Raw genomic sequence first — 57671 nt, forward strand, 5'->3', positions numbered from 1 at the left:
CTTCTGGATGTAGTTCCTCTTTATCGTCTGATCTTGGCTGTTGATTCTCATGGACTTATTACCCCTGTCTGAGGATACCTCGTCCACGAATTATCTAACATCTACAATTGCGAGGGCGTCAAGCCCGAAGCAATCTCAGCGCTTGGACATCGCTTTCCCGCCGGACGCGGGACTTCGCTTCTCGCAATGACAGCTCACATAACGTGTTTTAAGAAAACAATAGCGAACTGGTATGATTCCACATTCCGTCATTCCTGCGGAAGCAGGAATCCAGTCCCGCGTCTCGCTGGATTCCCTGGGTTCCCGCCTTCGCGGGAACGACGGGGTAAGCAAAGCAGAAATGGCAGGAGGGCCGTTGGGGGCCAACGGACATCAATTTTGGCAATTGCCATAGGTCCAAATCAGCACTGACCCGGTGCCCAGGTCAGTGGCACCCAGCGCAAACCGGCATCACAAGGCTTGCGCAGCAATTACCTTCAGGTACCGGGTTTCAGGCATGGAGAGGAGGATCGGGTGGTCCGGGCCTTGACCTCGAACCTCAAGGATTCGCAGGTCACGGCCGCTCTGCCGAGAGGCACTCAACAACAACTCCTCGAAATCCTGCGAGGTGAGATGATGCGAGCAAGAACAGGTAATGATCACTCCTCCGGGATTCAATTTGCCCATTGCTCTCCGGTTGATGTCAATATAACCCTTCTGCCCTTCCTTGAAGCCGGAGCGGCTCTTGATGAACGCGGGGGGATCGAGGACGATCACATCCCAGGTGTCGCGGCTCTTTTTCAGGAACTCCAGGGCGGATTCCCTGATGGCATAAAAATTCTGATCCAAGCCGTTAAGGGCCGCGTTCGAAACAGCTAAACTGAGCGCCCCTCGGGACGAATCCAACGCGACGACCTTATCCGCTCCTGATGCAGCAGCGTTTATGCCCCACGCCGCCGTATAGCAAAAGAGATCCAGGACATGTGCGCCCGGGAAAACATACTGTCTCACCAGAGATCTGTTGGATTCCTGGTCCAGATAGAAGCCGGTTTTCTGCCCGTTGGGAATATCCACCAGGAACTTCAATCCGTTGGACGCTATGGTGACCATGTCGGGAACAGATCCATGGGCCAGTTTCTTTTCCAGCGGTAATCCTTCCAGAGCCCTGACCGGCGCGTCGTTTCGCAGATAAATCCCCTCGGGAGACAGGACCTCTATGAGGGCTTCCAGCACTTCGTTCATAAGGCCGTCTATTCCCGCCGTCAGGCTCTGGACGGCCAAATACCTGGCGTAGCGGTCAACGATCAGGCCCGGCAGGAGGTCTCCTTCTCCGAACACCACCCGGTACGAGTCTCTTGAAGGAAAGATGCGTTTCCTCAGCTCCAGAGCCGACTCTATCTTGGTTCGAAAAAAGAGCGCGTCGATTTCCACTCTGCGGCGGGACAGGATGCGAGCGCATATCAGACTGGCCGGATTGGCATAGACCATACCGAGAAACTCACCGCCTGCATCGCGAAGTTCGTGAATCGACCCGGCCTCCAGTTCCGACACCGGCGGATGTCCTACTTCGTTGGAAAACACCCAGAGATGGCCTCTTCGAATTCGTCTGTCTGCATTTTTCTTCAGAGTTATCATGATAGCCCTTCTTCCTTCACCCCCAAGTGCCTTCTACGAATTCTTGATGCCGGTTAGGCATACCTGGCCGCACCTCTAAATAGCGGGATGTTGCGGAGGAAATTTTTCTGCAAGGAAGTATTTCGACTCGCACATGAAAAGAATTCATATCTGTCCGCTGGGCAGCTTCCGCTGCCAGCGGAAGCTGCCCAGCGGACAGATATAGAAGTTTTTGGAGAGGGGTGCGGGGAGGCCCTTTTTACAAAAAGGGCCTCCCCGCAATTGCGTCACTGCTTCTTCGGTTCTATACGTTCCATGCCGTTCATCAGGGGGCGGAGCACTTCGGGGATTGTAACGCTTCCGTCCTCGTTTTGGAAATTCTCCAGGATCGGGATCAGGATTCTTGGCGACGCGACCGCGGTATTATTCAGAGTGTGGCAGAATTGAGTCTTTCCGTTTTTCCCGCGCCAACGAATTTTCAGCCTTCGTGCCTGGAATTCGTGCAAAGTGGAACAGGAATGGGTCTCCGAGTATTTTTGGCGGCTCGGCATCCACGTCTCGATCTCATGTTTCAAGACCTGTCCTTGGCCTATTTCCGCGGTGCAGGCCAGTGCAACCCGATGCGGTAAACCTAGTGCCTGCATGATGGATTCCGCATTATTCAAAAGAAGCATATGTTCCTGCCGCGAAACTTCGGGGTCATTCACACAAATGATGACTTGTTCCACTTTGTTAAACTGGTGGAGGCGATAAAAGCCTCGAGTGTCCTTTCCGTAAGACCCGGCTTCCCTGCGGAAGCAAGACGAATAGCCGCAATAGTGCTTAGGAAGGTCTTTTTCGTTGAGAATTTCGTCCATATGGTAAGAGACCAGAGATACCTCGGATGTGCCGATCAAATACAGGTTATCCTTTTCCACAAAAAAGGTGTCTTCCTCGCCAAGTGGAAAAAAGCCCGTTCCTATCATGGCTTCCCGCCTCACCAGTTGAGGCACGATCATGGGCTGGAAGCCTTTGGAAAACAGATGATCGAGGGTGAATTTGAAAAGTGCGAATTCGAGCAGGGCACCTTCATTCTTCAGGAAGTACATGCGGGCACCCGCGAATTTGACCGCCCTGGCCATATCTACGATATCCAGGCTCTCGGCCAATTCCAGGTGATCCTTGGGCTGGAAGTCGAATTTCGCGGGCTTGCCGAAGGACCTCACCTCTACGTTGTCGTCGTCTGACTCGCCTTCCGGCACCTCCGGCAGCGGCGGATTCGGGACCATGAGCATCAGTCGCTCGAAGCGTTCCTCTGCCTCTCTGAGATTAGGCTCAACTTCGCTGAGTCCTTGCCGGATAGACTTGACCTGCGCCACTGCCCGGTCTTTTTCGTCTCCTTTGAGATTCGGGATCTCCTTTGACAGCCGATTGCGATCCGCGCGGAGCGTTTCCGCCTCAGCCTTGAGTTTCCTTAGCTCGTCGTCTACGGCAAGCAGCTCATCTACGTCCATTTTCATACGCTTCTTGCGTATGCCTTCCTTTATCAAGTCGGGATTGCTTCGGATGAAGGCGATGTCAAGCATAAGGAACTCCTTGGAATTTGCGCGGTTTATTTAATTCAGCTTTTGTCTTTAACATCTTTGGGCTTGAGGACCTGGACCCTTGACAGCGCCGACCTCAGGGCAGGGGAAGGGGGCGTCCAGTCTTTCCGCTCCATTTTCGCCGTCGGATCTTCGACCCCTTGCCCTTCAGGCTCTTTCTTGCTGAACTGTTCCTCTATGTAGGCCTTAAGCTCTTGCTGTTCTCGTGGAAGCATATCTGCATAAAGTCTCTCCAAAGTCTCCCTTTCGGTGCGGGTCATGGCTCCGGGACCTATCTTGCGGGAGGCTTCCAACCACTTGCGTTGTTTCTGAGTGAGTTGCGTTTCGTCCAACGTCGATCTCCTGACTTAACATGGCGAATTTCAACTTACCAACTCATTTCGACCGGTGCAAGCCGTTTCCGCCGTTATTTTGCAACCATTCGCTTACAGCGCTAAGGATTGTCATTGCGAGCGGAGCGAAGCAATCTCTACCTTTGGCCGTTGAGATTGCTTCGTCGCTTCACTCCTCGCAATGACACAGAACCGTCAATTTCCGCAGGTAAGTGAATCGTTGCCATATTTTCCGGTCCCTTCCTTTCCCTTGCCCCCCGGTGTTATTTTGACTATATTCCCTCGGAGTGTTGAACCGGAAGGATCAAATGAAATTGAAAGAGATCGCCATATTAGTCACCTTGGCCGCTTTATGTCTAACAACCGGATGCGGGCAGGCGCCGCAAGAATCGAAAACCACCGCGGGCAATCAGCAGACACCGCCGGCTGCAAAGAAGCAGTACGAGCCTGCTTACGGCGACATGATAATCCGTGGAAGCATAGGCGATGCCTCGGTTCTGCTTCCTGTGCTGGTTTCAGATTCCGCCAGCGGTGAAATTACAGGCCTCATCTATAATGGCCTGGTGAGATACGACAAGGACATCAAGCTCGAAGGCGACCTTGCCGAAAAATGGGACATATCCGACGACAAGCTCACCATCCGATTTTTTCTCAGAAAGGACGTGAAATGGCAGGATGGTACGCCATTTACCAGCAAGGACGTTGAATACACCTACAAATTGATAGTTGATCCAAAGACGCCGACAGCATACGCGACCGATTTTCTGAAAGTGAAGGAATTCCGAGTTCTGGACGACTACACCGTCGAGGTGACGTACGACAAGCCGTATGCGCCCGCGCTGGGCTCCTGGGGCCAGGCCATGCACCCCAGCCATCTGCTGGAAGGCAAGGATGTCACCCAGAGCCCATTGAAGAGACACCCGATCGGGACAGGCCCGTACAAGTTCGTTGAATGGAAGACCGGCGAAAAGATAATTCTTGACAGTTACCATGACTATTTCGAGGGTCGGCCGTACATTGACCGGGTTCTAACACGCACCATACCTGACCTGGCAACCATGTTTTTGGAACTCAAGGCGGGAAGAGTGGACCAAATGGGGCTAACCCCGCTTCAGTACACCAGGCAAACGGATTCGCAACTGTTTAAGGAGAATTTTGTCAAATACAAATATCTGGCCTTTGGATACAGCTACCTCGGGTACAATCTTCAGGATTGGAAATTCAAAGACAAGAAAGTGCGTCAGGCGCTCACAACCGCGATCAACAGGGAAAGCATAGTTAGTGGAGTTTTGTTCGGCCTCGGGAAGGTGACGGACACACCGTTCAAACCTGATACCATGTGGTACAATCATAACGTGAAGAAGTTCCCGTACGATCCCGAAAAAGCCAAGCAGATGTTCGCGGAAGCGGGATGGAAGGACACCGACGGAGACGGCATCCTCGACAAGGATGGAAAACCCTTTGAATTCACAATCCTCACCAACCACGGCAACGACATTCGCAAAAATGCCGCCACAATCATCCAGAACGATCTGAAAAAGGTCGGCATAAAGGTCCACATCCGCGTGATCGAGTGGGCTGCGTTCCTCAAGAACTTCATCAACAAGAGAAACTTTGAAGCCACCTTGCTCGGGTGGGGGATCGGGATTGATCCCAGCCAGATCGATATATGGAATTCGAAAAAAACGGGCGAGACGCAACTGAACTTTATCACCTATCAAAACCCGGAAGTGGACCAACTGTTGGATGACGGCGCTGCCACTTACGACCCTGAGGAGCGAAAGAAGTATTACGACAAATTCCAAGAGATAATCGCGGAGGATCAGCCGTACACTTTCCTCTTTGTCCAGGATTCCCTGCCGGTCACAAGTTCTCGGTTTCACGGGATTGAACCCGCGGCCGCAGGAATAATGTATAACTTCATAAAATGGTATGTTCCGAAGCCTCTTCAGAAGTACCACATCGAACCGTGAGGGCCTATGGGCTTTTACCTTCTGAAACGTCTCTTGCTTATGATACCGGTGCTGCTGGGGATCACCATAATATCGTTCACCGTCATGAAGGTCGCACCGGGCGATCCTGTCAGCCTTATTACGGACCTCAATCCGAATATGAACGAAGAGGCCATCAAGAGAATCCGTGCGCATTACGGGCTCGACGAACCTATGCACGTTCAATATCTCAAGTGGCTCAGGAACATGCTGATGCTGGATTTCGGCCGCTCCTTCGCTTCGGACAACCGGCCCGTTATAGACAAGATCCTGGAGCGCATTCCCATAACTCTACTGATAAACGCACTCTCGATGAGTTTGATTCTTATCGTGGCGATCCCGATAGGTGTCATGTCCGCGGTGAAGCAAGACTCGTTCTTTGATAAAGGGACCACTGTATTCGTATTCCTCGGTTTTGCCATCCCAACGTTCTGGCTTGCCCTTTTGCTCATGATTCTTTTCGGTGTGCAACTTAACTGGCTCCCCATCTCCGGGTTCCGCTCTTTGCATTACGCGGACCTCTCTTTTGCCGGACGAATCCTCGACATAGCAAAGCACCTGATTTTGCCGATATTTGTTTCCGGTTTCGGAGGATTGGCAGGGTATAGCCGGTACATGCGATCGAACATGTTGGAAGTGATTCGGCAAGACTACATCACCACAGCCCGCGCAAAGGGACTCGACGAGACCACGGTAATATTCAAACACGCGCTGCGAAACGCCCTGCTGCCTGTAATAACTCTCCTCGGGCTGTCCGTCCCCGGCCTGATAGGAGGAAGCGTCATTTTCGAGACCATTTTTTCGATTCCCGGAATGGGACAGCTTTTCTACCAATCCGTAATGATGAGGGATTACCCGACCATAATGGGCATTCTGGTAATCGGAGCGGTTCTGACACTCTTGGGGAACCTGCTGGCAGACCTCTTCTATTCCCTTGCGGACCCCAGGATCAGGGTCTCAGGGTGATGATGGGGTGAGGGTGAAACACCTTGAATTTCAGAACCACGATAAACGAGGAAACGCTCTTCAAGGAAGAGTAGGGGCAGGGCCTCCGTGCCGGTTCCGCGTCCGGCGGTATTTGGGCCAATTTCCGAAACGCTCGGATAAACAAGCGATCAGTTCGTCCAGAGAAGATAGCTAATGACTCTACTAGGAGATACCCTTCGCCGCCTCGCTAAGAACAAGATGGGCATGGTAGGGTTATTTGTTGTTGCCGCTCTTTTTTTTGTGGCCATCTTTGCCGGTAGCCTGGCGCCGTACGCGCCCGACCGTATCGACACCGCTCATATCCTTGCCCCTCCCACGTGGGACCATTACATGGGGACGGACATGCTGGGCCGGGACGTTCTTTCCAGAATCCTCTATGGCTCAGGGGTTTCCTTGAGTGTAGGCTTTGTGGCTGTCGGAATATCCACTCTGATCGGGGTGCTTCTGGGGTCTGTTTCCGGCTATTACGGTGGGCTATCCGACCGTGTCGTGATGCGGTTCGTGGATATCATGCTGTGCTTTCCGACGTTTTTCCTCATCCTGGCTGTGATTGCCTTCATCGGACCCAGCATATGGAACATAATGGTGGTCATCGGAGTGACTTCGTGGATGGGTGTGACCCGTCTGGTACGGGCAGAATTCCTCAGCATACGCGAACGCGATTACGTCCAGGCCGCGATTGCCCAGGGAGCGGGCGATCTCCGGATAATCTTCCTACACATTTTGCCTAACGCTATGGCACCGGTCCTTGTGGCCGCAACTCTCGGTGTCGCAGCGGCCGTGCTGGTCGAATCGAGCCTTTCGTTCCTCGGAATCGGGGTCCAGCCGCCCGACCCCTCCTGGGGCAATATGCTCACCGAAGGCAAAGACAACATAGAAATCGCATGGTGGCTGTCCGTCTTCCCCGGCGTGGCCATTTTCATAACCGTCATGGGCTATAACCTGCTCGGCGAAGCTATCCGCGACTCCCTCGACCCCCGCCTGCGACGGTGAAGGGGGTAGAGAAGAGAAGAGAAGAGAAGAGAAGAGAAGAGAAGGGAAGAGAAGAGAAGAGAAGAGAAGAAGAAAGAAGAAAAGAAAGGAATTGCGGGGGGAAACTTCTTTACAAAAAAGTTTCCCCCCGCACCCCCCTTCAAAAAACTTATGTGCGATTGTTTGGTATGGTTCCGAGGCTCCGACGCGGTGCCAACCGCATAAGAGCCGGCGCAGCCTGTTTCAATATACTCTGCGGTGACCGTCTCGAAGATTCAAAGCGCATTGAAATGTTTTTCAACCGCATATGAAGAAACCGAATACCTTTTTGATTGCTCAGCAACATCTGTTCAGGTCCTTGCCGGCTCAGGCGGCAAGGACGGCAAGATATAAGAGTTTTTGGGGAGGGGTTCGGGGAGCCCGAACAAAAAGGGGCTCCCCGAGAATTCTCCTAAAAATTATTATACCCTGCCGTCTTTGGAGGTCTGGTGTCATGGCTCTTCGCATAGGGTGGTTTTCTACCGGTCGTGATCCTGCGGCGCGCAATCTGCTTCAGACTGTGCATGTGGACATAACGGCCAATGGAATACCTGCATCCATAGACTGGATATTCTGTCACCGAGAGACCGGTGATGCTGAGCCGAACGAAGAGTATCGTGAGCGCGAGATGTTCTTCGATCTGGCTGCCAGTCTCAACATCCCGGTCGCGACTCTTTCTCACGTGAAATTCCTGCCCGAACTGCGAAAAAAGGGCTTGGAGGAAAGCCGGTCCGCGGCGGATGCTTCCCCCGCGCTCGAGCAATGGCGCAACCTGTACGGCAAAGAGGTCATGCGACTGGTCTCCATGCTCCCAAAGGTCGATCTGGTGGTTATGGCCGGCTACATGCTCATAATCGGAGATCCCGAGCTTGAGGGCCTGGACATGGTGAACATCCATCCCGCTCTTCCGTGGGGCCCGAAAGGGACCTGGCAGGAGGTCATCCATCAACTGATCGCAGAAGGAGCCCAAGAACAAGGCATCATGGTGCATCTGGTCACCAAGGAACTCGACCGCGGCCCGGTCATCTCCTACTGTCGCTTTCCCATCCAAGGCCGGGAATGGCAGCCCTTGTGGGAACAGTGGAAAAGAGACATAAAACCCGACGCCCCACTTGAACCCAGAGAAAGCCATCCCTTATTCAAGAAAATCCGTGCTGAAGGCGAAATACGCGAACTTCCGCTCCTCCGAGGCGCAATCAGAGAACTTGCCCACGGAAACGTCTCAGTCCGAGACAAGAAGATCTGGGCCGCGGGACAACTGCTCCAACAAGGCGTAGACCTCACCCCCACTATCGAAGAAATCGTGGCAAGCGAAGGGAGAAGCGACGAAGGGTAGGGGAGGAAGAGAAGAGAAGAGAAGAGAAGAGTAGCGAAGAGAAGAGAAGAAGGAAAGAAAGGAGGGGAGAATGCGGGAGGCAACTTTTCTGTAGAAAAGTTTCCCCCCGCGCCCCCCTTCCAAAGACTTTTGCATCATGGCGCCTGCGGCGCAGGAGAGAGACGACTTGGGTAGCTGCCGCGGGTCTTCAGGAAAGTGGCATTATCTGTTGATCGGAGGAACTGCGAGATGTTTCAACCTGATCGACCTATCCAGTCTTGTAAAAAGGATTCGCTCGGCCGAGATGGCTTCGCACAGTCCATGGCAGAAGCGATTCTCAGGTATGAAGGTTCTTATCCACTGGTAATCGGCTTATATGGTCAATAGGGTTCAAGCAAACTTTTTACTCATTGGGCCTAAGTTGTAGGGCGGGGCTGTGCCCGCCGCGCCCGGAGCTATCTGCAAGCGGTTCAAGAGGTTGGAGCGCTCACGACGAGTGCTGGGGCCTCACCCACAAAATTAACCCATGATAGGAAGTTTTTTGAAGGAGGGTTGCGGGGGGAAACTTTTGTTCACAAAAGTTGCCCTCCGCATTTCTCTTTCCTTCCCCTCCTCCCCTCACTTCTTCCTCTGACCTTCGATGATTCTTTCCGTGACCACCAGCACGAGGGTGAAGATCATATCCAGTTGGAACCATCGAATTATAGAGCTATCGAAGAGGACGGACGCGGATGCGGGGAATTCGTCGTCTTCTTTCCACAGGACGTAAGTGATCGGGATCTGAGGGAAGGGCAGGAATCGCATGGCCTTGTCACCGTACGGAACATTCGTGGCGCCTAGTTCCCGGCAGCGCTTTTCGAATGCTTCGGGGTCTCGGCCGTAGATCTTTGCAATGGGAGGGGTATGCAGAGCATGCGGCCCTTGAAAGAAGGTCACACCGCCGGGGAAGTCCTTTTCGCTGGCGTTCTTGCCGTCTATGGGGCCACCGTAGTTGGAGACGAGATATCTGATGAGGAGGATCTGGAATTCCTCGGGGAGTTCTCGATCCGGATTCGGAGCAAGTTCGGCTATACGTTCTGAAACCGTATCTACCAGGTAGACCGAATTAAGAAAAGAGACCTCGTAGCCATGATTCTGAGATGACAGCTTGACGCCGTCATGTCGCAGGATTTGCTCACTGGAACGGCTCCGAAGATCTTCCCAGTGCAAAGGATTAGGCGCTGCACAAGCCATGATTTACATTCCTTTAGGGAGTTCGGTGGGGACTTGATGAACGAAGGTGTTGTACACCGCCGTCTTACAGATTTTCAATCAATATAACTTTTTACCCCTTCGACACTCAATGGATTTTGACCGAGCATTCTTTATGGCGAAGGCATGAGCGCACTTTGCACCGGCCACAAGATATGCGATTGCGCGGAACCGGGTTGGTAGGGGCACGGCATGCCGTGCCCTGTTTGAGGGAGGGCCGCTGGAAGCGGGTAGCCCGGACGTGTGGTGGGACAGGCTTCCAGCCTGTCTATTGGGATGACCGGCAAGATGCCGGTCCCACCAGCCGGTCGCTCAGCGACGGGAGGGCTGGTGGCCACATCAATCTTCGGGCCTGCTGCCTTCATCAATGATTCCAGTGCAATATCACAGGTCCAGACCTCTTGTGCCTGCGGCACCCGGAGGCCGTAGCCTCCGGGCTACCCATCGTGAGCCGCTGTTGTTCAATTCGTAGCACGATGTGAACCTTTCACGAACTTTGGAGACAGTCTCCATGCCGTGCCCTTACATTTCGAATCCACCCGGTACATTCCTTTCAAAGCGGATGGGCATAAATGGGCTTGCAGGTGAAGGTGTAGGCACCATTGGGTCAAAGACGGCGGCCGCGGGCCGCCCTACGGGGAATGAGGTGGTGCTCGAAGCTGGATTGTAGGCTGGGCTATCCCCGCCAATTCTCTATTTCGACGGCCCTGAACCGCCCTACAGCTGTAAAGCAACTGCGGGGGCACAATACCGCTATCACGGCATGGCAGTGGTAGGGGCACGGCGTGCCGTGCCCTATCCAAGGCGGGCCGCTGGAAGCAGGCTTGAAAGGAAGTACAATAGATTTCGATTTTTTTTCGCGAGGATTCTAATTTTCGAGTGTATTAAACTGTAAGCCAGGTCGCCACTTGAGCGACAGGCCAAACAAGGGCTTCTGTTGAGGGTTTTTCAATCATTCACTACAAACCCACTTGACTTTAAAGAAAAAGCGGGTAAACTTTGTCAGTAAGGAATTGCCTGCAAAGACAGGATGTAATGCTGAGTCGTTTTATTGCAATTATAGCGTGCTTGTCATTGATAGGGGTGACGGTTCTCCCTGCCTCTATGATTCCGTGCTGCTGCAACAGTAGCGCTGATCTTGCCAAGGCCGCTTCCGCGCACCAGCAATCATGCTGTGCGATGGATTCATCCGCTCGCACGGTCCCCGCGGGGATGACAAAATCTTGCTGCCCCAATAGTTCAGTTGATTTTCAATCGTGCTGCTCGAAGCGAACAATACAACCAGACTGTCCGGTATGCCGATGTCTGGAACAAATGCAGATTATTGCGCTTTCCGGTTACTCGGTAGATGAATCTACGGTTCGAGTTCCACTCGTTTCTATGGCCAACGTAGTTTCTCCTTCAGACGCGACCTCCCAGGTATCCTCAAACGTAATAAACGAAGAGGCGCCACCGGGGAATCCCGCCTTCCTTCAGATTTGCTCGCTGCGCTGTTGATCTCCCGCTTGATCCATCTTTGTTCTAATCCCGTAGTCTAGTTTCAAAGATTTATCAAAACTACCCATGGACTGAATCATGCCTGTTGGCTGCGATTCATTCGCATGGAAGCGATTCCACAGGAGTGGTCGTATGGCAACTGAAAAAGAAATGAAAAAGATAGATATGGCGACCCTTGACACTGCGAGCCGCAACGTTTCGCTCGGGAAGCTTCGTCGAGCAGGCATGGCCGTGGCGTTGGTCCTTGTCCTGGCAGGCGGAGGGTACGCAGCTTACAGAATGGTGACCGGCGATGTGGTTGCCTCCAGGTTCACAGTTAACAATATGAACTGTCCCGCGTGCGTCATTACGGTCAAAGAAGTTACGGCAAAGCTGCCGGGTGTAGTTGAGGCCGATGTCAGCCTGGCAGCGCAGGATGTGACGGTTAAATACCGAGAGAAACAAACCGGCCCGGATCAAATTAAAGACGCAATAGCTAAAGCCGGCTATCCCATCAAGTTGGACGGGATCTTCAAGTCCGGCGAAACAGGGGGCGCCGACGGTGTAGTGGCAACGGTCAACGGAAAGCCTCTGTTCGCAAAAGACATAAAAGTTCCGCTCGCGGCGGACAAGAACGAAACCAAAGACAAGGACCCTGCTTCGGCTTTCTTCTCTGTGGTGGGGAAGGAAATACTTCTCCAGGCCGCGGACGCGAAAACCGTGGTGATCCAACCTCACGAGATCGAAACCGAAGTCCAAACCATCTTTAAGGGCCAAGGAGTGTCCAAAGACGAATTTGCAGCCTGGATGACGACCACGTACAGCTCACCGGAGAAATATTACCAGGTCGTCGGCCAACGCCTCGGAATTCGTAAGCTTATGGACGAAAACGTGCTCGAAGGCGTTAAAGATCCTAAAGCAAAGAGCCAGAAAGCCGTTGAATGGATGACGGAACGTTTCAAAGAAGCGGACGTCAAGGTCGTGGATCTAGCCTTCCGAGAAAAACTGCATGCCGGCGCCGGCCAAATCGAGTGGAAGTCTTTTTGGCCTCGGATGATCGGACAGGCCACTGAGTTGAAGACCCTGGTCGCTCAGTAGGGCAGGGCGTCTTACGTCCGGGTTTCGTTCATCCCGGCTCACGGAATTTCACATTGAAAGAAATGAAAAGCAAAGGAAGACCAGAATCATGAATAGAAATTCAATTAAAGCATTTGCTTGCGGTGTCTTTGTTGCTGCCGTAATCGCTTTCGGCATCCTTCCGTCCATCGGCTTCGCTGCCACCGGAAACTTTACCGTTCCCTGTGCCGAAGTAAAGCCTCAGAACGGTGTGTTCCAATTTCCGGCATCCGCGTTTGAGGATGGAAAGGCCAAACATTTCGTGTACAAGCACGCGCCCAATAAAGAGGTTCGCTTTTTTGTAGTCAAAAGCACGGATGGCGTTATCAGGGCCGCTGTGGACGCTTGCGAGGTCTGTTATCGATCCAGGAAAGGCTACGTCCAGAAGGCGAACGACATGGTCTGCATAAACTGCGGCCTGAAGTTCCGGACCGACAAGGTGAATGAGGTCAGAGGCGGTTGCAATCCTCATCCTCTGAACCGCACGGTTAAGGACGGCAATGTCATCATCACCCAAGACGAAGTTCTGTCCGGGCTCCGATATTTCCAATAAGGAGGCACTAATGAAGCTTCACGATATAGCGATAAACAATCTGAGACGCAGAAAAGGAAAGGTGTTCTTTCTGGTCGTGGGCCTGCTGGTTGGTGTCGCCTCTGTGGTGGCCCTTCTTACGACGACTCGCATCCTCGAAGAAGACATAGCGCATAAAATGGATGAATTCGGCGCCAACATCCTCGTCACGCCGCGAACCGAAGGGCTGTCTCTGACCTACGGCGGACTCAGCCTGGGCGGCCTTTCTTTTGATCTCAAAGAGATATCCACCGAGGATGTGGAGAAAATAAGGACCATCCCCAATGCCGCGAACATTCGCATCGTCAGCCCAAAGATATTCGGCGTATTTGAGAATCAGGGGCATAAAGCTCTGGCTGTGGGAGTGGACTTTTCCTCGGAGTTTTCTCTGAAGAAGTGGTGGAGGATCACCGGCGAGGAGCCTTCGGGCGGCTCGGATGTCCTGTTGGGCAAAGACGCAGCGGAACGTTTTCAGGTGCATCCAGGCTCTCAATTGAACATACAGGGAGTTGATTTCAGAGTGGCCGGCGTGCTTGAGCCCACCGGTTCGCAGGATGACAGCCTGATATTTCTATCGCTGCCGGTCGCACAAAAAGTGTTCGGCAAGGAAGGCAAGGTTGCGATGGTAGAGGTCGCGGCCCTTTGCAAGAACTGTCCGATCTCGGAAATAGTTTCTCAGATCGGCGAGAAGATACCGGCTGCCAAGGTGACTGCGGTGCAACAAGTAGTGGAAGGCCGGATGGACACGTTAAACAACTTTCGCAAGTTTTCTCTGGGGATTTCCGGTCTTGTGCTGCTGGTCGGCTCCATGGTGGTGTTTGTGACCATGATGGGGAGTGTCACCGAGCGCACCCGTGAGATCGGGATATTCAGTGCAATCGGTTTTAGGAAGTCTCATATCATGAAAATAATCCTCCTTGAGGCCTCTGTGGTTTCCATCATGGCCGGGGTCATAGGCTACATAATCGGAATTGGGGCCACTCGTGTCCTGCTGAGCTTCTTGAGCGAGAATGTGGCTCATTTCACCCTTGATCCTATCGTGGCAGTCGGAGCGGTTTTCCTCGCTGTCGTGTTGGGTCTCGTCGCTTCTCTCTATCCTGCCATGACCGCTTCCAGGATGGACCCAAGTGAAGCCCTGCGCACTCTTTAAGGAGGATCAAATGAGTTACATCGTAGCGAATCAAGTGGTGAAGGAATTCGGCAACGGCGACGGCAAAGTCACGGCCGTGCACGGAATAAATCTATCCATCGGGCAGTCGGAGTTCATATCCATAATGGGAGAATCCGGAGCGGGCAAGAGCACTTTGCTCTCGATGCTCGGCGGCTTGCTAAGCCCGTCCCGCGGGACAATAGTCATAGGCGAAATCGACATCTACGGCCTGAGCCGCGACAAGCTCGCGGATTTCAGGCGCGAATTTATGGGGTTCATTTTCCAGTCTTTTCAGTTGGTCCCTTATCTGAATGTCTTGGAGAACGTCCAGCTCCCTCTGGCTGTGACTCATCATTCCGAGTCCAAAAAGAAGGAGCTTGCCCTGGCCGCGCTCGAAAAAGTCGGGTTGAAGGACAAGGCGCATCGGCTGCCCAACCAGATTTCCGGCGGTGAGCAGGAACGCGTCGCCATCGCCAGAGCAGTGGTCAACGAGCCGCCCATATTGTTCGCCGATGAACCGACAGGGAACCTGGATTCCAGGAACTCTGCGGAAGTGATGAATCTACTCAAGCAGCTCAATTCGGAAGGCCAGACCATAGTCATGGTCACCCACAGCAGGCGCAACGCGGACTACGCGGATCGCCTGATCGAGGTTGCGGACGGGCGGATAAAAGAAGCTGCCCCTGCCATGCGTGCAGTGGTCTAAGGCTTGGTTTGCATTTCCCTATTAATCCTTAATCAGTCCACAGAAATAAGGAGGTTCGGAAAAATGACCGTTCTCAAAATGACCGCATTGGCGGCTATCTTGGCAGCATTCTTTACAGTGTCGTTGTCCTACGCCGCGCCGAGTTGTTGTGATCCCAACAGCAATCCTGCCGCCGTTACCGGCACTTCCTTTTTACCCACGCCTCCCGCGGGCCAGTACGCGCCTGTCCGGCCGGGTTCGTACGCTAATGCAAACCCGAGGGTCCAGCAGGCCTCTCAGGCCCCCAGAATGGTCGCGCCGGCCAGACCGCAACAGTTGGATTGCTGCGCTGCAACAAAACCGGTACCTCAGACTTACGGCAGCCCATTACCGAGTTGCTGCTCGGGGGCCGTTAGCCCCGCGCCGGCGCCTGCCGGCGGGTGCGGCGGAGGTTGCGGTGGTGGCTGTGGCGGGGTCGGTACAACGCAGACGATTTTTCCCGGGTATCAGACTGCCACACCGATCGGCCAATTTGTCGGGGCTCCTCCCCAGGGCGCCAGGGCGACCCCGGTGGTGAATCAGGGGTCTTATATGCAGAGAACTCGTCCATACACCGGCCAAGGCTTTGACCGTCCCGGTTATTTTGGGCAGGCAAGCCCTGTGCTGAACACGCTATACTAACGATTGTCATAACAGTTTGTGAGGCGTGCTTTTGTAGCTTTTCGCGAAATTGTTTCCGATTGTGTTTGCCCGCCATTCCGGCGAAAGCCGGGTGACGGGCCTCAGGGCCTTCCCCGGACTGCGATCCGGGGTTCGCGGGGACGACGAGATCCGGTTATTCGGAAATGGCTATCGAGAAATGCTGTAAAAAGCACCCTTCACAAGCCACAAATCTTCGAAGGATCATTGACTTTGGCATACGCGATTACAAATTTATTAGAGTAATTCTCTCTAGAATGGAGCTTGGCATGTTGAGGCGTGCCATCTGCCTAATTCTTCTTTTCGGCGTAATCGGCATCCCGTTGGTTTCCGGTCAGGTGGTACCCCCATGTTTGACCGAAGGGCATCACTCTTCAGATCCACAAGACAGTGATTCTTGCTGTGGATCAAGTGATTGCGCCGGTGGCTGCTGTTGCAGTCCGGATGTTGCCGATGGCATAGGTCGGTGTGTCTGCAAAAATAAATCCAGTGTGTTTTTTCTTACTGGAACGTCTGTTTTCAATCCCACTCTCTCGCGAATGCCTCTCCTGGCAACATCCACTGAACATATCTTTCGCCCATGGGCCGCTGACCGGCTCAAGGCGCCTTTTGCTGAATACCATGGCGGAGCCGGCGTTTTCTTGTACAACTGTTGCTTCCGATCCTGAACCCACCAGGGTGGGACACATTCTTTCACGACAATATGAGAGCGGCTTGCCGACTAGATTCACATTCCCAGGAATGGTTTCGGGTCGAAGCGGTGGAACCCTAGCGACGCAGCGGAAACCTTCGAAAAGGGAAAGACCATGAACTTGATTGACTGGGCCCATCAAAGGACTAAGGATCGAGGCAGATCCATACTTGTAATGGTGCTGGTAATAGTAGGATTTGTCCTGGGCTATTATTTGCTCGGTTCGCACGATACGAACCCCGCTTCTGTTGATTCCAAGGAAGCTGCGGCGGTAGACGGCCATGACCATTCAAAGGAACAGAGAGAAGCCAAGAGAGCTACATTGTGGACCTGTTCCATGCACCCTCAGATCAGGCTCCACCAGCCCGGAAAGTGCCCGATCTGTTTCATGGACCTGATCCCTCTCGAAGACGACAAGGCAGGCGCGGACATAACCCTGGCCCAATACTCCATGTCCGAAGGGGCTAAGAAGCTCGCTGAGGTGCAGACCGAGCGCGTCAAACGTGAGCGAGCCAAAGTCCAGGTAAGAATGGTGGGGATGGTAGCCGAGGACGAGACCAGGGTCGCGGCTTTGACTTCCCGCGTGGACGGCCGTCTTGACGAAATATATGTGAATTTCACGGGCGTGGCGGTCAACAAGGGGGACCCTATGGTCAAAATATGGAGCCCCACGCTCATCAAATCGCAGGTAGAGTTGTTTGAGACAATTCGGAGCAGAGAGGAAGACCCGGGGGTTCTGAAGGGCGCTGAGGAGAAACTTATACAATTGGGTGTCACTCAAGAGCAGATCGACCAGATCAAGGCGAGGAAAAAGCCTGACCTTTATGTAACGCTTCGAGCACCGATAAACGGTGTAGTCCTGAAAAAGATGGCAGTCTTGGGACAGTTCGTCAAGGAAGGCCAGGAAATGTACATGATCAATGACCTTTCCAATGTCTGGATCAAGCTGGATGCTTATGAGACCGATATGCCCTGGATCAGGTACGGCCAGGAAGTGAGGTTCACAACTCCGGCGGTGCCGGGGCGTACCTTTATAGGCAGGGTTCTGTTTATAGACCCTATGCTCACCACCATGACCAGATCGGTCAAAATCCGCGTCGAAGCGGAGAATCCTGAACTGCTCTTGAAGCCGGGCATGTTTGTGACAGGCGAACTCGAAGCCGAAGTGGATCAGTCGGGCCGTATCATAAAATCGGAATGGGCCGGGAAATATATTTGTCCGGTCCACCCTAAAGAGGAAGCTAGCAGCGAACCGGGCATCTGTCCTGAGAGCAAAATGCCGTTGCGGCCGGCTTCGTCGTTTGGTTACGCGGACGAAAAGAACCCTGTGTCTCCCTTAGTAATACCGGCCTCGGCGCCTCTAATAACGGGGAAAAGGGCCATTGTCTACGTCGAGGTTCCCGGTGCGGATCGTCCTACTTATGAAGGCCGGGAGGTTGTCCTCGGGCCCAAGGCCGGTGACAAATATGTTGTCTACCAGGGCCTCAAAGAAGACGAACGTGTGGTCACGAAGGGAAACTTCAAGATAGACAGCGCGATGCAGATCCTGGCCAAGTCGAGCATGATGAGCCCGGCTGAGCCAGCGAAGGCGAAGGCCCCTGAGTTGAAGCAGGAAGAAGAGGTGATCGAAAAGGTCAAGGCGCCCACTGTGTTCCTCAGAGGCCTGACACCCGTGATCGAGGAATATTTGAGCCTAAAGGACTCGCTGGTGGAAGGGATGACCGATGAAGCGGCCAGTCACGCGGAGAAGCTGGACGAATTAATGCAGGGGGTAAAAGTTACCATCCTCGGCGAAAAGGCCAAACAGGTCTGGACTGGCCTCGCAAAGACAATCGTCGGAGAACTCAAAAAGATAGCCGAAACCAAAGAACTGGAGTCGCAACGAAAGGCCTTCGATCCTCTGTCCGAAGCATTTGCCAAGGTTGTAATGGGCTTTCGTCATGTAATGAACGCGCCGCTCGTGGTCTTCCACTGCCCGATGGCCTTTAACCAGAAGGGAGCCTACTGGGTCGAAGGTAGCGAAGAGAGACGCAATCCCTATTTCGGCCGTGCGCCCTTCAAAGGCCAGGACATGCTGCAATGCTCCGAACTGGTTGAAAAGGTCCCGCCCGAAACCGCTTCGTCTGAAGGCAAGGCTCAAGCCGGGAGTTCATCCGACACCAAGACCGCCAAAGGTCAGGAAGGATCTGAATCGAAACCCGCAGGCGGTGATAAAGGTCCGCCCGAGCAAGCCCATGAGGGCCACGAACATGCTCCCGGCGACGGCAAAAAAGGAGACAAATGATGTCCGCTCAGAATCAGGACTCGCAAGTTCCGAGCAAACCGGCATCATTCTTCTCCAGAATGATGCGTTTCTGGATAGAACAGAAGTTGCTCGCTGCCGCGGTTCTGTTCGGTGTCATTATGTATGGGCTGATGGTGGCCCCATTTGACTGGGACATACCGTGGATCCCGCGCAACCCTGTCCCGGTTGACGCCATCCCTGATATCGGCGAGAACCAGCAGATAGTTTATACAATTTGGGAAGGACGCTCTCCCAAGGACATAGAAGACCAGATCACTTATCCCCTAACCGTCTCCCTATTGGGAATTCCCGGTGTCAAAACCATCCGAAGCAATTCTTTCTTCGGGTTTTCCACCATCTATATAATCTTCAAGGAAGATGTCGAGTTTTATTGGACGCGTTCCCGAATACTGGAAAAGCTCAACTCGCTCCCGGCAGGATTGTTGCCGGCCGGGGTGCAACCGACTCTAGGGCCTGATGCCACGGCCCTGGGGCAGGTCTTCTGGTACACTCTTCAAGGGGAGGGATTCGGCCTCGATGAACTGAGGACTCTTCAGGATTACTACGTCCGCTATTATTTGCAGGCTTCGGGAGGCGTCAGTGAAGTAGCCTCAGTGGGCGGATTCGTCAAGGAGTACCAGATAGACATCAATCCTGACGCCATGCGGGCTCATAACATAACCCTGCCGGATGTCTTCTCCGCGGTGCGAATGTCCAACCTGGACGTCGGTGCGGCAACCATAGAGGTGAATCGCGCTGAATACACCATTCGCGGGCTTGGGTTCGTACGTTCGGTCAAGGATCTGGAGGATAGTGTAGTTAAGGTCAACGAAAATGTGCCCCTTTTCGTCAAAGACGTGGCTACCGTGTCTCTGGGGCCTGAAATGAGGAGAGGCGCGTTGGACAAAGAAGGCGCCGAAGTGGTCGGCGGCGTTGTGGTGGTCCGCTTCGGAGAGAACCCCCTTCAGGTAATTAAGAACGTCAAAAAAAAGATCGAGGAGATCTCTCCCGGCCTTCCTACCAAGACGCTTCCGGATGGCCGGGTTTCTCAGGTAAAGGTAGTCCCGTTTTACGACCGGACCGAATTGATACATCAGACCCTGGACACCCTGAAAAAGGCCCTGTGGGAAGAAATACTGGTGACGGCCATTGTCGTCATCGTCATGGTTAACCACATAGTAAGCTCCGCGCTCATTTCCGCCATCCTGCCGCTCGCGGTGCTCCTCACCTTCATCGTGATGAAGTTCGCTCATGTAGACGCCAATATCATGTCTCTTGCGGGAATCGCCATTGCCATCGGCGTCATGGTGGACATGGGCATTATTCTCTGTGAGAACATCCTTCGCCATATAGAGGAAGACCCTGATAGAAAACGAGGCATCTTTGAACTAGTACACGAATCCGCCTCGGAGGTGGGCGGCGCGGTGATGACCTCGTCGCTGACTACTATCATTTCCTTTCTGCCGGTATTCAGTCTGACGGGTCCTGAAGGGAAATTGTTCGGGCCGGTGGCGTTCACCAAGACCTTTGCCGTGGGTGCGGCACTGGTGCTCGCCTTGACGCTGATCCCACCGATGGCTCACATCGTATTCACAAGAAGGAACCTTAAGACCAAGACGCTTCTGGTCACAAACGGCATTGTTGCTGCGGCTGGCCTATGGCTGGCAATTACGTTCTCATGGTGGGTAGGACTGCCGTTGATATTCGTGGCCGCGGTAAAAGCCGCATCCCTGTTCGTGTCGCCCGAGTTGCGGGACGGCATTCCCAGATTTCTCAACCTGGCAGGGTTGGCCTTCGTCGTGGTGTTGCTCACGGAACACTGGTTGCCGCTGGGGCCCGAGAAGGGTTTCGTGCGCAACCTGATCTTTGCCTGTGGAATTATCTTCGGGCTCCTCGGTGTGAGGAAGATCTTCACATCGTTCTACAGGCCCTTTCTGAAGTGGTGCCTCTATCACAAGGCCCAGTTCCTGGTCCTTCCTATTTCACTGGTGATCTTCGGGGCAGTGATCTGGCTTGGATTTGACAAGGTCTTCGGGTTTATCCCCTGGACTGTGGACAAGATCGTTGGGGGACCGACAGGACCGGTCGTAACAGCGCAACATGTTCACCCGCCCGAGACAAAGAGCGACGCGGCTCCTTCAAGCCAACCGCAAGGGGGATACGTTAGAAGGACCTGGCTGTGGTCGAAATTGAATCACGCGTTTCCGGGCTTAGGGAAGGAGTTCATGCCGGACCTGGACGAGGGCTCTTTTCTCTACATGCCTACCACCATGCCCCACGCGGCAATTGGAGAAGCCCTGGACGTTATCTCCAAACAGGACGCTGCGATCAGGTCCATCCCCGAAGTGGAATCCGTGGTCGGAAAAATAGGCCGGGTCGAGAGTGCTCTGGACCCCGCGCCCATTTCCATGGTGGAAACTGTCATCAACTATGTCCCCGAGTTCAAGGTGGACCCTCTGACGGGACGACACGTCACCGATCCGAACACGGGAAAACCAGTCAGGAATTGGAGACCGCATATCAAGTCCTCCACCGACATTTGGAAAGAAATCGTCAAAGCTGCTCAACTGCCTGGCAGCACCTCCGCTCCCAAGCTGCAGCCGATTGCAGCTCGAATAGTCATGCTCCAAAGTGGAATGCGCGCGGCGATGGGGGTCAAGATCCGCGGAAAAAGCCTCGAGGAGGTTGAAAAGGTCGGCCTGGATGTAGAGCGCTTTTTGAAAGAAGTCCCATCGGTCGAGCCTTCGTCAGTGATTGCGGACCGAGTGGTTGGCAATCCCTACTTGGAAATAGACATTGACCGTAAGGCCATAGCGCGGTACGGCCTCAGAATTCAGGATGTTCAGGACGTAATAGAAATAGCCATTGGGGGAAAGCGCATCACCACTACTGTGGAGGGCCGAGAGCGCTATCCGGTGAGAATACGTTATCAAAGGGAGCTGCGAGACTCGCTCGAAGCGTTGGATAAAATACTGGTTCCAGGCGCGGATGGAGCCCAGATCCCACTCAATCTTATCTCGACCATAAAATATACTCGTGGTCCGATGACGGTCAAAAGCGAGGACACGTTTCTGGTCAGCTACGTGCTTTTCGACAAGAAGCCAGGGACTGCTGAAGTGGATGTTGTCAATGGAGCCAACAACTACCTGAAGCACAAGATGGAGACCGGGGAGCTGAAGTTAGGGCCGGGAATGTCGTTCGCGTTTGCGGGCTCTTATGAGAATCAGGTTCGGTCGGAGCAAACTCTCCGGATCGTCATCCCGCTCGCATTGATGCTCATATTTATTGTGCTCTACTTTCAGTTTCATTCCGTTCCGACTTCGCTGAACGTCTTTTCCGGGATCTTCGTGGCCTGGTCGGGCGGTTTCATGATGCTGTGGCTGTATTCACAGCCGTGGTTCCTGGATTTCAGTGTTTTCGGGGTCAATATGAGGGACTTGTTCCAGGTCAGGCCTTACAACCTCAGTGTGGCGGTATGGGTCGGGTTCCTGGCCCTGTTCGGGATCGCCACCAATGATGGGGTTATTTACTCCACCTACCTCGATCAGGTATTCGAAAAGCACCAATTCAAATCCATTGACGAAATCAGGGAGGCAACGCTTGAGGCGGGGATAAAGAGGGTCCGGCCGGCTTTGATGACCACGGCCTGCACCATTATTGCCCTTATTCCGGTACTTACTTCTCAGGGCAAGGGCGCGGACGTCATGGTCCCGATGGCCTTGCCGAGTTTTGGCGGAATGTGTATTGACATCATAACCATCTTCGTGGTCCCTACGATTTACTGTTTGATGAAAGAGATCCAGTTCAAAAGGAAATTAAGGCCCACTGGATAGGGACTCACAAGAAAAGAGAGGAGATTTGCCATGTCTGCCAGGATGAAAAATGCGCTGCCCGTCGTGCTTGTCCTATTGATAGCTGCCTTTGTGCCCGCTTACTCATCCGCGGCTACGGTGGATTTGCCCGATGGATCGAAACTTGACCTCTCGATCCCTTGTCCGATATGCAATATGAAACCGGAAGAAAGCAAGCTTGGACCCGCGGCAGCGGTCTTCAAGGAAGGCAAAGTAGTGGGATTCGACGCTCCCGGCGACATGTTCCGCTATGTTCTCGACCCAAAGAAATACGGTTTTAACGCAGGCGATATCAAGGAAGTCTTCGTTACGGAGCATGGCGGCAAGAATTTCATCGACGCAAAAAAGGCCTTTTACGTTGTCGGTAGCGACGTAACCGGGGACATGGGGCCGGAGGTCGTGCCATTTTCCAAAAAAGAGGATGCGGAGAAGTTTCAATCCGAGCATCACGGAAAAAATGTCGCGTCCTACGTCCAAATAACCCTGGACGATGTCACATCCAAGAAGAAGATGCTCAAGATGAAGCATGACGACGCCGGCGGCGGAATGAAGCATTGAGCATCCATGCCGGGCTCGGGAATTCTGATGTCGGTGGGCGCATGGTGGGTGTCCGGCCGGTGATAGGTCTCTGATCGCTTTGCAGACTGTTCGCCCCGGGAGTGATACCAATGCGCTGTCATACAATGAACAATCGGCTGAATCAGACACGGGCCTGCTAAAGCTCAGGTCTGTGGCACTCCTGGGCCGATATTGATTGGCTGTTGGGTGCCCTGACCTGGGCACCAGGTCAGTGCTGTTTTCGATCCGAAGTCATCTTCACCCTTTGAAAGCGAACTGGTAGGACATGAAGCCGTATGCATTGGAGGAGGCCCGCAATGAAAGAAGTGAGAAAAACCTCATCATTGGGTTTGATTACATTGGCCGTCTCTCTGATCGCCTTCGCTGCTCCTTTGCACTCTTCGGCGGAGGACCTTGCGCCGCTCCCTGACGGCTCCAAGGTGGATCTTTCGGCACACTGTCCCGTATGCGGCATGACTGTTGGCGGGGACCTCGGTGCCACCACCACGTATTCCTATCGAGACGGCAAGCCTATCGGTTTTGCAGGGGTAGCTGCGGCTGTCTTCAAAGATGGGCATGTCGTGGGGTTCGAGGGCGCGCGGTGCTTGTTCATTTACAGCGCCGTGCCCAAAAGATTCAACATCGAAGTCGAGAATATCGCCCGGAGGTTTGTCACCGACTTTCCATCAGGCAAGATGGTGGACGTTGCCAATACCTTTCTGGTGCTTGGCAGCTCGGTGAAGGGTCCCATGGGTTACGAGGTTATATCGTTCCCAACAGTGGAAGAGGCGGAAAAATTTAAGTCGGAATTCGGCGCCAAACGCGTGGTTCAAATGGGAACGGTAGAATTCAAAGATGTGGAGAGAAAGGGGCCTTCCCTGAAAAAACCATCGGTCCAGGAAACTCCCAAGTGATCCTTGGTGCGGTATGGTATACGACGAGTCGGAAATAGAGAAATAACAAGCATGATTTTTTCTTTGGAAAAACGTTTCTTTTTGCTGCTCCTTCTGCCCGTGGCCCTGATTCTTATCGCCGTGGGTGTTGGGGGCTTCATGTACGCGAGAGCGTACCTTCTCGATCAATGGGCCGAATCGACTCGCCTGAGGCTGGAGAAAGCAGCCCATGAGATAAAAATGAAGCTGGATGAGAAACTGGAACTGATCCAGCTTATAGCCAAAACCAATGACACGCCAAAGGCCGACGTCACCCGCGCTTACCTTGTACAGCAGTTGCTCCACAAGGAGGGGGTCCGCTTCGTGAACATCGATTTTCCCGAACCCGACGGAACTTCATCCAAAGTAAAGAGCCCGCGCGATTACCTTCAAGGGGTCGCGGAAGGTCTGTACACAATGGAGCTTTGCGATGACGTGGGTTTCTGTGCCCCGATCATGGATCCCAATACGCTGGATCGTACTCTCAAGATTGTGAAAGTTTTCGGCGGCGGAGACGAGGGTCCTGTCACGAGAGTCACGGTAACAGTCAGCTTCGATTCCTTCTTACAGCCTATCAAGCAAATGGGGCTCTGGCCCGGTAGCAGCGGTTGCCTGGTCACCAGCACAGGCCAATTGCTCGCGCATACCGACAAGTCCATGGCTGACAGAAAACGGCTGGGTGAAACCGGCGACGAACTTGAAATGAGAGTGCTCAGTCAAATCCGTCAAAAGCCTTTCGGCACTGTTTCTTCCGGCGGACACCCTCCGGATGTGGTCGTCGGGTTTTATAAAATTCCGTTCCTGAATTGGTACATCATGCTGTTGTCAGAGGGCTCCGTGATCATGGAACCTATGATAAGTTTTCGGTTCTATTATGCTCTTACCGGCATCGTTTCGTTGATTGTGATCCTTCTGTTGATTCGTGTGACCACACGGTCCGTGGGCAAGTCAATTGGCGAGATTTCGGCCGCGGCCGCGAGGGTCCATGATGGAGATTACTCGGCCCAGCTTCCTGAAGAACGGTCTGACGAAATAGGCCAGCTCAACCGCAGCTTTAACAGGATGACCGAAGGGCTTAAGCAGCGCGACTTGATAGAGCAGACATTCGGCCGATACGTGGACAAAAGCGTGGCTGAGGAATTGATGCGTACGCCCGAGGCTTTACGGCTTGGAGGTGAAAAACAGACTGTCACGATCATGATGTCCGACATCAGGAACTTCACGGGAATGTCCGAAAAGCTCCAACCGGAAGAAGTCATCAAGGTGATGAACAAATATTTTGCCAAAATGGTGGCCGTGATTGAACGCTACAAGGGCATCATCGTGGACTTTTACGGCGACTCGATTCTGGTCTTCTTCAACGGCGTCGAGAGCGACATCCCCGGCAGGGCATTTGACGCGGTGCACTGTGCGCTGGAAATGCAGCGAGAGCTGGAGGCTTTGTTGAGAGATAATGCCGGAAAGGGATTTCCTGCGCTCGGCATGGGCATCGGCATTCATACGGGAGAGGTAATTGTCGGTAATATAGGGACCGAAACCAGGGCCAAGTACGGGATCGTAGGGTCCAACGTGAACTTGACCGATCGCATTCAGTCTACAGCCGGCCCCGGCAAGGTCGTTGTTTCCGAGAAAACGCACGAAATCATTTGCGGTACCCTGAAGGTGGCTCTGGAGTTCAAAGCGTGCCTCAAAGGCGTCGAAGAGGACCAAATACTGTACGAGGTCGAAGCCATCGACCCCGAATGCGAGCTTCGGACAGCTCAGTAGAGTATGGCGTGATACCAATTCTCTTTGATGCAAATAAGCATGGCGGGCGGCCCGTGGGACCACCCCCATAGTGTGGCAGGGGCCGGCGTCCCGAGACTTTCTCAAAACCCTTAAGTGCAGGGGGCCCGGGTAGGGGCGCTTCGAGAAGCGCCCTGATTTCGGGCGGTTCACGAACCGCGCTGTGCCGAAGATCAGGTGAAATCGTCAGTTTTGAGACAGCCTCTCCCTGCCGGACCGCGTTAATTTTGCCTGTTTGCTCGTGCATTGGTATGAATTAATAGAGTATGGCCGCATAGCCCACGAAGCTGGCATCGGGCGAGATGTCGTAGCTTGTGTAATATTCCAGCAGGCTGCCTGATTTCACCCCGCGACGAGAAACGGAAGCTATTACCGAGGCGATGGGCCCTGCCGAACAAGTGTTGTGCAACTCCCAGGCTTCCTGGAGCAGGCCGTGAGCGTCCATGGCCAAGGCTTTATCTATAAGGGCCCGATCGTTTTCTTCCTTCACCCACTTGACTGCACCGGCCCCGGTTCCACGAGGCGTGAATCCATAGTTGGGACCGTAATGGGTAAGGTCCGCGGAACCTAGAAAGGCTGCGGTCAGGCCCTTCTCCGAAAGCAGGCGCTGTACGGCCTCGCCCAGTTTTATTGCCGTATCCGAAGCCGGGGCATGAACTGCTATAACCGGTATGTCGGGGAAAAAACGCCGTACTAAGGGTATCTGTACTTCGACGGTGTTGTCTGAAAATCCGCGGGAGGCCTCAACAGCCTCACCCGAGGAAACCAACTCCCCGCAGAATGCAGGGTCCATTGGCTGGGCTCCCAGCGGAGTTTCCCAGGCTTCATCCGTATATGCTATGGGGTCTCGGCCTGCCGGGAGGTGTCCGCCGTAGATCACCACGCGATCAGGCCGTCCGGAACCGGCGAGCGTACTGATTGTACGGGCCGCTGCTCTGCCCGAATAATACCATCCCGCGTGCGGAACCACTCCCCCGATCCAGGTGCCTGCCGGCGCGGTATAACCAACCAGGAAACCATCAATCTCGCGATTACAAGCATCCGCGGAACCGGGGTACCAACCTGTAGGCAAGCTTCTGGTTCGTCTGCTCATGGCCCAACCTCCCCTAATTATAGACTCTCGGGCGTGTCGAAAAATTCTAGCGGCTAATCAGTTGAAAATCAAACAGTGGCTTTTGGCGGGAACCGGGGAGCCTTTGGTATAGAAAGGCTCCCCGGAGAAAGTTAATGGCTTTCGATCCGGATCAGTCTATCGCGAGCGTGATCCCGCGGTTTGCAGATCGCTGCATATACCAGTCCACGATATTTTTCGGGGGGACTTCTTCCTGTGATTCAGGTTTGCGAATCAAGCTGATGGACTCGGTGGGGCAGGTGGTAGCGCATACTCCGCACCCTATGCAGCGTTCCGCTTGGACCTTGTACGCTCCGGCGTCTTCTACTATTGCTTCCATAGGGCATCGCTCGTCCGCGCAGACGCCGCAAGCCGCACAGGTGTCCGCATCTATGGATGCTGTATAGTTGCTCTTGGCCATAAGGTGAGGCGCATTGAACTCCTTCATCCCTCGCATTATTCCGCAGCAGCAAGGGCAGCAATTGCACATGAACATCTGGCCGGATTGGACATTGTAAGTCGCGTGCACGAGTCCTGCTTCTTCGGCCTTGGCTACAACGTCAAGGGCTTCCTGTTTGGAAATCACCCTGCCCCTGGGAGAGTTGTCGAAGGCCCCTTCGCTATTGGCAAAGGCCAGACACACTTCAGAAGGATACGAGCACGTTTGGCCCTGAATTGCATGTTCTTTCCGGCAGATACATTCGGTGACCTGAAAGGATTTGGCCTTGTCCAAAATCTGTCGCACATCTTCGTACACGTGGACCTGGTGCTGGCCGTCGATCTGGACATTCACCGGTACCACCACTCGCATCAGTGAGGGCGCGACCTGGCCGAGGATCGGCATCAGGCTGGACGCGTATTCCTCCATGAGATCCGCAAGCTCTTTGTCCAGTCTGTCCAACTGAAACTCGAAAATGCCTACGACAAAAGGAGCAAACATGTAGACTTGCTTCCCCTTGATTCTCGCAGAGCCTATCTGGCCCTTTGTCGCCATGTCATCCAGAATGGCTTCCATCTCGGCACCAGGCTTGCCGAGCCGTTCCGCAATGGCCACAGCGGTTTCCGGCATAGGCCGAATGTTCAGAGCCATGGCCGCGTCTTCAGGGGAGAATATTTTTTGAAGAATCTTAATTTCCACGCCGCTTTCCGTAGCGGGGAAGCCGTGGGGCAATCCGTCCAGTTTCTTTGCCAGGTCCTTGTAAACGTCGTTCATAAGGGGACTCCCGGATAAAAGAACTTGAAACAGGCTGCTAGTACCGCAGCCCGGGCAAGGCTCGTCCATCGCGCTCAAAGGCCGAAACAGTCCTTGAGGGGGTAAGCCTCACTTCATCAGTTTAGCACGTACGGGATACAAAAGCTCCATTTTGAGCTTAACGGGAGCAATCGTTCAGTCACGCGGACAAAAGAAGGGCCTCGTCGACAATCATCCTTCATCTGTTTTCTGAAAATCCCCCCTAACCCCCCTTTACAAAGGGGGGCGAGGGGGGATTTTTTCCTCGGAAGCTGAATAGTTTCGCGCGAGACGACTTGACTGCATCACACTCATGGGCTTGCCCATGCGTACAGCCCTTTCAAAAGAAATGTCCTAAAACAAGTCGAAACGAGGTTGCCGGCAACCACCCTCCGGGCGGACGTTCCTTTCCGTGCGTGAAGCAAATGGGGCGATCTTTAGTGCAGGGTTCTCTTGGCTCTGTCTGTTGGTTCGGTCTCCCATTCAGGACCGTGGGGCCCGATGGCCAGTTCGGCCCGAGCGTCCGCGATTACCCGTTCGGTTTCCAGCATGAGCCTCCGAATCTCCGCGTCGGCTCGCGGCTCTTTCCCCTCTTCCTTACGAATCCTCTCGAGCAGTTCGGAAATGTCCTCCAGTCTCTTCGAAAAGACCTCCATGCCCTCGGGCATTGCGTTCCCCAAAGGAGACTCCTGTCTTTTGCGCACTTTGCTGAATAGGACTCCGGACAGCGGGATACTGATCGCTATTAGGCCCAAAGCGGCCAGCAGCAAGTACGGATTGAGGGAATGCCCCCAGATTAAGACGGTCCTGTCCTGAACAAATCCGGTCAAAGAGTTGTTTATGTTTCCGACCACCTGTCCTACCGCGCCGATTCCTCGGTCGAGGCTGCCCATGCGTTCCTCGACGCGACCCACAGCCGTACCCACGCCTGCTAGTTCTCCCTTTATCTCCGCCGCCTTCTGAGACACTTCAGCGAGGTCTTGGCGGATGCCTGGAAACATCTCCTCGGTCATGAGGCCGGTTCGTTCCAACAAAACCTTGTCCGTCGCGCTGCTCCGGGAACCGTAGTATAGGGCTAGGCCGATAGCCCCGGCCTGCAATGCCACGAGTAAAATCAATATCCCGAACAGGCTCCTCGTGCCTGTTCCCTGGTCTTTTTCCATAACGAACCCCTAAAAAACCGCGTAAAGGCTTTTGGAAGCCTATGCAGAGATTATTACCAGATTAGGCGGGAGTCATGAAAGGAATTTATGATTCAGGACGGGGCGCTGACTTGAATTTTGCCGGCATCAACACCCTTTCCCGCTGAAGGTAATAGCGGGGGAGGAACCTTGTGCGTGGTTCCTCCCGCTTCGCTTAATTGATGAGTCGGTAGGGGTAGGCTCGATGGGTCCATTCGCTGGACGGGTACTCCGCTGCGAGTTTGTCGTACGCTTCTCTGAGCGGCTTTCCTTCGTGGGTGCTTTTGTATCGAGCCACTCCACGAAGAAAAATGGCTTCAGGTGCGGAATTGCTCTTGGGGTAATCCTTCAGGACCCTGTCAAACACCTCGATTGCCTTGTCGAACCGTTCATTCTCAAAGTGTGATTTGCCGATCCCAAGCAACAACGAAGGAATCAACTCCTCGGGCGCCAGGAAGCCGACAGTGCGATGGTGCTCCTTTCCGTCAGTGTCGAGCGTGATCAATGTAGGTGTCCATTTGATGTTGAAATCAGCGGCTAGAGGCTTGTGGTCGAAAGGCACCCGTAAAGGTATCAAATCGTTTTGAACGAAAGCTGCCACTTTTTCGTCCGGATACGTAACTGCATCCATCTGTTGGCAACCGATTCATCCAGGGTTGAAAAAATCCAGCAACACAGTTTTCCCTTCGGCCTTGGCTCTACTGAGAGCCTTTTCCCACTCTGTTTCCCAATTAACTTTCGCTGCCATAATTCACCTCCATGATGTGGCAAGACATCGCGTCCCCCCTGGGGTACTATTTACTGAATTAAGTAAGCATTGATTGCGAATCGTCAATCGGTCACGTTAGGGTGGACCGGGTACACTGCCATATTTTGGACAATCGCTCCACTCGCTGGCGATGTAATTTGAAAAGAGATAATATAAACACTTCACCCATAGTGTAATGGGTACATCGGCGGTCGCTTGGAAGGCGAGCGCCTCGCGCGCGTTATTTTATCCCTTGGAGGCCCCTCAATTGAACTCTGCCGAGCGTAAAATCCTGATAGTCACCAACTTTGGCCATTTCTTGACGCATTACAATATGCTGGTGTTTCCCGCGCTGGTGTTGCCGCTAACAGGGATTCTCAATCTCAATATGGCGCAGGTTTTGGAGTTATCTTTCTGGCAGTACCTCCTTTTCGGACTGACGGCCCTCCCCTGGGGAGTGGCAGCGGACCGCATCGGAGGACGCTCCCTGATGATGCTCATGTTCGTGGGAGCCGGGATTAGTGGGCTTGGGGCCGCCTACTGGATCGAGTCTCCGTGGATGCTGTCCTTGTCGTTGGCTGGTGTCGGACTGTTTTCCGGAATATATCATCCCATAGGAATGGGTCTGATATCCAAGGGAGTGCAGAACCTCAGCTTGGCAATGGGTTACAATGCCATGTTCGGCGGGTTGGGGTTAGTGGCTGCTCCACTGGCCACAGGTCTGTTAAACTGGATCTGGGGTCCCAATGCTGCATTTCTGGCACTGGCTGCGATGAATCTCCTTGGTATCGGAATGATGATGCTCTGCCCCATGGTCGAGGCTCAGGGGCATGAGACTAAGGCTGACCAAGGAAACGGAATGATAGGGGCCTTCCTGATTCTTCTTGTTGCCATGATGCTTGGCGGGGTAGCTTATACGGGGTCCTCCGTAATAATCACAGCTTTTCTCGAACTGAAGAGTCCGAAAGTTGTGGAAGCGGTTTCCAGTATATTCGGGCAAGGGGATTGGCGGAATCTTTTGGCCACATTGACCACCAGCTTCGTTTTTACCGTCGGCGCGATGGGGCAGTACGTAGGGGGACGCCTGGGCCACCGGTTTGATCCAAGGTTTTCGTATCTGGCTTTCCACGTGGTATGCTTGCCCGCGGCCCTTCTCGTCGCCGCGTCACAGAATGCGGCTTTGGTGGCCTTTTCCGCAGTTTATTTCTTCTGCCTCCTGGGTAGTCAACCGCCCGAAAATACGCTGGTAGCACGGCTTACTCCGCGGCGGCTGCATCATTCAGCCTACGGCCTGAAGTTTATTCTCACCTTCGGGGTAGGTTCTCTGGCAGTGAAAATGATGGCCCGAATAGACTCCCTTTGGGGAATCAGCGCAACTTTTGTGGCTCTGGGCTTAGTATCGGTGGGGCTTGTGTCCAGCATTCTCGTCCTCATATGGTGGACGAATCATTCGGCCGTCGTAGTCGTAGAGGGAGAGCGGCAACCGACGTGAGCCGTTTCAGCCGCCTGAAACGCGGCGTGATTGTTTTGGTTGAAAGGAGCAATAGGATTTGAGCGAACTGAAGTACAGGTATAGACGTGAAGATTTCGGACCATTGCCCGTAATCGTGAAGAATCTTACTATTTATCTGAATTTTACGGACAATGTGGTCGAGGCGACGAACCTCCTGGAACTTGTGGCTGCAAAAGCTTTGGATCAGGTGGAACTCGATGCCAAGGAATTGAAGATCGTACAGGTCGAGTGGGTCGAGGAACAGGGCCAGGCCGAGACGAGCAAGGATCTGGACTACCGATACATGGAGAAAGAAAGCAAACTGATAGTCAAACTGCCGCGCGGTCTCAATAAGGGTGAGAGGTTCCTAATTCGCACCGTCACTCAGTGCTCTCCGTCAGATCATATATTGGAGGGGATTTACAAAGACGCGGGCCCGGCCGACGCGCCTCAGCAGTACATGTCTCAGTGCCAGCAATGGGGCTTTCAGAGGATCATGCCCATATTTGACGATTGCCGAGCCAAGTGCACCATGACGACCACTATCGAAGCCGCTGCTGAGTACACTCACATGATAAGCAACGGGAACATCAGCCACCGCTTGAACCCGGACGGCAGGCCTGTACCCAAGCCGGGTGATCCCGGGAGGCAAATCATCAGATACGAGAACCCCATCCCTATGGCTCCTTATCTTTTCCTGGTATGTGTGGGCACGTGGGACGCACTGGTTGACAGAGTTGTCTATCCTTCGGGCCGATCGGTGCAATTGGAGTATTTGGTGCCGCCGGGTCGGAGCGCAGCCGCGCGAGTCCCTATGGAAATACTGAAAGAGGCTGTCCTGTGGATCGGAAGGACCCAGGACTACGAATACACGGCTGATACTTACAGAACCATCTCCATGAACAAATCGAATTTCGGTGGAATGGAGAACGTCGGAAACACCACCATAGTAACGGAAGCAGCTCTGATCGACGAGCATACGCTCGACCAGACGCTGATGTACGCTCACGCGGTCATTGTGCACGAGTTCGAGCACAATCAGTGCGGCAGCGAAACTACCATGGACACGCCTTTTGATGTCTGGCTGAATGAGGCCTATACCGTGGATGTTGAGCGCCAATTCATGGCGGACATTTTCGATCCGGCTTTCGCGAGGCTTATGCAGGTTGACAGCATACGAAGTCCTCTGCTTGGCCCATTGGCGATAGAGGACGGAGGCACCCGGGGAAATATCGTCAGAGACGGTTTTAACGATCCTGACGAACTGATTGACGGTGTCACTTATGTAAAGGCCGCAGAAGTCATTCGAATGCTAAGATTGATCATTGGCAAGGAGAGCTTCCGAGCCGGCAAGGAGCTGTACTTCTCACGGTACAAACATTCCAACGCGAACACCGATCAGTTCTTTCAGTGTTTTGAGGAGGTGTCAGGGCGGTCTCTGGATCTCTTTAAGGAACGCTGGCTTCACACCATGGGCTATCCCAAGGTAACCGCTGCGACGCACCATGACCCGTTGGCACAAGAGTACCACATAGAATTCCGCCAGGAACGAGTACCTGATGAATTGCCTTTTCACCTGCCGATCCAGCTTGCCCTTTTGGATAAAAACGGCCGCGACATCGAGGGAACCGCTCAGATTTTTGAACTTAAGGAGGAATCGGCCCGGCTGACCCTTAGGAATATCTCGGAGGCCCCGGCACTGGCCTCTCTGAATCGCGATTACTCTTTCTACGGGACATTCAGTCAGTTGGATGCCACTCCCGAGACGCTGGCGCTTCAAGCGCGGCTCGATACAAACATTTTCAACCGCGTCGAGGCGATGAGGCAACTGACCGACCGTGAAAGGGTAAAGCTCCTGGAAAACCCCGACAGCGAAACAAATCCCCGCTGGTTGGATGTTTACGGCCGGGTCCTGGAAGACAATACGTTGTCACCTGCGCTGAAAGCCTATTTTCTCCGGATAGAGGAACAGCCGCTGGACCGGGCTTATTGCACCTGGTACCAGGAGTTGGTGGCAGCAAGAGAAAAAATCATGACGGCCGTGAACAGGAGCTATAGAGACCGCCTGTTGCAGATATATGAAGGACTGGATGTTTCCCGGCCCAGAAAGTCGCCCAAAGACGGAATTGACAAACGCCTCCTCAAAAACGTAGCGTTGGACCTGCTCGTCATCGACGATTCCGCACAGAGCCATCGCCTGATCAGGGAATACCTCGATTCCGCGCCCTTCGCTGCGGACCGTGTGGCGCCGCTGCTCGCTCTGAATCGCAGCTCAGCCGTGGAACGCCGGGAGGTCCTGGAACAGACGTACCAGGCATGGCACGGGCATATAAGCGGCTACTCGAATTACCTCAGAATAGTGTCCGCAGGCACGTGCAGCGACGTGTTCGACATGATCGAGGCGGAGAAAAAGCGGTCCACCTTTGACATCAAGCAGCCGACTTGGGCGAGGTCCCTCTTCTTGCCTATGGCTGCGAACAATAAGATGGTTTGGAGCGACCGAGGTATAGGGTGGGTCACGGATACCGTTGTGGAACTTTCCCGTATAAATGCTTACACCGCGGGTCGTTTGCTCAACACGTTTCAGCAGGTGCGAAACTTGAGGCCGGGCCTTCAAGGCAAGGTGAAATCAGCTCTTGAGGACATTCTGAAAGAGGTGCCGGAATCGGTCAGCCCACCAATCCACGGCCAGGCAAAGGCATATTTGGAGAGTGCGGTGCCGGGCAAGAGGAGCCAATGAGGGTCCTGTCCACAATTCTGATCGTGGTGCTTTTTGGCCCCTGGATATTCTTCCACGAGGCATGGGCCGAGCCTGCCGATGTCACCGGTGGCCAACCTCAAGATGCTGAAGCAGCCAAGTATTGGGAATCAGTCGAGAGGAAGCGAATACGGAACCGATGTCTGAAATTGGGTAAGCAAGAATGCTATAAGAAATACCAGGACGCGGTTGACTGGTGTCTGAAGAACTGGAACGAATGTTTGCCCATGATAAGACACACGGGTGTTTATGCCGGCGCGTACGGCGAGCAGGTCGCGGAGCAGTGTAAGAGAGAACTGGAAGAAAAGTGCCGCATAGAGGCCGGACAATAGAACTGCCTTGGCCGGTAGAGTGCCAGAGCAACCGATATGGCTGCAGCAGTCGGCTTTACAGAGACACGCGAAGCCCTGTTTCAGTTGGAGTTGAATATGATAATCCGTAATGAGATGAAGTACGATGTTGAAGCAATATCTGAGGTCACCAAAGCGGCTTTCAAAGATCATCCACATAGTAATCAGACAGAACAATTCATAGTTAGTGCACTGCGAGCTGCCGGTGCGCTCACTATTTCATTAGTGGCTGAGGTTGATGGAAAAGTGATAGGCCATATAGCTTTCTCGCCTGTAACCATTTCTGACGGTAGTCATAATTGGTACGGTATTGGCCCTGTCTCTGTACTGCCAGGATGCCAGAAACAAGGTATCGGGAAGTCCCTTATCCATGAGGGCTTATCCTTGCTGAAATCCTTAGGAGCCAAAGGCTGTGTACTTGTGGGCGCTCCACAATACTATGAACGGTTCGGCTTCAGAAGCCTTCCGGATCTAGTTCTTGACGGCGTTCCGCAAGAGAACTTTCTTGCCTTGCCGTTTTATAAGGACAAGACTCAGGGCGTTGTGGTGTTTCACCAAGGTTTTTCTGCAACTAGCTAGCGCCCGCATTGGGCCGGCGGGATAAGGAAGCCGTGAGGGGCCTCCGAGCCAACTATTCAACGATATTTCTCAGGGTGCGATACTCTAGAGACAACAGGAGTCTCAATTGAATCTTAGAACACCGTTGGCAATAGCCGGTCTGGTCGCGGCGGGTATTCTCATGTACATGGGCGCGACCCAGAAAAACCAGGTGTCCAAACTCGTAGAAGCCTCTTTAACCGGAAACATGGCGGAAGTGGAACGTCTCGTGGCGGAGGGCGTTGATGTCAACGGCCAGGTGACCAACGGAACTACGGCTTTGATGGCTGCGTCGCACAAAGGCCAAATGGAGGTCGTTCGGAAACTGATCGAAGCGAGGGCCAACGTCAATATGGCCGGCGAGGGCGGCCCGACCGCGCTCATGTTCGCGTCGTGGAATGGTCAGAACGGAGTGGTGAAGCTATTGTTGGCCAATGGAGCCGACATAAATGCCAGGGAAACCAAGGGAGCTACGGCTTTGTCGGGTGCGGCCGGGGACGGCCATTTGGAGGTGGTGAAAACACTCATCGAAAAAGGGGCTGACATAGAAGCGAAAGCCAAAGATGGCAAAACCCCGTTGATGACCGCCTCCTATAAGAACGCGCTGGAAGTGGTCAAACTGCTGTTGGAGAAAGGCGCTAACCCAAGTAATGCGGACAATGAAGGCTTCACGCCGCTCATGTTCGCAGCGGTAAAAGGTAATACCGAAGTAGCCGGATTGCTACTAAGCAAAGGCGCGGATATCAATGCGAGAGAGAATTCGGGCGGCACAGCTCTGATGCTGGCGTCCCACGAGGGACATTTCCCGGTCGTCAAGTTGCTCATGGAAAAGGGAGCAGATCCCGATCTCAGCGAAAAGTCGGGCAAAACGGCCTTGTCAATGGCTTCGTCACGAGGTCACGAAGCGGTGGTCAAACTGTTGCAGAAGGAGAAGCCGGCCCAATAAGGCTCGCGGCGATTCTGTCAACGCTGTTACGGGATCATTTGATGTCACTATAGGGAAAAGCCTTTTCCGTCCAAGTACTCTCGGGGTACGCAGCTTTGAGTTCTTCGTAAGCCTCTCGGAGCGCTTTCATGTCATTGGCGCTTTGATAACGGGCGACTCCACGGAAATAGATTGCTTCCGGCGCCTGAGCGCTCTTCGGATACTCGGACGTGACCTGCTGGAAGGAGGAGATCGCTTCAACGTACTGGCCCGCGTGAAGTCTCACCTTTCCCAATCCAAGCATCAAAGCCGGAATCAGGCCCTCAGGGTGAAGAAACCCCTCCTCTCGACAGACTTCGTCGCCCTCGAAGTCCAGCAGAATCAACGTAGGAGTCCACTTAACCCTAAAATTGCGCGCCAGAATCCGATCATGAGTGACCCGAACCGGAATCACGCGCTTGCTGATAAAATCCGCGACCGCTTTGTCAGGATACGTAACTGCATCCATTTTCTTGCAGCCCGTTCAGTTGGGGTTGAAAAAATCCAAGAATACCGGCTTGTTCTCCGATTTGGCCTGGGACAAAGCCGCGTCGATCCCGTTCAACCATTTAATTTGCCCAGTTCCCTCGCTTGAGCCGTCCTCCGCGATGACTACCGCACCCTGAGCGAACAAAGCCACCATGACCATAATGCAGAACGAGGTTTTCATTAGCTGTCTCCTCGAGCCAAGAAATAATTAATGAATTACTGTCAACAAGCAATTGGCAGTCTTATACGAAATTCGGTTCCTTCTTTCGAGTGGACGGTGATTTCGCCGCCGAGTTGCCTGACCAAAGTGTTGACCAAACGCAAGCCCAAGGTCTGCGAACCGGTGGCATCGAGATCGGCAGGCAGGCCCACACCGTTATCCGCTATAGCCAATTCAAGGCCCTGGCCATTCCGTTCCAAACCCAATTGGACAAGCCCTTTCCTTCCCTCGGGAAAGGCGTGTTTCAGGCAATTGGAGACCAGTTCGTTGATAATCAATCCACATGGAATGGCCGTGTCCAATGTCAAAAATACTCTTTCGGCATTGTTTTTCAACGTTATCACGCTCCTATTGGCGCCGAATGACTGCAGGAGGTTTGACAGGAGCCCATCGATATATCCTCTAAAATCAATGTTTGCCACGTTTTGAGATTGGCATAGCTTTTCATGGATAAGAGACATCGACAACAGGCGATTCTGGGTGTCAAAAAGGATTTCTTCGACGGATTTATCGCCGACGCACCGGAATTGGAGTTTGAGGAGGCTGGAAACCACCTGAAGGTTGTTTTTCACTCGATGGTGAATCTCGCGCAAAAGAATTTCTTTTTCTTCCAACGAAGCTTTGAGCCTTGCCTCCGCCCTCTTTGCCTCCGTGATGTCGCGGCCTACGGCGAGGATAGCGGGCATGCTCTCATAAGTCGTGGGAACAGAGACAACCTCCACATCAGCAATAGCGTCGTCCTGTAAGAGAAACCTTATTTCGAGGAATTCTATGGCTCCGGTACCCTCTGCCAGCCGCGTGATCCGTTCTTGCACTTCTCCACGTAAATTAGGATCTATGAAATCCCAAATGGACCTTCCAGAGATCGCCGCGGGGTCCGCCTCTCCGACGAGTGCCGCGGCCGTCGGATTTACCCGCAAAACCCTTTGGCCATCATGGACGACCATGGGATATGGCGACATCTCGAATAACTGGCTATATCTAGCTTCGCTCTCCGTGAGAGCCTCTTGGGCCTGCCTGCGCTCTCGAATTTCTGAGCGGAGGTTCTCATTAAGTTTGTCGCTTGCGGCCTTCTCCGTTTTAAGGCCCTCTATCAGCGCTTGTTTCTCAAACCTAAGGTTAAAGGACTCGGTAATGGTAGCGAACATCCGTCTAGCTGCGGTGATCAGGTACACCATAAAGACCGACAGCAGAATCCCCATAGTAATGTGGATTTCATCGCCCTCATAGAAATACCGGCCGATGAGAGGTGTGTAAACTGCCAGGATGAAAGGGATGTGAGCTGCCGCCACGGCTCCATGAGAGATCGTTACGCCTACGCTCATGCCGCCGAGAACGAAAGTGAGCAATGCCTGATAGAAAACTGAATGGGGAAACAACAGGAGAGGTGTTGCGCCCCAAAGTATGCCTCCGACCACAGACAGGATGATCGCGCGCCTACCCCAGGCAGGACGTCTCTTCTCCCAATCCGAGGCTTCGCGATAGAAGCGAAAAAGGACTTCGCCCGTGGCGCAAGCCATAGCGTAACAGACCAGCCAACCTATCAGCCACGAGTGCTGGGTCTTCCCCCACAAGGAAACCGTTAAGATAATCGCCGCGACCAGCGAGCCTCTTATGCCCGCTATTCCCTGATAATACAGGTGTTCTACCCGAGCTAAGTGGAGAGATCCAATTTCAGCTTCACTCTGCCTGGCTTCGGGCACCATGTAGTTACCATCTTCCCAATTCATGGGGACTCCCCCGCCGTCTTTAACCCGGCCACGCGGCCATGCCATAAATACCATTGCAATATCATTCAGGATATTTCAAATGAACGGAAGAATCAAGCGAAACCGGAAGGAGGCTGGAAGCATTCTGCTACGCGGGGGAACCGATTCTTGTAGGGGCGCACGGCCGTGCGCCCCTACGTGGCTTTCACGGACTTTTGAGACAGTTTCTGCCGACCGCTCCTACACTCCGCGGTCTCTAAGGCAATAGATCTCTTGAAAGAAGAGCGGGCTAAAGCGGGCTGGAAAACCCCAGGGACACGGTTCCGCCAACCGTCCACGACCTGATATTCACGCTCCACGCGACAGGATCTGTTGTGGACCCGGAGAGGCTTGCCTCGGCTGTTTTCACGTGGAGGGCATTCCACTTCGCAAATCCTCCCAGACTGAGGTTGCCTTTGGTTTTGACGGAATAATCCATGAAGAATTCCATAAAAGTGCCTCTTCTCACATCAAAGTCCCCAAATTCGGCAAAACCGAGCCGGTCCCAGTAATGGTATTTAAGCCGTCCACCAACCCATGGGGAGCCAACGAATCGGACGAGCACACAACCGCTGGAAAACGGTTGACGAATCTGGAGTCCAAAGAGCGGAACGTAAGCATTGAGGATATAATCGTCCTCCGTGTTGTCGCTGTAATTGACCCTCGTGCTCGTATGATCCCACCGGAAGCCGGCGAGGGCCTCAAGATCGCCAAACATGCGGCCTTTGAGAAGGCCGTCCAGCGACCACCAGTCGTACGAAGGGATCTCAAAGTCAAACGAACGGCCAAGAGAATCCCTGAACCATGTACCGGCGCTACGCTGAGGGAAAAAGACAGATCCCGAAACGAGCAACCCGAACCCGTTATCAAGCGAGAAGTCCTTGCTTGCGCCAAGCCAAAAGCCTTTGAGCGGCCAAGGAGCGGTGCCGGTTGAATCCTGACGCTGAAGGGCCCACGTGTTCCCTTTGGAGTGTTCGAGCCACCCCAAGTACAAGGTTGGGGCGCTCACGAGGCCACGCCCGGGGATGTCCCCAGTGCCAACAACGTTCCCAGCCAGACGGAAAGGAAAACCGGCGGAATTCGATGTTCCGTCACTCCCGAGGAAACCTTGCGCGGGGGTGTTTGCGGCAAAAAAGCACAACAGCACCATACCCATGAGGACAGCGGAAAGCTTCTTCACGGCCCGACCTCCAATTAAACGCCTGCAACGGTCCTGCTGCCTTTAGGATTCAACCCACCACGGGACCTTATTTGCCCCACGTGAATGGGAAACTGTTGTCAGGCAAATTACAATAGCGTTACATTCGGAATTTATGCGATTGCATCAGAAAAAGGCTCTCTGGTCAATGATTATCTTCCAAGTGCGGTATCCTTTCAGTTACGTGGGGTGCTTCGCCAAGCAAAAAAGAAAATCCTTTACCGCAGAGATCGCTGAGATCGCTGAGGGTATGGGCGCACGGTGCGCCCATACCTCTTCTCTGCGCCCTCCGCGTGCTCTGCGGTGAAATAGTATTGGGCCACTCCCGCATAACTGAATGCTTGCGGCGGGGCCTCAACCTAATGATACTGTCGATCCAGGGATCGGTATTGAATGGCTTCCGCGACGTGTGAAGACTGAATATTTTCCGAGCCCTCAAGGTCCGCGATGGTCCTGGCGATCTTGAGGATGCGATGGTACGCCCGTGCGGACAGGCCGAGCTTCTCGACCGCTTTTTCCAAAAATGACATGGACTGACTATCCAGCCCGCAATGCTTCTTGATGAGAGCGGAACGCATTTGAGCGTTGCAGAAGAGCCCGGCCGCGTTTAAGCGTTTGAGCTGCACCTCGCGAGCCGCATTGACTCGCTCTCTGATTGTTGTGGAGGATTCCCCGTCGGCAATTCCGGTGAGGTCCCGCCATTGCACCGAAGGCACTTCCACGTGTATGTCTATACGGTCCAGAAGCGGCCCTGAGATCTTGCTCCAGTACCGCTGTATGGCTTGTCCGGAGCAACTGCAAGTGTGTTTGGGATCTCCGCGGTATCCGCACGGGCAGGGATTCATCGCGGCCACCAGCATGAACCGGGCAGGGAAAGTGCATGCTATCTGCGCGCGGGATATGGTGACCTCGCCATCTTCAAGCGGCTGCCGGAGCACTTCCAGCACGTTCTTGCGAAATTCCGGCAGCTCGTCCAGGAAAAGCACCCCGTTGTGCGCCAAAGAGACCTCGCCGGGCCGCGGGATCACGCCGCCACCAATGAGGCCTGCGTCGGAGACCGTATGGTGCGGCGAGCGGAAAGGCCGGTTGGTCATTACCGATCCGTTGCGTCCCAGCAGGCCTACTGCCGAATAGATCTTCGTGGTCTCGAGGGCTTCCTCAAAGACCGGCTGGGGAAGTATGGTAGGTATCCTCTGGGAAATCATGGTCTTCCCGGAACCGGGCGGGCCGATCATAAGGATGTTATGTCTTTATATAAAGCCACATTACTCCTTGTTTTCATTGAGAAATGCTGCCGTATTTGGATGACAGCATACAGTAAATACTGCCCCGCTTCCTCAAACCACTCCTCAGAAAAATAAGGTTCTACCTCTACCTCGCGTCCGTCTACTGTAACTCCTCTTACGAAGCTTCTTACTACTTCAGATACAAGTTCACCTGTCTTGGTCCTGACCACATCTGATGGTCCTTCCGTTGAGAGTTGGCGGGCAGCACCCCATCCTGCCACAGCACCTGCGAAAATCTCCTCAAAGGACACTTTCTCCAGTTCGTGCCGCTGAGTTTCAGAGTGTAGCTTTGACAGAGAAATCTGTTTACGAAGCCCTTTTATGCGAATGTCCAGAGCACTCGCCTTGTCCATGAGGGTCCTGTATAGTTCCATAAAACCCTTGTCAATTGCCTCTGCTATGGGTGCTACCAATTTCTTCCTTTCGCCCTCCAACGTGGATATCTCCTGCTCTAGTGCTGGGACATCCGCGGTCTCTCCTGTCCAGTTTTGAAGCAGTCTCTCAAACGAGGACTGGAGGCGCGTCGCGACTTCGTCGCTAAGGAACATTTGGTCTAGGTAGTTGTAAACTTCCTCCTGAACTATCCTAACGCTGATGCTGCCTTGTGAGCAGCATCCCCCCTTGTGGCCGGGACATCTGAAAGCTGCCCACTCATATCCCTTTGAACCGTCCCGACGCGTCTTAGCTCCTGCCGTGGTCACAAACATTTTGCGTCCGCACCTTCCACACCTGACGAGACCTGCTAGTGGGTTATTTGGATAAACCTTATTTTTTCTTGCATATCGCTCCACAAAGCTTGTCTGTACCTTGTCCCACTCGTCTTTGGTAACCAAAGGTTCGTGCAAGCCAGCAATCCATTGATCGTCCGCAACGGGTACGAATCCGAGGTAGACCATATTCTTGAGGGCTTTTGTAACAGTGCTCTTGGCCCACAAGTTTTTGGTATCCACGTCGCCCCCGTGCTGCTTGATACACTCGGAGCACCCCTGATAGTCGGCGTGTGCAGTTCTAATTCGGCAATACGCGGAAGACCGCTCCCGCCTGATAACCTGGCAGCTTCTAACTCCAGCAAACTTGACCCGCTGCTCAAACATGGGGATGCCATCCATAGTGAGAGACTTCAGAATCGCGTTGACCCCTCTGCCGGCCAGTTTTTCATCCCAGATACGACGCACCACGGCAGCCTCTTCACTATTTATTTTGAGAATCTTGCTCTGCCTGTCCAATTCATACCCGACCGGAGCCTGCCCATTGACCCAAAGCCCCTTTTCGGTCTTGCGTTTCTTACCAGCCACAGTGCGGACCTTGATCGTCTCACGCTCATTCTTTGCGAAAAGGGATAAGACGCTGATAATCATTTCTGACGCGAAGTCAGCCTTGCCGTCTATGATGGTGATATTCTCTCGGATACAGTAGAAATTAGCCTGCCTTTCCTTGAAGAGTTCTATGGCCTGAAGTGTTTCGATCTGATTGCGGCTAAAGCGATCAAGAGCCGCCACAACGACAGTGGTTATGGTTCCGGTCTGAAGTCCCTCTATAAGCCTCCTGAATTCGGGGCGGTCGAGGTTCAATGTGGACTCCTGCTCTTGGAACCATTCATTGACCTGAAGACCACGGGCTGCACAAAAAGCGTTGATGGCGTTGATCTGGCTCACATAGGTTCCGCGAGCCTCCTGATCTTGAGTCGAGACGCGGACATAAGATGCGATAGACATAAATTGGCCCCTTCCTGGCGGGAATTACGACCGCAAGCTAAAGCTAGAAGAGCGGCCTGTCAAGCTGGGTTTTGAGGTGCGCGCATCATCCAAATAGCTCCAGTCCTGGTCCTTATTCTTCAACAATCAAACCCCTGTTTTCGCCTTACGCAAAGGACAAACTTAACCTCTCCACGCTCGTCCGCGACCGTCCCAACTTTGACCCATTTCCCTGAATCTATTCTGCAACGCGGCCCGAACCATTGGGCCTTATAACTTGCATGACGCTGTTCTATCCGCGCCTTGGCCTCGAATACTGACATGCCTTGATAATTATGGACGCCAATCTTGAGCATATCCTCGGCGGGATAAATGCAGCCCTCTCTGACCTGAAGTTTCCCATTATCGTAGAAGAGGGCTGTAAGCATTTCATTGGTTCGCAAGGTCACCTCCGGTAAAACGTTTTCCCATGAGTATCGTAGGTATTATAAGTCATAGCTAGATAATTAGCAAGATCAGTAAAGAATGTCCATAAATAGTTTCTTTCTTTTCTTCTTGACTCCACCGTGTCGTTATAGTACCCTTTTCTCCAGTTGGTCCAATATCTCCTTAAAAACCCGGAGGTCCTAAAAATGCCTGAGTATGAATTCAAAATTATTGGGGATACCCGCCACGGAGCCGGTTCCGTGGTGAGTTTGAATCCCTCGTTGGGTCGTATCACGATCTACAAGGAAGCGTGGGATAAAATCGTCAAGGGCTATGGCCGGGAAGTGAAATACGTGAAGTTGGGTGTTGTAGAAGAGAGACCTGATGCGTTTTGGATAATACCCTGCGAAAAGCAGGCGGGAAGCAGAAAGGTCCATTTCTCGCGCGCTGGGGGCACTGCAATGCTGAGTGCCAGATCATTTTTTAGCACCGTGCCTGTTACCGGTCATGCCCGTGGCGCAGAGCAATTTGATGCTAAGTGGGACTCTGCCAATAAGGCATTGGAGGTTGATATCACAGAGCTGCCGGCCCGGTACGCGAAGCTCACCAGCAAAAAGGGTAAAAAATGATGACTCCCCTTAACAGGTAGAGGCGCTATCTATGCGCCTCCTACCATCTCCCTCCCTTTGAACCCCCCATAAAAAGCACTGTAAAAAATTCTGCGCGCTATTATTCCGCCCCCAGATATGCTCCTCTATATACCTCATAATGATACCCCAAAATATGTCTTGACAAATTATCCCATTTATGAGCTATCTATTACAGGAGAATGTAGAACGAGAGGTAAGAGCTAGATCAAGATGGAGGCTAGGGTGTCTGCAAACCTGGGTAAGGCCGTGAAACTTTTGATGATGGTAGCGCCTCAATCAGCCCACGAGGAACATGGCGAGGCTCGTGCCGAGGCTCACGCCGCGGCCCTTAAACTCCGCAACTACCTGAATAAACACAATCTCAAGTTGTTGGACCTGAAATGGCTCAGCCCTGTGGGCGAGTGGCGGTGGAACTGGTTGTCAGTACGGGTCCAAGAGATATGGGCTGAAGAAGATCAAAAGGCTGCAGAGGCAGCCGAAAATGAGAGGAGGATGAAGGATATGGCTAAAAAACCTAAAACAGAGGAGATCGTATGGCACCCCGTCGCTGCGATGTTCCCTATCCCTGAAGGTGCTGAGTTTGCAGCGATGTTCGATGACATTAAGCAGAATGGACAGACAGAGCCGGGCAAGGTTTGGAAAGACCCCAAGGCCAAGAAACTGGTTGGTGTCGATGGGCGTTTTCGCCAGAGGGTTTGTGAGGCCGCAGGCATACCATTCACTTATGAGGAACTCAATATCAGAGATGAGGCCCATGTTATTGCTTATATCCTCAGCCGAAATCTGGCCCGTCGTCACATGAATGAGTCCCAGCGCGCCGTGCTGGGTGCGCGCCTCCTGCCAATGTTTGCTGAAGAGGCAGAGAAACGCAAGAAGGCAGGCAAAGAGGTTGGGGAAAATTCTCCCGATGGTCACAAAGGTCGCGCTCGTGAGCATGTCGCTGCACTCCTAAACGTTTCAGATCGTATGGTCCAGGACGCTGCAACATTAATCAAAAAAGGCTCTCCTGAACTGGTCAAAAAGGTTGAGAGTGGTGAGAACACAGTCTCTGCCGCCATTCACCTGCTCGAACTCCCACCTGAAGAGCAGAAGAAGGTTTTTGCCGGTGGTAAGAAGGCTGTCAAAGCCGCTGCTGCTCAGGTGAGGAAGGACAAGAAAGCAGCCAAGGCCAGTCAAAAACCTGGTCCTGATGCCGGGAATGAAAAAGAACCGCCGGTCGAAACTCCTGAACAGGCCACAACCACTCCACCACCACCACAGGAGCCTCCTGCTGCTGGATCTCAGAGCACTGGAAAGAAGCGTGACAAGTGTTTTGGTGACCATCCCAGTGCAAACCCAAATGCTATGGGTGGGAGTTGCCCCAACTGCGCCGATGAGCAGGAATGCAAAGCCGAGACTGCTAAGAGACGGGCCGCGGCAGATCAGGTCGAGAGGAGTGAGGAGTCACCTGCGCAGCCTACCGAGACTACCACACCTGACATACCTGAATGGATACTCGCTGCCATCAAGAGGAATCCTACTGAGTTTAACTCCTGCCAATGGATCATGGCTGGAGAAGGTCTGCCGCCCGATGACGCTGAATGCAGGCTGTTGATACATAATCCAGGCAATCCCCCCAAGAAGGTCATGAAGGAAAAGAAGAAGAGGACTGCAAAGGGCCGCCGCGTAGAGGCGGGGCGTCAGGCAGGTGCGAGTGCTTAGGATCGAGAATGAATTTATTATAGGAGGTTTTTTATGCCCGACTTCGTTTCAATCCCTGGAGCAAAAGAGCTTGCCATTCCGTTTCTATGGCTCTTTATTCCTCTGGGAATAACACAATTAGTCACTCCCTTCCTGGGAGCAGCCAAATTTGAGCGTTTCTGCTGCTCCCAAGGAATTGAGGTTTTTGGCAGTGATATAGACCCGGATATCTACAATTTCTGGTACTGGATGCTCAATGCACCACTACTAATGGCTGAACTGGTCACTCTGCTTGAGCCTCTGATGGACTCCGATAGGTTCTACCGTCGAAGAGACGAAATTGACAGTTTGGATCTCTCGCCACTACGCGCAGTCGAATGGTGGTTATTGAACCGGTGCAGCTTTAACTCTGGTGGTCTTATCGCCGGGTACAGCCAGTCCCGCAGAGCCAAACTGAGCAATGCTCGATGTCTCAGAGATATGGCTCTGTTTTACTGCCCCAATCTGCACGTCGAGCATTTGGACTATCGCGCCGCGCTGCTGAAATATCCTGATATGTTCGCGTATTTAGATCCACCATATATCCTGCGTAGCCGACTATACCCCTATAGTGAAATAGACCATAGGGAGCTTTGCAGCATTTTGAGCAAGCGTGATCGATGGATTTTGTCGTATGGGAACCATCCAACTATCAGATCTATGTATTCAGATCACACTATCATTGACCTCTCCGGGCTGTGGCACAAGGGGATGGGCCGGAGCAACTACAGCAATGAAATTCTCATTGTGAGCGACGATATCGTCGTACCGACGGGGTTCAAGAGATGCGCGTGAGCGCTGGATATGTTCAACAAATTTTGTCTTTCTGAAAGGAGCAGTCATGGCACGTCCACGAGATGCCAAGAAACAATCACCAAAAGATATGCTGCACTGGGAGGCGGAGCGGATCTGCTCCGACGGCCGGAGGTGCTTTGGCTCATACCCCGGTGACGAACGACCACCTGAGTGCCAAACGTGCTGGGCCGCAGACCCGTGCTACTGGAAAACAATGGGCTCCAAAGACCCATTTGCTTTTTTCGACAAGAAGCAGTCTCACCGATGGTGGAAGGCGCGTAGTCGATAAATACTAGGAGAAAACGTGGGATCATTACGAGGCATAAAAACCGAGGTCAGAGCAGATGAGAAAGCGCAGGAGGCGCGCAAACGTGAGGCGCAGGACAAGCAGTTTGAGCAGGACTACCTAGACTGGTTGAGTGATCCTGAGCGTCACTACAAGCAGTACTTTCGCCCCTCGTGTTTGGGTTGTATCGACGATTGGATAGGCCCTTCCCCGTGCGAATGGTGCCTGTGGCAAGACAACTGTATTGACATTTTTTGGGAGGAGGAGGGGGACCCGCGAGTGGAGGAGCTTGAACAGCAGGAGTGGCTGGAGGATATGGAGCGAGAAGAAACTCAAGAGTGAAAACAGTCTTTCAGGCAGAGAGGACTAACTGTGGGATCATTACGAGGCATAAGAACAACTGTGAGAGCAGAAGAAAAGGCTGTTGACGAATGCAAGGACAGGCAGTGGGAGCAGGACTATCAGGAATGGACGAATGACCCAGAGAGGTTTTACCAGGAACAGTATTATCCGGCATGTTTCGGGTCGTGCGATCCCTATGATCTTCCCTATCCATATTACTGCCAGTATGAGTGCGGGCGTATGGACGCATGTCAGATGCTATATATGTGTCGCCTCCGAGAGTCTAATTCGCCTGACGATATGTATGAACAATGGCCAGAGGAAGAAACTCAAGACTAAGAATCGTCTTTCTTACGACCGGTGACTGCCGGTAGTGAATAACTGAAAGGAGATGGTTATGAAAACAAAATTTAAGATCGACCGTTCACTGGATGACAACGGCATAAGACACGTCCAGGCGGTATTAGAGCGTTACCTACGCTCTAACGGGAAATCAATATCATTCACAAAGTCTGTGGTTCTTATCCGGGAGGAGTTCTCTAACCCAGTGGCTGAAGTAGAGTCGCTGCTGAGGTCAGACATTATTATCAGAGGCTCCTATTTGACAGTTGAGCAGCCAAATTGGCCCGAAATGACCGGACGTATCAGGTTTTCGTTAATGAAGACTCCATCTCGGCTCGTCGGCAATGTTACCAGACATGCCGCGGAGACTTTGGAAACGGACCTGGATGACCACGACAATGAGTGGATCACTGAAGAAGACGCGTTTGCTCTTCTCAAACGTGAGTTTGCTGAAATGGCTGATGAGGAGATCGACAACCTGCTTTATGGCGATGCTTTGCTGGAAGGCTCCACCTTGGAGCGGATTGACATTGACGGCCTGAAAATGTTCAGGAACAGGCCGGCAGTAAAACGTGCATGGGAGGAAGGTGACTGGAATGGGCTCGCTTAGAGATCAACTACGACACAGGAAACAGGCATTGGAAGTGCAACAACCCCCTACTACCACCTCTGAAGAATTGGAGCAGATGATTGACGAGATGAGGTCTCACCTCCAGCAGGGCTTTAGTCTATTGGAGAGCGTGTGGGCCAGATGTTTAGGTAATAGGGAACTCGCAGCGAGCATTGATGACCCAGACGAGTTCGTGGAAATTGTGGAGGCAGCAGAGAAAACTGGAGAAATCGCCCGCGATATTAACTCAATTGCCACAACAGGCAAGAGTTTCATTGATGGATTCACGAAATCCTAACGAGGAGAAGGCATGGGCTCACTCAGAGATCTACGCGATAGGAATCGCGAGACAAAAAGCATTTTGAAAGAACTCTCAGAAGACGCTAGGCAAGTAATTATGGCACTCAGCTATTCGGGTTACGTCCTCGAAAATACCGCTCAGGGGTGGGCAGTCATGCCGCCTGAACCGCGGAACTCGCTAATGGTTCCCCTCGCTCGCGCTAAACTCTCAACAATCAGTCAGGTCCGAAAACTAAGATTGTTGAGAATAGCAAATGCAGAGGAGGCTGGGAGAAAAGAAACGTTTGTGCTCACGCCATTGGGTCAGGAAATAGCCGAAGTATTAGGTCTTCCAGGAAGGTGCGCAAATCTGTTAGAAGACCTTAAAAATGATTCTGAGGAAATACAGAGAGATTCCGCCACAAAATTGCACGATCTATTGTCCAAATCTGGACTGAAACGTGAGGATCTCAGACCTTTATTTAAGTGGGACGAGGATTACTTTGATTGGCTTTGTGAGCGTTACCAAAAGAGGATCGAATATGAAAATGCTACACGACAGAATATCTGAACTCTATCACACGTCACAACAACTCAAAGGAGAACCTCACGTGAGCCTATCTCAACTCACGCGGCTCTCCCAGGAGGCAGACAAGGTCCAGGAGATGGCTGAACTATTGTTGTACGAGGCTATCACCACCAGTGGAGACTTACAATGAAAGCACAAGAAACTGAAAACGAACTGCACGAACTCAGGTTACTTTGCTACGGCCAACACCACGGACATCTCACGTGCTGTTCTCATTGCCAGTGGAGGGAGAGTTGTGGGGCTATATGTGAGGTGCTTCGATACCGAGGTCGGGACGAATCTGGAAGAGGAATAGTATGATGATCTTGGTATCTGACAAAGTGGCACCTACTGTCAGAATGTCAGATGCCAGAGTATCTGACAAAGTGGCACCTACTGTCAGAATGTCAGATATTGAAATATCAACTGGTTATCAACCACCACAACATATAGTGGTGTCAAAATGGAACCATATACAAGATGTGCTACTGACAAAGTGTCAACTGAAATAAGGACATTGTACTTATGTACCATTACTCCTATTCTTATTTCTTTATAAGTACAAAAAGAAAGATCTTTGGGTGACACAATGTCAGATACTCCCGGAGGAAACAGTGAATCATAACTTTCATGCGCTTGATATGGTCAAACTAAGTAAGGAACTGCCTTCTACAAGTATCCTTTTGCTTCAGTATTTTCTTTGGTCAGACTTTCCCTACGATGAGGTCTATCTATCCATTCAGTCAATCATCGAACAGACAAACCTGAAAGAAAGAACCATCATCAGGGCAACACAAACTTTGGAGAAGGCTGGAATCTTAACCGTGAGGCGTTTCAAGCAAGGCTCTGGAGAGGTCAACAGGTACAAAGTAAGCATGGATAGTCTTCAGGCCCTTATTGATGAATGTGAAACGAATACGTCTATCAGTCCTACCCCAAAGAGTCCCAAGGGGTCATCTAATTCAGTACCTCTTCAGGTTCCGCTGGAGGTTCCTCCTGACGCGTCTAGTCAGGACTCATTCCAGGACGCGGAACCCGAGCAAGAAATAGACGATATACAGGTATGGGACCCCCCAAACTGGGTAGAGGACTCCAGTCTTCCTGCTCAGGATTCAGTACCGCCGGTGATTAGCCAGGACAACACACGATTTGACATTGACTCTGATGCCCAATTGGCCGCTTTGGACAAGAAAATTATTGAGGGTAAGTGCAACGCCCATCTGCTCAGATATTTGGAACGAAACTCACTGGTCTACGTGAAAGTAGCAATTGATACGAAGAAATTGATTCCAGGTAAGGGGTTGGACTGGAATAGGATGGAGCAGTTTGACCTGAACTATGCCAAGCTAATTGAGATGTACACAGAATTTGCGCGCTACGAGAAAGAGACGAAGACAAGACGTGAACAAGAGGCACGACGGATCTAAACGAAAAGGAAACAAGAAACTGTTTTTCTTCGTATAGCTGTTCAGATATGTCACAGACTTCAACCCAAGCGGAGCCATTTCAATTCTAAGCGACGTTCCTGATCGCGGCGAGGGGATTTATGAGGGATCGAGAGAGGAGACGACAATTGAGCGAGTATATCGACCTTGACCTGCTCCAGAAATTTCAGCACGCCGGAGACTTGGAGGCACGAAACACTTTGGTTGAGCGCAACATGGGGCTGGTCTATACGATTGCTCATAGTTACGCCAGGTTTGGTGTTCTTATTGAGGACTTGGTACAGGAAGGCGCATTAGGTCTTATCAGAGCCTTGGAGACCTACCAACCTGAGAAGAGCCAATTCTCTGTCTACGCTGCTTTCTGGATAAAGACACGCCTCCACAGCGTTATTGTAAAGGATTGGAGCCTTGTGAAACACGGCACTACAGCACTGGAAAGGAGACTTTTTGCGCAACTCGGCAAATTGCCAGACCTCTCTGACCAAGGAGCAGTAGAACAACTGGCGCGCAGGGTTGAGGGATCTGTTGCAGAGGTTACAGCCATAGTGGAACGAATCCTGCGAGACGACTTATCAATTTCATATCCAATCAGTGATATTGGAACGCTGGAGGACTTGCTGGGGCACGACTCTGAGCAGCAGGTCGCCGCGGAGCAGGCAGAATTGCAGGACACAATTGCTGAGGCTGTCCAAGGTTTAAGTGATACAGAGAAGTTCATTATTGAACAGAGGTTCCTCTCTAAGGACTGCCTTACCTTCAGGGAGTGTGGGAGGCGTTTAGGTATTTCGGGTCAGCGCGTAGAACAACTCCAGCATAGAGCATTTAGGAAGATCAAGAGATTTTTGGTGAGATATGGGTATCAAGAGTCGGCCTAAAAAAATGAAGTCCATAAAACCCAACTAAAATATAGTAAAACTCTATCACACTAAACTTTTCTATACATTTTCTTGAAACACCAGCTTGACACCGCCTGTCTCAACTATTACTATATAGATAGTTTAGGAGATAGACCTCATGCCTAAGACACAACTTACTGAAACAAAACGACCCCCAAAGCCCATTGTTGCTGTTCAATTTGACGACATAGTATTAAAGCTTGTCCAAGACATTGCTCATTCGGACCGACAAACACTTGCTGGCACTGTTCGCAGGCTCGTAATAGAGTCATTGCGTCAACGCGGCTGCGAGTTTTAACCTGCCATAAGTCCCACTGCTAGTTACTTCCGCTAGAATCCTCACTGCTAGTTCATAGAACTCCTTTCAGAGCAAATAATGCCCTCTGTCAACATAATAAGAACTTGGCATTCCTTGTACAAGTCGGCAAAGCAAGAATGGCTTCGTACCATATCCAACGAACTCTTTTCAGTATTACAGCCACTAGGTTTTGAGCCTCTGCCAGATCCAGTCAAGATCGCAAATACTAGGGGGCAAAACCTTTTCAGCATTGTATTTCATAGAGCTTCCGTCGAACTCATTATCACTGCAAGAACAAACGACGGTCTCCACATTGTCATTGACGCTGGCGAGAAACACGTTCGCTACCCCGGACCTGACGACTCCAAGTTAGAGACCACAGCCGAATTGGCAGACATGGTCAGACTCTGGCTCACATTAAACAACCACACCTTATGATTCTTGGAGGTTTCACCTTATGTTCGATCGTACAGACGACGCCACAGTGACCACGGCACCTGACGCCACTATCACTGTAGATACAACCACGACAGCAGATAGACCTGACTATGGAATTTTCTCAAGAGCCTCGATAACCAGTGCAGATGGCACCGCGACAGTGGTCGTTCCCTTGAGGCGCGGCAAATTGACTCTGGAGACTGACACAGAGTTGCTCGCTGCCTGGGCCATAGATAACGCCGCCAGCGCTGTGACCACAGAAGCAAAGAAACATAAACCTTAACACTTGCCTATTGCCGCGAGTTTCTCCTGTCTCGCGGCAGGAGGGGATTTCAGCAAGCGGGGTCTTTCACTCCTTTCACCCTGCTTTCCCTCCCACCAAACTGAAATCCCCTCCATATTTTTGTTTATTGTCTCAGGGCCGGTAGACGTTGAATTGGACGAGTAAAATATGTTGAAAGTCAAATTGACCTTAATATTAGTGCTTGGCATCCTGCCAAGCGTAATAGTTGGTTTGCTGGTTAATATAGAGAGCGCATTACTTATATTTATGGGTTTTCTCGTAGGGTTCTCACCAGGACTACTGAGGTGAGTATGGACATAGAAAACTTAGAACAGCAATTCGCTACTCTGTCAGCAGCGATCTCTTCCTTTCTTCAGGGCAACGAACCCTCCACGAAGAGTCAATTCTTTGGCTATGTCGCCATAAGCACCAAACTCGAACTCAAACTCATATCCCTCAAAACAGAGCTATCCCTGGCTCTTGCAGATACGAGAGCGGAGTTTGACAGGCAGTTAAGGGAACTCAATAGCCATCTACCTGATAAATCAACACGGGACGCCAGAGACAGACTTCGGTGGGAACCAGTTCCTCTTGATTTGCGCCAGACGATGGAAACTCTGGAGACTTACATTTCAGCTCTTGAGGACTACAAATGGCTACTCCAGGGGCAGAAGAAGACGTTTGAAAGGTTTGTGCAGCACATTGGAGGTCAAGAATTTTGATCGTCATTGCTCTCGATCTCTCACTCACTTGCACCGGCATGGCTGTTTACAACAGTGGCAACCGAGATTGGACAAGCATCAAGACCTCACCAAAAATGCTGCGCCATGAGCGTTATCAACAGATCGCAGTTACAGTGGTCAACGCAGCTTCCAAAGGCAGTTTAGCTTTTCTTGAGGATTACGCCTACGGTGTAGGACCAGCGGCGTCACAACTCTCAACTCTTTCAGAACTAGGTGGAGTCGTTAAGTACAGGTTATGGCAAGCAACTGGCATTTATCCAATAGCCATTGCTCCTGCAACCATCAAAAAGTTCGTTACAGGAAAAGGCAACAGTAAGAAAGAGCAAATGCTCCTCCACGTCTATAAGAAATATGGCTTGGAGTTCGCTACTAATGACGAGTGTGACGCCTATTGCCTCCTAGACCTCGCCTTAACTGCCTTGGGACATTCTCACCGCGACCTTAACCAGAAAGAACAAGAGGCGGTGAGTGTGGTTCAACAACTGCTCAGGGCGCAGAAGATTCTGAACCTTGTGGCAAATTTGCCCTCACACAAATAATACATGCCCCCCAAAAAACCATCTCCTATACCAGCAATAGCAGCAGACGATCCTGAACTCATAGCCAAACTCAGGCTCGTAACCCACCCTCCAAAGAAAAAGGCAATTCTTCTCGACGGCCTATCAGACGAGCAGCTAGTCCAGGTCTACACAATGTTGTCCAATGGGCACGAGAAACGACGTATTGCCAAGATCATGCAAGAAACGTGGGGGCGCTTCCCCACTCACAGCCAGAAGGGTATTGAAAGCGCGTTAGGTAAATTCGCGGTAGCTACGATTGGACACAGGCGAGACTTCGTACACAAGACTAAGGGACGCCGGTCGTCAGGTGAAAAAAGGGCCTTAGAAAGGATTCGCAAACAAGAGCGTTTAATTCGGGCCAAACTCGATGAGATCAAAGAATTAGGCAACCTTATCTTTGACCTAAAAGACGAGTTTGAGCTGTGGCGAGAAACGGCACGATCACAGGGGCAGCCACTCAAATATGTTTCAGATACAGCACGCTTAATTTTGGACGCTCTTGATCGCTATGTTGATTTGAGACAGAAACTCGGATTGTTAGATATTCGGCCCAAACAGATTGACGTCAATGTGAGGCAAGCCTCCATTCTCCTTCACCAAACAGTCGAACAACCCGACCAGATTACAGACCTTCTCTCCTCCTTCAAAACTGAACTTGAATTGATAGCAGGTCCGGTCCCAGACGCTTCGGAGCCAGAGACCGCTGAAAAGGCCATAGATATTGAAACTGACTTACTCACAGAAGTATGTCAGCCGCGAACAAGCGATTCAATTATTGACGAAATTAGCGACTCAGAATGGATCGAGCCACAAAGGCCGCCAGATAGTTGAGAAATACGTCGAATCCATACCGGCTGACAGCAACGGCAACATACGATTAGACCAGATTTATGGTCTGCTTGATAACCTCCAAAGAGCGGTGTCTGAGGGGGACGCCTCTTTCTTACAGCAAAAGCGCGGCTATAAGTTTACTCGCGTTGTTGACGTTATAGAATTCTGTGAAAGCAAAGGATTCTTCAGCGCCAAGCGTGAGATATGGCCCTCAACAAAAGACTCTCTATGGAAAATATTTCATGGCGACCCTGAACCTCTCGAAGTCGTCCTTACAGGCAGTGCTGGCTCTGGTAAGTCTTCAGTAGTTGTCTACGCCTTCGGGTATATGTCCTACCTCTTAGGCTCTTTGCACTCTCCACACGCCGAATTCGATTTGATGCCTTCCAGCATCATACACCTCGCCATTCAGTCTCGCACTCAAGACATAGCTCAGGACGCCATTTTTCGCAAACTCAAGTGGTACGTGGACGAATCCCCCTGGTTCAATGAGTTCTTTCCCCGCAAAAAAGACATCAACAACAAGATCATCTTCGTTGGTAGCAATATTGAAATTATCACTCTGACCGGCAACACAGACAGCGGGTTAGGCAAAGATATTATCGCTTGCGCCATAACAGAAGCAGGCTTCTTTGACGTTGTCAAAGGGTCAGTTAAACTTCAACACAGTGACAAGCAGATTTGGGACGGGGCAAACGAGGCATATACCGTCTTAAAGAACCGCATGGAAACAAGGTTCAGTAGACCTGATGGTGGTTATTGGGGCAAACTGTTCATAGATTCCTCGGCAAATTACGAAGGTGATTTCACAGATCGCAAGGTTGAGCAAGCCCGCACTGACAAGAGCATTCTCGTCATAAACAGAAAACTATGGGAGAGCAAGCCAGGTTATCCTCCAGACGAGCCACGATTCCTCGTCCAGTTGCCCACTGACTCATCACCGGCGCGTCTCTTAAACTCTATTCAGGAAACAGACGATTACTCGCCTGAGATCGATCCTGCTCTCCTAGACAACGACGAGTATCTGGAGCAAGAGCTGGGTGCCATTAGAGTTCCTGTGAGGCACCTCCAGAGGTTCAAGGACGACATAGAGCAGGCACTCAAAGACCTCGCTGGCATCAGGTCAGCAAAAACCTCACGTTTCATTCCATTTGGCGACAAGATCTCTCTCGCATCAACCTCCTTCAACGAAAGAACCCGCGGCGAACAGATATTCCTCCTCGACAACGTCTCACTTCGGGACTTGTTTGGCACAGGTGGAGAGGACGTGGACTGGTCGAAACTTATCAACTACCACTACCTCGAACAGATCAACATGGGAGGCGAGTTTAATTTCTCGGTCCACGTTGACGCCTCACTGAGTGGGGACGCCACGGGCATCGCCTTTACCAGGATCATTGACACAGTGTTAGTGGATAAGTCTCAGGTCTATAATCAGGCAGCGGGACAGTTGGAAACGATAGAAAACGCAGAAATGGCAGTTTACTGCGTTGACGGTCTTCTCAGGATATTTGCACGGGCCGGTGAGCATATTGAACTCAAGGTCATCCAAAACCTGATTCTCCACCTGAAAGAATATATCACTATCAAATATGCCTCGGCAGATTGGATGGATTTGCAGTTTGCTCTCCAGGAATGGCGGAACAGAGGCATCCCATACGTACAGCCTGTTAGTGTTGATAAGTCGCCAGCCTCCTATTTTACGCTCAAGAATGCGATTAGAGACGAGCGTGTGTTGTGGCCTTACCACGAGGTCATGGATCGAGAGGCTCGTAGGCTCCAACGAATTATTAAAGGCGGCAGGATTCAAATAGACCACCCCAGCGGGACTACTGAATCCAAAGACGTTATTGACGCTATCGCCGCGACAGTGGGAGTCCTGTCCAGGACTGAGGCAAGAATAAGACTAATGGAAAAAAAGGAGCAGGAGGAGGTTGGGGACGAAATTGACCAAGCACCTCGCCGGCGAGTCTATCACAGCAGGCGTGGTGGTAGGAGATACTGATAATTGATAGATCCTGACAATGAATTGGTAAGGCAGGCACGTCTAGGTTCTCAGGACGCGTGGACACAATTGTACGAGCGTTACCGGAGACCACTGGCGTCTATGGTCTATTCGATCCTGCGAGATTACTGGGAGTCAGAGGACTTAGTTCAGGACACTTTCGTAAAGGCTTTCTGCAACCTCTCCACGTTCAATGGTGACTCTGCCTTTTCCACATGGTTGATACGAATTGCACTCAATACAGCGCAGAATAGATACCAATATCTCCACACGAGAGGACATTACGCAGACCTGCCTGAAAGAGACGAACGGGCCTGTGAGAGCAATATTGAGGACACCTATATCAGTGACGAGACTGTGGGGATCGTTGAGGACCTATTCAATGACTTCGACCCCGAAAGGGCTGAAATTCTACGCCTTAGATTCATTCAGGAACATGGATACGAAGAGATAGCCTCCACCCTAAACATGCCTCTTGGCACAGTAAAGACACACCTGCATAGATCCAAGAAAGTCTTGTGTGAACGCCTCCAAGTTCTTGGCTTGCACTGCTAGTTATCACGCCTAGTTACCTCGTTGGTACATCTTGTCGGCACTTCTTGTCTTTCCGGTAGCAATTCAATTTTCAATATTTGGAGCGACGTATGAGTGAGATCATAAAGATTCCAGTTTCTGACGTTGTGTTTCGAGAGGACGTTTACCCTAGGATTAAGCACGATCCTGTCACGGTTCAGAAATATGCTGAGGACCTGGAGGTCCTGCCCGCAATAGAGGTGAACCAGCATAAGGAGATCATCGACGGTTGGCACAGGTGGACTGCCCATAAGAAAGCGAAAGCCGAATATATCGATGTTGCCATTACACAGACCAACAGCGATTGCCATCTTCTTGAATTAGCCATTCAGAGAAACGCCTCTCACGGTCTCCAGTTGAGTCAGGACGACAAGCGCAGTATGGCGCGCAGGATTTACCATCTCACACCTGAACGAGAGCGGGACACAAAGAAACGTGAGTTAGCTGCTCTCCTCTCAGTGAGTGAGCGGACGGTACGCGGCTGGTTGTCCAATATAGACAAAGACGCTCGTGAGGACAGGAAACGGCGCATATTTGACGCTTGGCTATCTTGCCATACTCAGGAGGAGATAGCAGAACAAGAGAATGTTACTAAGTCAGTGGTCAATGAAATTTGTTCGGAAATGGCAAACTTGCCAGAAGCGAACAAACCTG

The 57671-nt window shown here is 52.2% G+C and carries 51 protein-coding genes and 1 pseudogene (1 of these 52 running past the window's edge); 37 read left to right on the forward strand and 15 right to left on the reverse strand.

Annotation, left to right across the window (positions count from 1 at the left end; all coding sequences use genetic code 11):
* Positions 1 to 450: 450 nt before the first annotated feature.
* The 3 genes from HY913_04010 to HY913_04020 form a co-directional block, all read right to left on the reverse strand.
* Entirely contained in the window at positions 451 to 1614 is a 1164-nt protein-coding gene (locus HY913_04010; GenBank protein MBI4962418.1) for a class I SAM-dependent rRNA methyltransferase, read from the reverse strand.
* Positions 1615 to 1880: 266 nt separating this feature from the next.
* A complete protein-coding gene (gene serS, locus HY913_04015) occupies positions 1881 to 3158 on the reverse strand; it encodes a serine--tRNA ligase (GenBank protein MBI4962419.1) in 1278 nt (425 codons plus the stop codon).
* A 35-nt stretch (positions 3159 to 3193) separates the two neighbouring features.
* A complete protein-coding gene (locus HY913_04020; protein MBI4962420.1) occupies positions 3194 to 3508 on the reverse strand; it encodes a hypothetical protein in 315 nt (104 codons plus the stop codon).
* Between the two features lie 308 nt (positions 3509 to 3816).
* On the opposite strand from HY913_04020, the gene HY913_04025 reads away from it, so the two are divergent.
* The 5 genes from HY913_04025 (at position 3817) to HY913_04045 (ending at position 8833) form a co-directional block, all read left to right on the forward strand.
* Positions 3817 to 5481 (forward strand): peptide-binding protein, encoded by a 1665-nt coding sequence (locus HY913_04025; GenBank protein ID MBI4962421.1) that lies wholly within the window; start codon positions 3817 to 3819, stop codon positions 5479 to 5481.
* Between the two features lie 6 nt (positions 5482 to 5487).
* Positions 5488 to 6465: an ABC transporter permease gene (locus HY913_04030; protein ID MBI4962422.1), complete on the forward strand. Its 978-nt coding sequence runs from the start codon at positions 5488 to 5490 to the stop codon at positions 6463 to 6465.
* Positions 6466 to 6639: 174 nt separating this feature from the next.
* The gene (locus HY913_04035) at positions 6640 to 7479 is read left to right on the forward strand and encodes an ABC transporter permease (protein ID MBI4962423.1); all 840 of its coding nucleotides are present in this window, start codon (positions 6640 to 6642) and stop codon (positions 7477 to 7479) included.
* Positions 7476 to 7769 (forward strand): hypothetical protein, encoded by a 294-nt coding sequence (locus HY913_04040; GenBank protein ID MBI4962424.1) that lies wholly within the window; start codon positions 7476 to 7478, stop codon positions 7767 to 7769. The genes HY913_04035 and HY913_04040 overlap by 4 nt, the downstream gene beginning before the upstream one ends.
* A gap of 182 nt (positions 7770 to 7951) precedes the next feature.
* Positions 7952 to 8833: a phosphoribosylglycinamide formyltransferase gene (locus HY913_04045; GenBank protein ID MBI4962425.1), complete on the forward strand. Its 882-nt coding sequence runs from the start codon at positions 7952 to 7954 to the stop codon at positions 8831 to 8833.
* A 597-nt stretch (positions 8834 to 9430) separates the two neighbouring features.
* On the opposite strand, the gene HY913_04050 is transcribed toward HY913_04045, so the two are convergent.
* Entirely contained in the window at positions 9431 to 10045 is a 615-nt protein-coding gene (locus HY913_04050; protein ID MBI4962426.1) for a DUF3786 domain-containing protein, read from the reverse strand.
* A gap of 1647 nt (positions 10046 to 11692) precedes the next feature.
* On the opposite strand from HY913_04050, the gene HY913_04055 reads away from it, so the two are divergent.
* From HY913_04055 to HY913_04100, 10 genes are all read left to right on the forward strand, one after another.
* The gene (locus tag HY913_04055; GenBank protein MBI4962427.1) at positions 11693 to 12637 is read left to right on the forward strand and encodes a heavy-metal-associated domain-containing protein; all 945 of its coding nucleotides are present in this window, start codon (positions 11693 to 11695) and stop codon (positions 12635 to 12637) included.
* A gap of 88 nt (positions 12638 to 12725) precedes the next feature.
* Positions 12726 to 13208: a DUF2318 domain-containing protein gene (locus HY913_04060; protein ID MBI4962428.1), complete on the forward strand. Its 483-nt coding sequence runs from the start codon at positions 12726 to 12728 to the stop codon at positions 13206 to 13208.
* Positions 13209 to 13218: 10 nt separating this feature from the next.
* A complete protein-coding gene (locus tag HY913_04065; protein MBI4962429.1) occupies positions 13219 to 14376 on the forward strand; it encodes an ABC transporter permease in 1158 nt (385 codons plus the stop codon).
* A gap of 10 nt (positions 14377 to 14386) precedes the next feature.
* The gene (locus HY913_04070) at positions 14387 to 15082 is read left to right on the forward strand and encodes an ABC transporter ATP-binding protein (GenBank protein MBI4962430.1); all 696 of its coding nucleotides are present in this window, start codon (positions 14387 to 14389) and stop codon (positions 15080 to 15082) included.
* Between the two features lie 63 nt (positions 15083 to 15145).
* Positions 15146 to 15742: a hypothetical protein gene (locus tag HY913_04075; protein MBI4962431.1), complete on the forward strand. Its 597-nt coding sequence runs from the start codon at positions 15146 to 15148 to the stop codon at positions 15740 to 15742.
* Between the two features lie 824 nt (positions 15743 to 16566).
* Entirely contained in the window at positions 16567 to 18735 is a 2169-nt protein-coding gene (locus HY913_04080; GenBank protein MBI4962432.1) for an efflux RND transporter periplasmic adaptor subunit, read from the forward strand.
* Positions 18735 to 22568: an efflux RND transporter permease subunit gene (locus HY913_04085; GenBank protein ID MBI4962433.1), complete on the forward strand. Its 3834-nt coding sequence runs from the start codon at positions 18735 to 18737 to the stop codon at positions 22566 to 22568. Before HY913_04080 ends, HY913_04085 begins: the two co-directional genes overlap by 1 nt.
* 30 nt (positions 22569 to 22598) lie before the next feature.
* On the forward strand, positions 22599 to 23144 hold the full coding sequence (locus HY913_04090; GenBank protein MBI4962434.1) for a nitrous oxide reductase accessory protein NosL: 546 nt from the start codon (positions 22599 to 22601) through the stop codon (positions 23142 to 23144).
* A 317-nt stretch (positions 23145 to 23461) separates the two neighbouring features.
* Positions 23462 to 24058, forward strand: coding sequence for a nitrous oxide reductase accessory protein NosL (locus HY913_04095; protein ID MBI4962435.1), 597 nt, complete (start codon positions 23462 to 23464; stop codon positions 24056 to 24058).
* A 51-nt stretch (positions 24059 to 24109) separates the two neighbouring features.
* Positions 24110 to 25843 (forward strand): HAMP domain-containing protein, encoded by a 1734-nt coding sequence (locus tag HY913_04100; GenBank protein MBI4962436.1) that lies wholly within the window; start codon positions 24110 to 24112, stop codon positions 25841 to 25843.
* Between the two features lie 274 nt (positions 25844 to 26117).
* On the opposite strand, the gene amrB is transcribed toward HY913_04100, so the two are convergent.
* From amrB to HY913_04120, 4 genes are all read right to left on the reverse strand, one after another.
* Complete coding sequence (gene amrB / locus HY913_04105; protein ID MBI4962437.1) at positions 26118 to 26954, reverse strand: AmmeMemoRadiSam system protein B; 837 nt, start codon at positions 26952 to 26954, stop codon at positions 26118 to 26120.
* A 151-nt stretch (positions 26955 to 27105) separates the two neighbouring features.
* On the reverse strand, positions 27106 to 28185 hold the full coding sequence (locus HY913_04110) for a 4Fe-4S binding protein (protein ID MBI4962438.1): 1080 nt from the start codon (positions 28183 to 28185) through the stop codon (positions 27106 to 27108).
* Between the two features lie 455 nt (positions 28186 to 28640).
* Complete coding sequence (locus tag HY913_04115) at positions 28641 to 29366, reverse strand: hypothetical protein (protein ID MBI4962439.1); 726 nt, start codon at positions 29364 to 29366, stop codon at positions 28641 to 28643.
* Positions 29367 to 29559: 193 nt separating this feature from the next.
* The gene (locus tag HY913_04120) at positions 29560 to 30015 is read right to left on the reverse strand and encodes a tetratricopeptide repeat protein (GenBank protein ID MBI4962440.1); all 456 of its coding nucleotides are present in this window, start codon (positions 30013 to 30015) and stop codon (positions 29560 to 29562) included.
* Positions 30016 to 30400: 385 nt separating this feature from the next.
* Between HY913_04120 and HY913_04125 the strand changes: the two genes are divergently transcribed.
* The 5 genes from HY913_04125 to HY913_04145 all read left to right on the forward strand — a co-directional run bounded on the left by HY913_04125 (position 30401) and on the right by HY913_04145 (position 36275).
* A complete protein-coding gene (locus HY913_04125) occupies positions 30401 to 31624 on the forward strand; it encodes an MFS transporter (protein ID MBI4962441.1) in 1224 nt (407 codons plus the stop codon).
* 58 nt (positions 31625 to 31682) lie between these two features.
* Positions 31683 to 34364 carry a DUF3458 domain-containing protein gene (locus HY913_04130; GenBank protein ID MBI4962442.1) on the forward strand — a complete coding sequence of 894 codons (2682 nt, stop codon included), beginning with the start codon at positions 31683 to 31685 and terminating at the stop codon, positions 34362 to 34364.
* A complete protein-coding gene (locus HY913_04135; protein ID MBI4962443.1) occupies positions 34361 to 34714 on the forward strand; it encodes a hypothetical protein in 354 nt (117 codons plus the stop codon). The genes HY913_04130 and HY913_04135 overlap by 4 nt, the downstream gene beginning before the upstream one ends.
* Before the next feature lie 96 nt (positions 34715 to 34810).
* Entirely contained in the window at positions 34811 to 35311 is a 501-nt protein-coding gene (locus tag HY913_04140) for an N-acetyltransferase (protein MBI4962444.1), read from the forward strand.
* A 106-nt stretch (positions 35312 to 35417) separates the two neighbouring features.
* Positions 35418 to 36275 (forward strand): ankyrin repeat domain-containing protein, encoded by an 858-nt coding sequence (locus tag HY913_04145; protein ID MBI4962445.1) that lies wholly within the window; start codon positions 35418 to 35420, stop codon positions 36273 to 36275.
* Between the two features lie 34 nt (positions 36276 to 36309).
* Here HY913_04145 and HY913_04150 read toward each other — a convergent pair whose 3' ends face one another.
* The 7 genes and pseudogenes from HY913_04150 to HY913_04180 all read right to left on the reverse strand — a co-directional run bounded on the left by HY913_04150 (position 36310) and on the right by HY913_04180 (position 43371).
* Positions 36310 to 36762, reverse strand: a complete 453-nt coding sequence (locus tag HY913_04150) for a tetratricopeptide repeat protein (protein MBI4962446.1) — start codon at positions 36760 to 36762, stop codon at positions 36310 to 36312.
* Positions 36763 to 36777: 15 nt separating this feature from the next.
* Positions 36778 to 36963, reverse strand: coding sequence for a hypothetical protein (locus HY913_04155; GenBank protein MBI4962447.1), 186 nt, complete (start codon positions 36961 to 36963; stop codon positions 36778 to 36780).
* A 41-nt stretch (positions 36964 to 37004) separates the two neighbouring features.
* On the reverse strand, positions 37005 to 38732 hold the full coding sequence (locus tag HY913_04160) for a PAS domain S-box protein (GenBank protein ID MBI4962448.1): 1728 nt from the start codon (positions 38730 to 38732) through the stop codon (positions 37005 to 37007).
* A gap of 268 nt (positions 38733 to 39000) precedes the next feature.
* The gene (locus tag HY913_04165; protein ID MBI4962449.1) at positions 39001 to 39930 is read right to left on the reverse strand and encodes a hypothetical protein; all 930 of its coding nucleotides are present in this window, start codon (positions 39928 to 39930) and stop codon (positions 39001 to 39003) included.
* 377 nt (positions 39931 to 40307) lie between these two features.
* Positions 40308 to 41195 (reverse strand): annotated as a pseudogene (locus HY913_04170) (YifB family Mg chelatase-like AAA ATPase).
* Positions 41180 to 42949, reverse strand: coding sequence for a recombinase family protein (locus tag HY913_04175; GenBank protein ID MBI4962450.1), 1770 nt, complete (start codon positions 42947 to 42949; stop codon positions 41180 to 41182). The pseudogene HY913_04170 and the gene HY913_04175 overlap by 16 nt, the downstream one beginning before the upstream one ends.
* Positions 42950 to 43068: 119 nt before the next feature.
* Entirely contained in the window at positions 43069 to 43371 is a 303-nt protein-coding gene (locus tag HY913_04180) for a hypothetical protein (GenBank protein ID MBI4962451.1), read from the reverse strand.
* 189 nt (positions 43372 to 43560) lie between these two features.
* Here HY913_04180 and HY913_04185 point away from each other — a divergent pair, with 189 nt between their 5' ends.
* From HY913_04185 to HY913_04265, 17 genes are all read left to right on the forward strand, one after another.
* The gene (locus HY913_04185; protein ID MBI4962452.1) at positions 43561 to 43983 is read left to right on the forward strand and encodes a hypothetical protein; all 423 of its coding nucleotides are present in this window, start codon (positions 43561 to 43563) and stop codon (positions 43981 to 43983) included.
* A 243-nt stretch (positions 43984 to 44226) separates the two neighbouring features.
* Entirely contained in the window at positions 44227 to 45705 is a 1479-nt protein-coding gene (locus tag HY913_04190) for a hypothetical protein (protein MBI4962453.1), read from the forward strand.
* Between the two features lie 33 nt (positions 45706 to 45738).
* Positions 45739 to 46518: a DNA adenine methylase gene (locus HY913_04195; GenBank protein MBI4962454.1), complete on the forward strand. Its 780-nt coding sequence runs from the start codon at positions 45739 to 45741 to the stop codon at positions 46516 to 46518.
* A gap of 304 nt (positions 46519 to 46822) precedes the next feature.
* The gene (locus HY913_04200; protein ID MBI4962455.1) at positions 46823 to 47146 is read left to right on the forward strand and encodes a hypothetical protein; all 324 of its coding nucleotides are present in this window, start codon (positions 46823 to 46825) and stop codon (positions 47144 to 47146) included.
* Between the two features lie 397 nt (positions 47147 to 47543).
* Positions 47544 to 48098, forward strand: a complete 555-nt coding sequence (locus tag HY913_04205) for a hypothetical protein (protein MBI4962456.1) — start codon at positions 47544 to 47546, stop codon at positions 48096 to 48098.
* A 28-nt stretch (positions 48099 to 48126) separates the two neighbouring features.
* Positions 48127 to 48396 carry a hypothetical protein gene (locus tag HY913_04210; protein MBI4962457.1) on the forward strand — a complete coding sequence of 90 codons (270 nt, stop codon included), beginning with the start codon at positions 48127 to 48129 and terminating at the stop codon, positions 48394 to 48396.
* A 12-nt stretch (positions 48397 to 48408) separates the two neighbouring features.
* Positions 48409 to 48948, forward strand: coding sequence for a hypothetical protein (locus HY913_04215; protein ID MBI4962458.1), 540 nt, complete (start codon positions 48409 to 48411; stop codon positions 48946 to 48948).
* Positions 48920 to 49096 carry a hypothetical protein gene (locus HY913_04220; protein ID MBI4962459.1) on the forward strand — a complete coding sequence of 59 codons (177 nt, stop codon included), beginning with the start codon at positions 48920 to 48922 and terminating at the stop codon, positions 49094 to 49096. The genes HY913_04215 and HY913_04220 overlap by 29 nt, the downstream gene beginning before the upstream one ends.
* Positions 49097 to 49559: 463 nt before the next feature.
* On the forward strand, positions 49560 to 50372 hold the full coding sequence (locus HY913_04225) for a hypothetical protein (GenBank protein ID MBI4962460.1): 813 nt from the start codon (positions 49560 to 49562) through the stop codon (positions 50370 to 50372).
* Between the two features lie 146 nt (positions 50373 to 50518).
* On the forward strand, positions 50519 to 51265 hold the full coding sequence (locus tag HY913_04230) for a sigma-70 family RNA polymerase sigma factor (protein MBI4962461.1): 747 nt from the start codon (positions 50519 to 50521) through the stop codon (positions 51263 to 51265).
* A 776-nt stretch (positions 51266 to 52041) separates the two neighbouring features.
* Positions 52042 to 52305, forward strand: a complete 264-nt coding sequence (locus tag HY913_04235; protein ID MBI4962462.1) for a hypothetical protein — start codon at positions 52042 to 52044, stop codon at positions 52303 to 52305.
* Between the two features lie 311 nt (positions 52306 to 52616).
* Positions 52617 to 53027, forward strand: a complete 411-nt coding sequence (locus HY913_04240; protein ID MBI4962463.1) for a hypothetical protein — start codon at positions 52617 to 52619, stop codon at positions 53025 to 53027.
* On the forward strand, positions 53024 to 53587 hold the full coding sequence (locus HY913_04245) for a hypothetical protein (protein MBI4962464.1): 564 nt from the start codon (positions 53024 to 53026) through the stop codon (positions 53585 to 53587). The genes HY913_04240 and HY913_04245 overlap by 4 nt, the downstream gene beginning before the upstream one ends.
* 3 nt (positions 53588 to 53590) lie before the next feature.
* Positions 53591 to 54439: a hypothetical protein gene (locus tag HY913_04250; GenBank protein MBI4962465.1), complete on the forward strand. Its 849-nt coding sequence runs from the start codon at positions 53591 to 53593 to the stop codon at positions 54437 to 54439.
* A complete protein-coding gene (locus HY913_04255; protein ID MBI4962466.1) occupies positions 54384 to 56444 on the forward strand; it encodes a hypothetical protein in 2061 nt (686 codons plus the stop codon). The genes HY913_04250 and HY913_04255 overlap by 56 nt, the downstream gene beginning before the upstream one ends.
* Before the next feature lie 3 nt (positions 56445 to 56447).
* Positions 56448 to 56999 (forward strand): RNA polymerase sigma factor, encoded by a 552-nt coding sequence (locus HY913_04260; GenBank protein MBI4962467.1) that lies wholly within the window; start codon positions 56448 to 56450, stop codon positions 56997 to 56999.
* An 89-nt stretch (positions 57000 to 57088) separates the two neighbouring features.
* Positions 57089 to 57671, forward strand: the 5' portion of a protein-coding gene (locus HY913_04265; protein MBI4962468.1) for a ParB N-terminal domain-containing protein. Its footprint extends 686 nt past the window's final position; the window shows 583 of its 1269 coding nt (coding positions 1–583); its start codon is at positions 57089 to 57091; its stop codon lies beyond the right edge, outside the window.

Source organism: Desulfomonile tiedjei, assembly GCA_016212925.1.
Classification (GTDB): domain Bacteria; phylum Desulfobacterota; class Desulfomonilia; order Desulfomonilales; family Desulfomonilaceae; genus JACRDF01.

Coding starts and splice junctions, on each gene's coding strand:
- HY913_04115 (MBI4962439.1), bottom strand. CDS start 29,366: ATGGAAAAAGACCAGGGAACAGGCACGAGGAGCCTGTTCGGGATATTG.
- amrB (MBI4962437.1), bottom strand. CDS start 26,954: ATGAGCAGACGAACCAGAAGCTTGCCTACAGGTTGGTACCCCGGTTCC.
- HY913_04150 (MBI4962446.1), bottom strand. CDS start 36,762: ATGGATGCAGTTACGTATCCTGACAAAGCGGTCGCGGATTTTATCAGC.
- HY913_04045 (MBI4962425.1), top strand. CDS start 7,952: ATGGCTCTTCGCATAGGGTGGTTTTCTACCGGTCGTGATCCTGCGGCG.
- HY913_04205 (MBI4962456.1), top strand. CDS start 47,544: ATGAAAACAAAATTTAAGATCGACCGTTCACTGGATGACAACGGCATA.
- serS (MBI4962419.1), bottom strand. CDS start 3,158: ATGCTTGACATCGCCTTCATCCGAAGCAATCCCGACTTGATAAAGGAA.
- HY913_04070 (MBI4962430.1), top strand. CDS start 14,387: ATGAGTTACATCGTAGCGAATCAAGTGGTGAAGGAATTCGGCAACGGC.
- HY913_04140 (MBI4962444.1), top strand. CDS start 34,811: ATGATAATCCGTAATGAGATGAAGTACGATGTTGAAGCAATATCTGAG.
- HY913_04110 (MBI4962438.1), bottom strand. CDS start 28,185: ATGAACGACGTTTACAAGGACCTGGCAAAGAAACTGGACGGATTGCCC.
- HY913_04100 (MBI4962436.1), top strand. CDS start 24,110: ATGATTTTTTCTTTGGAAAAACGTTTCTTTTTGCTGCTCCTTCTGCCC.
- HY913_04175 (MBI4962450.1), bottom strand. CDS start 42,949: ATGTCTATCGCATCTTATGTCCGCGTCTCGACTCAAGATCAGGAGGCT.
- HY913_04090 (MBI4962434.1), top strand. CDS start 22,599: ATGTCTGCCAGGATGAAAAATGCGCTGCCCGTCGTGCTTGTCCTATTG.
- HY913_04085 (MBI4962433.1), top strand. CDS start 18,735: ATGTCCGCTCAGAATCAGGACTCGCAAGTTCCGAGCAAACCGGCATCA.
- HY913_04030 (MBI4962422.1), top strand. CDS start 5,488: ATGGGCTTTTACCTTCTGAAACGTCTCTTGCTTATGATACCGGTGCTG.
- HY913_04035 (MBI4962423.1), top strand. CDS start 6,640: ATGACTCTACTAGGAGATACCCTTCGCCGCCTCGCTAAGAACAAGATG.
- HY913_04060 (MBI4962428.1), top strand. CDS start 12,726: ATGAATAGAAATTCAATTAAAGCATTTGCTTGCGGTGTCTTTGTTGCT.
- HY913_04065 (MBI4962429.1), top strand. CDS start 13,219: ATGAAGCTTCACGATATAGCGATAAACAATCTGAGACGCAGAAAAGGA.
- HY913_04120 (MBI4962440.1), bottom strand. CDS start 30,015: ATGGATGCAGTTACGTATCCGGACGAAAAAGTGGCAGCTTTCGTTCAA.
- HY913_04195 (MBI4962454.1), top strand. CDS start 45,739: ATGCCCGACTTCGTTTCAATCCCTGGAGCAAAAGAGCTTGCCATTCCG.
- HY913_04055 (MBI4962427.1), top strand. CDS start 11,693: ATGGCAACTGAAAAAGAAATGAAAAAGATAGATATGGCGACCCTTGAC.
- HY913_04095 (MBI4962435.1), top strand. CDS start 23,462: ATGAAAGAAGTGAGAAAAACCTCATCATTGGGTTTGATTACATTGGCC.
- HY913_04250 (MBI4962465.1), top strand. CDS start 53,591: ATGCCCCCCAAAAAACCATCTCCTATACCAGCAATAGCAGCAGACGAT.
- HY913_04025 (MBI4962421.1), top strand. CDS start 3,817: ATGAAATTGAAAGAGATCGCCATATTAGTCACCTTGGCCGCTTTATGT.
- HY913_04075 (MBI4962431.1), top strand. CDS start 15,146: ATGACCGTTCTCAAAATGACCGCATTGGCGGCTATCTTGGCAGCATTC.
- HY913_04010 (MBI4962418.1), bottom strand. CDS start 1,614: ATGATAACTCTGAAGAAAAATGCAGACAGACGAATTCGAAGAGGCCAT.
- HY913_04185 (MBI4962452.1), top strand. CDS start 43,561: ATGCCTGAGTATGAATTCAAAATTATTGGGGATACCCGCCACGGAGCC.
- HY913_04080 (MBI4962432.1), top strand. CDS start 16,567: ATGAACTTGATTGACTGGGCCCATCAAAGGACTAAGGATCGAGGCAGA.
- HY913_04155 (MBI4962447.1), bottom strand. CDS start 36,963: ATGAAAACCTCGTTCTGCATTATGGTCATGGTGGCTTTGTTCGCTCAG.
- HY913_04220 (MBI4962459.1), top strand. CDS start 48,920: ATGAAAATGCTACACGACAGAATATCTGAACTCTATCACACGTCACAA.
- HY913_04050 (MBI4962426.1), bottom strand. CDS start 10,045: ATGGCTTGTGCAGCGCCTAATCCTTTGCACTGGGAAGATCTTCGGAGC.
- HY913_04240 (MBI4962463.1), top strand. CDS start 52,617: ATGGACATAGAAAACTTAGAACAGCAATTCGCTACTCTGTCAGCAGCG.
- HY913_04160 (MBI4962448.1), bottom strand. CDS start 38,732: ATGAATTGGGAAGATGGTAACTACATGGTGCCCGAAGCCAGGCAGAGT.
- HY913_04215 (MBI4962458.1), top strand. CDS start 48,409: ATGGGCTCACTCAGAGATCTACGCGATAGGAATCGCGAGACAAAAAGC.
- HY913_04235 (MBI4962462.1), top strand. CDS start 52,042: ATGTTCGATCGTACAGACGACGCCACAGTGACCACGGCACCTGACGCC.
- HY913_04135 (MBI4962443.1), top strand. CDS start 34,361: ATGAGGGTCCTGTCCACAATTCTGATCGTGGTGCTTTTTGGCCCCTGG.